Source organism: Bradyrhizobium sp. SZCCHNR1017, from assembly GCF_032381375.1.
In the GTDB taxonomy this organism is placed as follows: domain Bacteria; phylum Pseudomonadota; class Alphaproteobacteria; order Rhizobiales; family Xanthobacteraceae; genus Bradyrhizobium.
In genome coordinates this window covers 56,291-113,359 of the sequence record NZ_JAUHIR010000003.1, presented here as the reverse complement: position 1 = coordinate 113,359, position 57,069 = coordinate 56,291, and the positions used below count along the sequence as shown (strand labels likewise).

The following is a 57,069-nucleotide window of genomic DNA, read 5'->3' as shown; positions in this document are numbered from 1 at the left end:
GTCCGCGCGAACTGATCACGCTGCAACGACACACGCCCATCGCATCCCACTGCCAACGTCTCGTGACGGTCGCGACACGCCCCTCATGCGGCAGCAGGGACGCGCGGAAATGTGCAGGTGATCTGCCCGACGGCGCAAGGGAGAATGTTGCGACAGACTGGCACGACGGGTGATTTGCGCATGACAGGCATGCCATCTCCACCGTGATTGCGAACGAAGCAATCCAGAGCCACGGGTGTCGCCCGGGATCGCTTCGTCGCTTCGCTCCTCACAATGATGGTGGTGAGCACTACGCCCCGAGCTGGCTTAGGAGCAACCTCACCAATCAACTTGCATTGGCGCACAGGATTAGCACGTGAGTTCGGCGCAGAGCTTTCGCTTCACCGCCGGTGTCGTCCCCACGAACGCGGGGACCCATACCGCGCAGGCGGTACGTTCCGCGCGACTCGTCGCAGCCGGTGACCATGTGTCTCGGATCGGCGCCCGCCGACGCGTTGCGTCGGCGAGCTTATCGGCGACGACAGAGGATGCCGTTGTCAGCTGGCCGTCACAGGCGCAGTTCGCCCGTCCAGGGGAGGCCGACAAAGCCCGATGGGCGGGTCATGCCGTGCGTGATGCCGCGATCACGCGCGCCAGCACTGGCCAATACAGATCGCCATAGCCCGCCTCGATCGCCTCTCCGAGTCGCCTGTCGGCAAGCTCCGCGCCCGGCAGGTCGATCTGCACGGACCTGGCGAGATCGAGAGCATAGCCGATGTCCTTGCGCGCATATTCGGTCGAGAACGCGCGCTCCGGATATGTGTCGGGCAGCATCGCCTTCATGCCGTGGTTGCGCAGCGCGAAGCTGTCGGCCGAGCCTTTGGCCAGGGTCTCGAACAGCAGCGTGGCATCAAGGCCAGCGCGCTTGGCAGTCTCCAGCGCTTCGCCGAGCGCCACCACGGTCTGCATCAGCACCATGTTGTTGAGGATCTTCACGACCTGGCCGGCGCCCACGCCGCCGCAATGGGTGATGTCAGTCGCAAACATCGCAATCAGCGGCCGCAGCTTTTCGAACGTTGCCGCGTCGGCCCCCACCATCACGCTCAGCGTGCCGTCCTCGGCCGCCTGCCGGGTGCGGGCGATCGGCGCATCCGCGTAGGCGGCCCCCTCGGCCGCGAAACGCTCGGCGAGCTCCCGGCTGGCCTGCACCGGCGAGGTGCCGAGGTCCACGATGGTGTGACGCGCCTCGACGTGGCGGAGCAAGCCGTCGTCGCCGTCGCATACGGCTTGGACATGCTTGCCACTCGGCAACGCCATGAAGATCACGTCGGTCTGGCGCGCCAGCTCCGCGAGCGACACGGCACGCTTGACGCCGACGGCGGCGAGGCGCTGCAGCGGCGCGTCCGCACGATCGAAGCCGAGCACCATCGCGCCGGACTTGAGAGCCAGATTGCGGCACATCGGCTCGCCCATCACGCCCAATCCGATGAATCCGATTGCCGCCATTGCAAGTTCCTCTTGATTGGTCCCTGCCTGTCCAATCGATGATGATCGCCGCGCTGCAGGTTGGCCCAGGCACGCTCGGGATAGTCGTCCGAATATTCGCCGGTGTCGATCGAGCACACGACCTCGCCGCTCATGTCGGCGACGCAGACGTGGATTGAGAACAGGGCGCCGCGCGCCGGACCGTGACCCGGGCCGGCGCGAGTCGTGAACCCATGAATCCGCCGCTATGGCGCGACAGACTACTCGGTCTCCGTCTCGCCGCTGACACCCAGCCTGCGCAGCATCACCGTCAGCGCGATCGCGGGTAGCATGATCCACAGCGTGAAATCATCCGGCCGGCGCAATGCGCCCAACGTGGCGTGACGGACGAGGAAGCGTCCGAAAGCCGTGCGGCGCGAGGTCACGCTGCGCAGCACCAGCGGGACGCCAAAGGCGAGCGCCAGGACGACGAACGCCACGGCCAGGGGCCAGCCGCCGGGCAGCCGGTCGACGCCGCGTGTCGTGAATCCGACCAGTAGCAGCAGGCCGACCAGCGTCACGACGCCGCCGCACAGGCCGGAGGCGACGCGAATGAGCAGGTCGTCCTGCATCAGCTCGCGGTCGACCTGGCTGATCAGCTGCTTCATGGGCCGTTCCTCCGCTCGCGCGTCATCCGGGCAACGCACACGTGACGTCCCGCCGCGCGCAGGCGGACTGTACGATCCGGATCGCGTGACGGCCGCCGATCTTCATTCGTGTCGGTCGCTCCGAGCAGGTTCGATGCTGGCCGTTCGGTGCCGTCCTAACAAGGGCGGCGGCAAGACATGTCTGGATGTCGACGCGCAGATGTCATCGAGCCAGCCGGCGTGGACGTCTTCGTCGCTCAGACATGTTTGATCCCTGCAGCGGCGCCCTTGCGATCTGGAATTGTCGACGTTAGCATTTTCCCGCCCAGGTGCAGGCGCTCTCGTTTGCCGGCTGCGCGTCCGGGCCCGTCATCACGCGCTGCCAGTCCATGCGCCATCGCCCGATACTTCAATCATGACTCTGGCTCTGACAGCCGATCCCATTGCCTCGTTCCTCGTCACGGACCAACCCATGTTCATTTCGTTGATCGCCCCAGCGCGCGCGCAAGCTCCGGCCGGCGCGCCTCGCCCGTCTCTCCGGCTGCTGACTCTCGTCCTGATCGGCCTCGCCGCCGCGCAGTCCGCGGCCGCCGATGAGAGGTTCAGCTACGACGCATCGAAGCCGATGCAGTTCTTCCACGCCGGCGACGGCGGCAATTGCAACGGCTGCTCGTGGATTGCGGCCGAGGGCACCATCCAGCGCGACACGCCGGAGGTGTTCCGGCAATTTCTCGCCAAAGGCTGGAGCGGCTACGAGGTCGTGCTCAATTCGCCTGGCGGCGATCCTGCGGCGGCGATGCGCCTCGGCGAGATCATCCGCGAGCAGAACCTGCATACCTCCATCGGCAAGACCGCGGGCCGGTTTGATCCCGAGGGCAATCGCATCAACACCGTCGATGGTGGCCAGGACCCGGGCCATTGCGCGTCGGCTTGCGTCTGGGCGTTTCTCGGCGGCGTCCGCCGTGCCGCCGGCGACGGCGAACTCGGCGTACAGCAGTTGTATGATCCCGAGACGATCAAGGATCCGCAGGCCAAGACCGCCAGCGCCCTCGACCGCGCCGCCGACCAGGCGATGATGGGTAACTTGATCAGCTACGTCATCCGCATGGATGCCAGCCCGAAGCTACTGGCCCTGGCCGCAGCGCAGACGCCGTGGCGCGAGATCAGTTGGCTGAAGCGGCAGGAGATCGTCGAGCTCGGCATCGACACCAGCAAGGACTATTCCAGCCCGATGACGGTCGAGCCGTTCGGCGCCGGCGGTTCCTATATCGAGATCATCAGCCGCACGACCTTCGCGAGCTTCCGCCATCGTCTGTATTGCCGGGGCGACGCCTCCAACGTCTACCTGGCGATGATTCCAATCTCGAAATACGACAGCAGGACGTTTGAGGCGACGATGCGGGGCATCATGGCGGAGCGGTCAGTCGACCGGATCAGCGATTCCGGCAAGCGGAGCTTCCTGCTCAAGCTCGCTGCCATCGAGTCTGCGCCGCTCGGCTTCCAGACATCGGTTCAGATCGTCGGCGCGACCATGGCTGATTTGCAGGCGGCCAAGCGCATCGAAGTCTCCTACGACGGGCTCGGCAAAGTCGATTCCGAGATCGTCATGGGGCTGCAATTCGACCTCGCCGGTGACCGCCGCAAGATCGGGATCGTCGCGCGGTCTTGCGTGAAGTGAGCGTCGAGGCTCTCCCGCTTCGCCTGGCGCACAACTGCGCAAGCATCGCGAAGTACTGACGAACCGGTGGTTGGCGCCCGCCGTCCGGGCGCCCCGATTGGCGAAAACGGCCGTTGGCTCAGCGTCATTCGTCGCTCGTGCAATAGATCGAAACTTCGATGCCGATGCCGGCCTGGCCGGCAGCTGCTGCCAGCCCAGCCGGAATCTTCAAGGACGTCGCCGCCAGTGACGACGGAAAGGCCACCGCAATGTCCAGGACCGGCGATCCGATGCGGCCGCAGGCGTTCAGGTGTCGCAAGGTGTCCCTTACCGACTGCACGCAACCGATCGCCGCGGCCCATGCATCGGGTTCATCCGCGATGTCGATCTGGGCGTAGGCCGAGGTGCCATCCCCGGATGACTCGTAGCGGCTGAGCCGGCCTCTCAACGCCGCCTCCAACTCGTCGCGCGACAGCGTGGCGCTGGGGATGCGGATCACGATGCACAGAGGTCGCCGACCAGCCATGGTCACCCCTGTCTTCATCATCGTTCGGCGCCTTGCCAGCCGTCGATCGCGATCAGCTGCCTGACGAGCGCGCCGCCGCCGAAGCCGCGATAGACCTCCAGCCGGTCGTCATGAGAGAGGACGAGTAGCTGGCGTCCAGGCTTCGCAGTCAACACCGCATCCCAACCGAGATCGAGCGCGAAGCCGATCAGCTCGGACAGCAGCGCCGCTTCGCCTGCCTCGAGCCAGTGGCCCGGCGCGTCGTACAGCCGGCGGGTCTCGCCATGCGCGGTCCGCCAGCGCCGATAACCGTGCCATCGCTCGTCATGGGCGTCGTGCTCGCCGTAGCCGTCGCCGCTCAGACTGAACAGGAACAGCAGCGTCGCCTCGGACATGGCTCCGGCCGCTTGCGCGATCGCATTTGCAGCGGCGGAATAGTCGCGCCTGCCGCTCTTGTAATAGAGAATGGATTTGGGCCCGTCGTGGGAGGCGACCTCTCGCCCGAGCCTCTGCTCCAGCGCACGCGTCTCGGCGCGCGGCAAAAATCTCATGACGCTCGTCCCACCTAAACCTCTCGGTGACGCCGGACCAGGATCATGCCGGCCTCCGGCGCGTCATAATGGGTCAGGCCCTGCCGGTCCCAAACGATCATGACACTCCGTTGCAGATAGGCCCAAGCCTGTTCCGGATAGTCGTCGGAGTATTCGCGGGTGTCGATCGAGCAGACGACCCTGCCGCTCATGCCGGCGACGCTCACCTCGTCGCCGAGTCTCGCGATCCGACCGTCAGGGTAGTGCATATCGGGCGTCCTTCCGTTCGGGGTCATCTTCGCCGCAGGTCTGACAGGGATACACGGTGATGCCGACGTCCGCACCGAGCCCAGCGATCCGGAGCAGGAGATCGGCGGGGATCGTCACGTCGAGCGCGGGGAAATCACGACCGCCTTCGAAGCCATAGGAGAAAGTGCGCGACGTGCAGCCGTTCCACAGCTCTTGCGCCGTGCCAGGCAGCGATTCGATCAGGGTCAGGAATTGCAGCGTGCATGTGATCGGATGCGGCGATCCGGTGCCGTTGGTCTCCAGCACCAGCAGGAATTCCTGCTCATGCTCCTGATGATGCAGCACGTGGACGCGCTCGTCGAGATGCGCGATCAGCGACGTGAAGTCGGACTTCGATTTCAGGACGAGATCGAGATTGAGGAAGTGCGACAGTGCGGCCATGGGTTCACGCAGATGACTGCGCGCCAGGGGCGCAGAGTGTTTCGCTGTTGATCATCGTACTTGGCCCCAGACGACATCGAGTTCTTCGAATAGATGGCGCTCGACGGGATCGGCCGCCTTGTCCGGGAGCTCGCGAACCTGTTTCAGGTAGGAGCGGATCGCATTGCGCTGGGTGTCGGAGAAGCCTTCCCAGAATTGAAGCCAGACCGGCCGGTCCGTCCGGCGCCGACGGCCCGCCGGCAGCAAGGAGTCGAGTGCCCAATCCAGATAGCTGGTGTCATTGAGCACGCCGACCAGCAGCGACGGCAGATAGTAGCGGAACGTATCGGGATGCAGAAAGCACCTCACGGATGAAGGGTGACCGATCATCAGCCAGTCGTAGAGCGTGACGTCGGTCCGACGCCGTTGCGCCAGCCGCCCGACGAGTTCGTGGGGGATGTCGCCCCCTGCTTGCGCGCCGCCTTCGATCCAGAACGTATCGGGCAGCGGCTCTGTCGGAAAAGCTGTCCGCATCAAGGTGGATAAATCGATGATCATGGCTGGTCGGCTTGTGTGTCGTTCGGCGCGGCAGCGGGGCGGCTGTTGCCGACCGTCGCGTCGGCAACGTAACTCGCGCAGACGCACAACATCGTACCAAACGACCGACAATTTGAGCGATTTTCGCCTGGGCGGGCGACGCCGCCAACCTCTACATGGCGATGATTCCGAGCTCGAAATATGACAGCAGGACCTCTGAGCCGACGCGGCGCAAGATCGGCATCGTCGCGCGGTCCTGCGTGACGAGAGCGCCGGCGTCGAAGTCTGGGACGACGAGCAGCAGCAGTGTAGTCGCGGTTCGCCGGCCAAGACCGGCGAACGCTCGGACGACCTATCCCTTATACCCCATCAGCAGCCGCGGCAGCCACAGCGAGAACGCTGGGACGTAGGTCACGAACATCAGGGCGGCGATCAGGGCGGCGTAGAACGGCAGGATGGTGCGCATGACCGCGCCGACCGAGATGCCGCCGATGGCGCAGCCGACGAACTGCGTGGTGCCGACCGGCGGGGTGTTGAGGCCCAGCGCGCAGTTGATCAGCATCAGCATGCCGAACTGCACCGGATCCATGCCCGCCTTCATCGCGATCGGCAGGAAGATCGGGGTGCAGATCAGGATGGTCGCCGCCATGTCCATGAACGTGCCGAGCAGGAACAGGATGACGTTGATCAGCAGGAAGATCATCCAGGGCTGCGTCGACACCTTGCTCATCAGGTCGCCGGCGAAATCGGCGACTTCGTACAGTCCCATCAGGTACTGGAACATGGTGGAGACGCCGATCAAGAGCAGCACCACGCCGGTCGTCTTGACCGCCTTGGCGGCGGCCCGCAGGAAGTTCTGCAGGGTCATGGTGCGGTAGATGAAGAATGTCAGCAGGATCGTGTAGGTGACGGCGACGGCCGCGGACTCGGTGGCCGTGAAGACGCCGGACAGGATGCCCGCCAGGATGATGCCGACGATCAAGAGGCCGGGCAGCGCCGCGGCGAACGAGCGGAACACCTCCGCCCAGCCGGGAAACTTGCCCGCGGGATAGCCGCGCTTCACGGCGACCGCGTAGGCGGCGACCAGCATGCAGACCATCAGCACGAGCGCCGGAAGAAGACCCGCGGCGATCAGCGCGCCGATCGACACCTTGCCGCCGGCGGCGAGCGCATAGATGATCATGTTGTGGCTGGTCGGCATCAACGCGCCGACCAGCGAGGCGTGGGTGGTGACGTTGACGGCGTAGTCGGTGTCGAACCCTTCCTTCTTCATCATCGGGATCATCACCGCGCCCATCGCCGACACGTCGGCCACGGGAGAGCCGGAGACGCCGCCGAACAGCGTGCAGGCGACGACGTTCGACATGCCGAGCCCGCCGCGGATGTGACCGACGAGATTCTTGGCGAGCTGCACGATCTTGTCGGCGACGCCGCCATGCAGCATCAGCTCGCCGCTGAAGACGAAGAACGGGATGGCGAGGAACGAGAAGATGTTCATCCCCGACATCATCTGCTGGAAGATGACGGCAACCGGCAGGCCTTCATAGAGGATGGTGCAGATCGCCGAGAGGCCGATCGCAAACGCAACGGGAACGCCGAGGACCAGGAAGCCGAAGAAGGTGACGCCGAGAATAATCAGTTCCATGAGGGGACGACCTCTTCGCCGCGCAAGAGAGCAATGATGTGCTCGATGGAAAACATGACGATTAGGATTCCCGAAGCGATCAGCGGCACGTAGCGGACGACTTCGGGCAGGCCGAGATTGGCGATCTTCACGGTGCCCACGGAGGCGCCGAGGATCCAGCCGTTGTAGGCCATTGCGACGCCGAACATCGCGACCAGCACGTGGATGACGAGCTCGATCTTTTCCCGCATATGATCCGGCAGCATCACGAGGAGGCTGTCCATGCCGATATGGCCGGCGTCGCGAACGCCGACGGCGGCGCCGATCAGCGTGACATAGAGGATCAGGACCAGCGCCAGGTTCTCGGTCCAGGTCGGGCTGGAGTTGAGAACGTAGCGTCCGAACACCTGGTAGAAGACGATGGTGACGATGACGAGCAGGCCGGCGACGGACAGATACATGCCGACGCGCGCGATGACGGCGTTGATCCGCGAGAGCAGGCCGGTCGACGGACGTCCCTCCTGCTGCTCGTGGTCTCCGACATGTGGATCTGTCATTCCCGTCCCTCCCCTGGCTTTCCTGCGGCGCCGCCTGATGGCGACGCCGGACCGTATGATTGTTGTTCTTGGTAGATGTCTTTGAAGTCGCGATTTTTGCGTCGCTACTCTTATTTGGTGTCCTGGATGCGCTTGACGAGGCTCGAGAGCTTCTCGTCGCCAGCGAACTTCTGGTACACCGGCTTCATCGCGTCGACGAATTCCTGCTTGTTGGCGATCGTCACGACCTGGACGCCAGCGGCCTCGACGGTCTTGCGGGAGGTCTGCTCGCGCTCGTCCCAGAGCTTGCGCATGACCGGCACGGATTCCTTTGCCGCCTTGCGGATCATCGCCTGATCCTCCTTGCTCAGCGTGTCCCAGACCTTCTTGGACATCACGAGCACTTCGGGCGCCAGCGAGTGCTCGGTGACGTTGTAGAACTTGGCGGCCTCGAAGTGGCGCGAGGATTCGTAGGACGGCCAGTTGTTCTCGGCGGCGTCGACGAGGCCGGTCTTGAGCGCGGTGTAGACCTCGCCATAGGGCATCGGGGTCGGGTTGGCGCCGAGGCTCTGGATCATGCCGACCCAGAGGTCGGACTGCTGGACGCGGATCTTCAGGCCCTTGAGGTCGGCGAGCGACTTCACCGGCGCCTTGACCGTGTAGATCGAGCGCGCGCCGCTGTCATAATAAGCCAGGCCGACCAGGCCGGCGGGCTCCATGGCCGCCAGGATCTCGTCGCCGATCGGCCCGTCCAGGACGTTGCGCATGTGCTGCGTGTCGCGGAACACGAAGGGCAGGCACAGCGCGACGGTCTCCGGCACGAAATTGTTGAGCGGCGAGGAGTTGATCCGCATCATGTCGAGCGCGCCGATCTTGAGCTGCTCGATCGTGTCCTTCTCGGAGCCGAGGGCGCCGTTCGGAAACACCTTGACGCCGAGCTTGCCGCCGCTCGCGGCAGCGAGCTGCTTGCCCATGAACTTGACGGCTTCGACGGTCGGATAATCGGCGGGGTGCACGTCGGCGGAGCGGAAATCGCGCGCGGTCGCCAGCGGCGACGAGACCGCCAGCACAGCGGCCGCAATGATACCTGTAAGTGCCTTCATCTTGGCTTCCTCCTCAATTGATTATGTCGTTGTTGGGCAGATGCTGCAGACCGCCTTGGGTCGCTGCGCTCCAGATGCGAAGTCATGCGACAATATCACGCGTAGGGCCAGTGGCTATTTCTGTCCAAGCCAAAGGCGGCATCGATCAATGCAAGAGTTGCATCGATCCCTTGGGTGCGATCTGGCGCGATGCAACCAGCGGGTCGACCGCCCTCAATGAGGACGGCGCCGCCTCGGACGGCCGCGGAGACACTGCCGGCGCCACCTCAGATGCGATCACTTGAGATGCGATCACCTGGCCCTGTCTGGCCCTTGCGCCCGGGCGGCGGGGCTGGCATTCCCACGGCTGATCTCCGGACCGGCCCGGCGCGTTTGCCGGTTGGTTACCAGCGCCGGGCTACAGCCGGTTCCCGAGCGCTTCCCGCGGCGTTGCTCCGGCCCGTCGCGTCCGATTTCGATTCGACGAGGTTTTGAGAGCCATGACCGTACGCCTGCACCGCGGCGACCTGCCTGATCTTTCCCGCTATACCTCGTCGGTCGCGATCGACACCGAGACGATGGGGCTCAATCCGCACCGAGACCGGCTGTGCGTGGTGCAGCTGTCGCCCGGCGACGGCTCGGCCGACGTGGTGCAGATTCCCAAGGGGCACACCGACGCGCCGAACCTGAAGGCGCTGCTCGGCAACCCGGACATCACCAAAATCTTCCACTTCGCGCGCTTCGATGTCGCGGCGCTGTTTCACGCGTTCGGGGTGATGCCGCAGCCGGTCTATTGCACCAAGATCGCCTCGCGGCTGGCGCGCACCTATACCGACCGCCATGGCCTGAAGGATCTCGTGCGCGAGCTGCTCAACGTCGATCTCTCCAAGCAGCAGCAGTCGAGCGACTGGGGCGCCGAGCAGCTCAGCGAGCCGCAGCTCGCTTATGCCGCCTCCGACGTGCTGCATCTGCATGCGCTGCGCGAAAAGCTCGACGGGATGCTGGCGCGCGAAGGGCGGCTGGCGCTGGCGCAGGCCTGTTTCGCGTTCCTGCCCCACCGCGCGACGCTCGATCTGGGCGGATTCGAGGCCGAGGACATCTTCGCGCATTCCTGAAGCCGGCGAATCGCGGGCGCGTTCACGATCATTAATGTCTCGTAATGATCGCAAGCCGCCCCGCGTCGCGATTTCGCGCCAGTTCCAGGCTGCAATGGTGAAGGCGTCCATGGTAGGATGGGCGCTGTTTCGCGCGCCTCCCCGTGTCCGTCGGAGCCCTGGTGAACTCGGTCCACAACCCCGCCTATGACCCCACCCTGCAGGCGCGCTTCGCGGTCGCGGCGCGCCACAGCCGCTTCGTGCGCGTGCTGCGGGTCGCGGTGCCGGCGGCGGTCGGACTGGCGATGGCGGTCGTGATCGGCATCGCGCTGTTCAATCCGTTCCACATGGAGATCAACACCCCGAATCTCACCGGCAACCTCGTCATCTCCGGCCGCAAGATCACGATGGAGACGCCGCATCTGACCGGCTTCACGCCGGACCAGCGGCCGTATGATCTCGTCGCCCGCAGCGCGGTGCAGGACCTCACCGATCCCGATCACGTCGAGCTCAACATCCTCCGCGCCAAGGTGCTGATGGAGGATCAGTCGACGGTGACCTTGAAGGCGAATACCGGCGTGTTCGACACCAAGCAGCAGCAGCTCGAGCTGACGAAGGATATCCTGCTGACGACGTCGACGGGCTACGAGGCGCGGCTGAGCCGGGCCTCGGTCGACATGGCCAAGGGCACCGTGAGCTCGGACGAGCGCGTCGACGTCAAGCTCACCAACGGTACGCTCTCCGCCGACCGCCTGCGCATCACCGACAATGGCGAGGTCATCCGCTTCGAGGGCAATGTGATGATGAACCTCGACAACATGAATGCCGCTCCGGCCACGACGGCGAGCGCCGATCCCGGCCGTCCGGCCCGCAACGTGAAGTGACCTCATGACCACGTGCCGTTTCATTTCCGTAGCGATTCGCGGCGCCGGCTTCGCCGCGCTGGCGTTGCTCGCGCTTGCCGACTCATCGCAGGCGCAGAGCGCGACCACCGGCGTGCCCAACGCGCTGCAGGGGTTCTCGCAGAATCGCGACCAGCCGATCCAGATCGAGGCCGCCGCGCTCGAGATGCGCGACAAGAAGAAGGAGGCGACCTTCACCGGCAACGTCAAGGTCGTGCAGGGCGACACCACCATGACCTCGAAGTCGCTGGTGGTGTTCTACGACGGCGGCGCCCAGCCGGGCGGCGCCAAGGCGACCAAGGCCACGCCGGCGGCGACGCCTGGGCCGGACGGCAGCTCGGCGATCCGCCGTCTCGAGGCGCGCGGCGACGTCAAGGTGACCCAGAAGGATCAGGTCGTGACCGGCGAGACCGCGGTCTACGACACCAAGACCAACATGATCTCGATGCAGGGCGGCGTGGTGCTGACCCAGTGCAAGAACGTGATGCGCGGCGACCGGCTGACGGTGGACATGACCACCGGCGTGTCGCGCGTCGAATCCGACAGCGGGCGCGGCGTCCAGGTGCTGCTGCCGCAGGCGGGCGCGGGCACAGGCGCCGGCGGCGGCTGCGGTCCGTCGACGGCCTCGGCTCCGGGCAGCGCCGCGCCGCTGCAGCTCGGTCCAGGCAAATCGAAGTGACTTCAATTATTTAGCAAAACGCCGGCGGCCCAGTTGAACCGCGCCGCTGCTGCCTCTATCTAGCGAGCGGGCGGTTCTGTCGCAGGACCGATGCAACGGGAGGCCGTGGAGCCCGTTGCGTGGCTGCGAAAGAGTGATGCCGGACACGATTGCGATCTTGCGATCGGTCGCCTGCGTGGCGACCGCGACTTCGCCGTCAGACGACAAACTCCGAAGCGCGGCCTGCCGCGCTTTGGCCGGCCTCGCGCTCCCTGTGATCCGCGAGAGGTGAGATGCGTTCGCTCGCGGTGAGCGGGCGAGCCAGCGCTGCGGTCGATGACGGGCAGCCTCGAAGGGCGTAAGCGAAGCGGGGATGGTGGATCTACTCGGCATGTTTCGTGGGCGTCCCGCCAAGCGCGGCCAGCGAGGCTCCTCGCGCCGGCGCGACGACATCACGGCCATGGACGATCCGTTCGGCAATTCCTACAGCGATGATCCGCTCGCCGCGCTCGCCGACTCCGTGCGCGATGAAACGGTGCCGCGCATCAATCCGCGCTCGCCGCAGAACACCGAGCAGATCCAACGCAAGCGGCCGGCCTCGCAGCCGATGCCAGCCAGGCCGCGCAACAATGGCGCGGGGGGCGGTCCGCAACTGCTGCGCCGGCCGGGCTTCCTCGCCGTGCATTCGATCGAGAAGAGCTTTGGCAGCCGCCAGGTCGTGCGCGGCGTCTCGATCTATGTCCGCCGCGGCGAGGCCGTCGGCCTGCTCGGGCCGAACGGCGCCGGCAAGACCACCGTGTTCTACATGATCACCGGCCTGATCAAGGCCGATCGCGGCGCCATCGAGCTCGATGGTCATGACGTCACGCGGCTGCCGATGTATCAGCGCGCGCGGCTCGGCATCGGCTACCTGCCGCAGGAGGCCTCGATCTTCCGCGGCCTCACCGTCGAGCAGAACATCCGCGCCGTGCTCGAAGTGGTCGAGCCGTCGCGCAAGAAGCGCGAGCGCGAGCTCGACGCGCTGCTGGAAGAATTCACCATCACGCGGCTGCGCAAGTCGCCGTCGATCGCACTGTCCGGCGGCGAGCGTCGCCGCGTCGAGATCGCCCGCGCGCTGGCGACGCGCCCGAACTACATGCTGCTCGACGAGCCGTTCGCCGGCATCGATCCGATCGCGGTCGGCGACATCCAGCAATTGGTGCGCCATCTCACCAACCGCGGCATCGGCGTGCTCATCACCGACCATAACGTCCGCGAGACGCTCGGCCTCACCGACCGCGCCTACATTGTGTACGCGGGGCAGATTCTCACCGAAGGCAGCCCGGAGGAGATCGTCGCCGATCCCGACGTGCGCCGGCTGTATCTCGGTGAGGAATTCCGGCTGTAGGATTGCCGACGCGGTATTCGCAGGCTTTTGTCGCGACCGCGACAGGCGACGGAACCACTACGATCAACGCTGTTTCCAGCGAGTCCTCGCGGGCCGGTAACGGCGTCTTCCGCGCGCGCCATACTCCGTTTTTCTTATTCGTCAAGCCGTGTACATCGCGCGCGGATTAGGATAAGCAAGAATTGGACCAGTAAGGGAATGTTCTTGCTCCCATGGCGTTGACGCAGAGATTAGAATTCCGCCAGTCGCAGTCGCTGGTGATGACGCCGCAGCTGATGCAGGCGATCAAGCTGCTGCAACTGTCCAATCTCGACCTCTCCACGTTCGTCGAAGAGGAGCTGGAGCGCAATCCGCTGCTGGAGCGCGCGAGCGACGGTCCGGAAGCGCCGGTCGCCGGCGAGCAGCAGATGTCCGAGCGCCCCGAGTTCTCGGAAGGCAGCGAAGCCAACGGCGACGATTTCGGCGAGGGTGCGAGCGGCGGCGGCGAGAGCTTCGAGGGCGCCCAGGAAGACTGGATGAGCCGCGATCTCGGCACCCGTACGGAGATCGAACAGACGCTCGACACCGGGCTCGACAACGTGTTCTCCGAGGAGCCGGCTGAGGCCGCCGCGCGCACCGCGCAGGACGCAGCGCCGACCACTTACACCGAATGGGGCGGCGGCGCCTCCGGTGACGAGGACTACAATCTCGAAGCCTTTGTCGCGGCCGAGACCACGCTGTCGGATCATCTCGCCGAGCAGGCGGCGGTGGCGTTCACCGCGCCGGCGGACCGCATGATCGGCCAGTACCTGATCGATCTGGTCGACGAGGCCGGCTATCTGCCGGCCGATCTCGGCCAGGCCGCCGACCGGCTCGGCGCCGAGCAGGCCGACGTCGATGCCGTGCTCGGCGTGCTGCAGACCTTCGATCCGCCCGGCATCTGCGCGCGCAACTTGAGCGAATGTCTCGCGATCCAGCTGCGCGAGCTCGACCGCTACGACCCGGCGATGCAGGCGCTGGTCGAGCATCTCGATCTGCTGGCGAAGCGCGACTTCGTTGCCCTTCGCAAGCTGTGCGCCGTCGACGACGAGGACCTCGTCGACATGATCGGCGAGATCCGCAGGCTCGATCCGAAGCCGGGGCTGAAGTTCGGCACCACGCGCACGCAGACCATGGTGCCCGACGTCTACGTCCGTCCCGGTCCCGACGGCGGCTGGCTGGTCGAGCTCAACAGCGACACGCTGCCGCGCGTCCTCGTGAATCAGGTCTATTACTCCGAGCTGTCGAAGACGATCCGCAAGGACGGCGACAAGTCCTACTTCACCGACTGCCTGCAGAACGCGACGTGGCTGGTGCGCGCGCTCGATCAGCGCGCCCGCACGATCCTGAAAGTGGCGACCGAGATCGTGCGCCAGCAGGACGGCTTCTTCACCCATGGTGTCGCGCATCTGCGTCCGCTCAACTTGAAGGCCGTTGCGGATGCGATCCAGATGCACGAATCGACCGTGTCGCGCGTTACCGCCAACAAATACATGGCGACCAATCGCGGCACGTTCGAGCTGAAATATTTCTTCACCGCCTCGATCGCATCGGCCGATGGCGGCGAGGCGCATTCGGCAGAGGCCGTGCGTCACCACATCAAGCAACTGATCGATGCGGAAGATCCCTCCGCAATTCTCTCCGATGATACGATCGTCGAGAAGCTGCGCGCCGCGGGCATCGACATCGCCCGCCGCACGGTCGCGAAATACCGGGAGGCGATGCGGATCCCGTCCTCGGTGCAGCGCCGCCGCGATAAGCAGAGCATGCTGGCGCATGCCCTCTCGGCCCCCGCCAGCGCCGACCGCACCCGGGATACCGCGTCAGTTTGACCGCTGCGCAAGATTGCGCCTTCACCAAATAGGCTTAGTGTCATACTTGGTTCACATGAATCGAGGCGGCACATGACCCTGCGGATTTCCGGAAAGAGCATCAGCGTCAGCGAAGCGCTGCGTGGGCGCGTCAGCGAGCGCACCGACGAGGTCTTGCGAAAATACTTCGACGGCAACTATTCCGGCCATGTCACGCTCTCCAAGGACGGTTTCGGGTTCAAGACCGATTGCGCGCTGCACCTCGATTCGGGCATCACCCTGGAGGCCGAATCGAACGCGCCGGACGCCTATGCCAGCGCCGACCAGGCGCTCCTGATGATCGAGAAGCGCCTGCGCCGCTACAAGAGCCGGCTGAAGGACCGCTCGGGGCGCAAATCCCACGCCGCCAATGCGGCGCTCGCCCATCTCGACGGCGCGGTGCTGGATGCGCCGAGCTACGTGATCGAGGCGCCGGCCGAGGGCGACGAGGAGATCACCGGCTACAGCCCGGTGATCATTGCCGAGAACACCACCGCGTTGAAGCGCCTGTCGGTGTCCGAAGCCGTGATGGAGCTCGATCTTTCGGGCGCGCCCTGCATGGTGTTTCAGCACGGTTCCAGCGGCCGGGTGAACATCATCTACCGCCGCGCCGACGGCAATATCGGCTGGGTCGATCCGCCGGCGGTGAAACCGTAGCCGCGCGGACGCCTTCCAGGGATCTCCCGGCGGCGCGAAAACCGGTTCCCGATCAGGTGGTTGGCGGACCGGTTGCGACGTCACGCCACGGCAATGAAGGGATGCGATCAAGCGGTTGGGGCGCTGGCGCCTTCAGGCCGCCACGCTCCGGCGATCTTTAAGGATAGGCTGCGGGAACGCGCTTGCGGGTGTTGGCACGGCCGTTGCGTTGGGGTAGAAGCCCACCCATCGGACACGGGTTAAGCCCGCCTGCCGCCTCAGCTTCTTGACGCCGGTCTGTCCCGACCTATTTCGCACCCTGACGGTTCAATCACCTCGGAACGCCCTATGCCGATTACCGATCTGGTCGCACCCGAGGCGATCGTGCCGGCTTTGAAGGTCATCAGTAAGAAGCAGGCGCTGCAGGAGCTTGCCGCGCGCGCGGCCGCGCTGACCGGGCAGAACGAGCGCAACGTGTTCGAAGTGCTGCTGCAGCGGGAGAAGCTCGGAACCACGGCCGTCGGGTATGGCGTCGCGATTCCCCACGGCAAGCTGCCGAAGCTGGAGAAGCTGTTCGGCCTGTTCGCCCGGCTGGAGCGGCCGATCGATTTTGAGGCCATGGACGGCCAACCGGTCGATCTGGTGTTCCTGCTGCTGGCGCCGGAAGGCGCCGGCGCCGACCATCTGAAGGCCCTGGCGCGGATCGCCCGGCTGCTCCGCGACCAGGATGTCGCCAAGAAGCTCCGTGCCTCGCGCGACGCCCAGGCGATCTATTCGGTGTTGGCGCTGCCGCCCGCTTCCGCCGCCTGACGTCGTATCGCGCCGCCCCGCAAGGACCGACAAAGCCTGCTGGCGAGCCTCCGCGCGGCCCCGAGCCCGTTCGTCCGCTCGCACGTGTGCAACGGCGTCGGCTCGTAGCCGAACTCGACGACGAGCTCCTGGAATGCCTCGCTGCGGAGCAGGTCGAAATGATGCGGCATCATTCGCTCCTTGTAGATGCCGACCTTCCGGCCGCGTCCCGACGACGTCAGGCCGCGGCCGAGCACATCGAGCTCCGCGGCCGTCTTGCGCGGAAGTCCCAGGTAGTCGCAGATGCGGTTAAGGACAGGAAACGACGACCGCGCCACATCGTCGATCGCGAGCTCTGAATAGAGCTCTTCGAACTTCACGGTCAGGCAGGCTGGCGAGTCCAGCCAGCTCATGAACTTCTTGATGCCCGATCGGGGCAAAGAGAGGAGGGTCGATGTGATTCGGGAGGCGTCATCGGGGTGAGCGGCCGATCCGGCCGACCGCAGATAGGCGTTCCACTTCCGCATCTTCGGGTAGGCCGCCGAGTGGTAGACGAAGTCGACCCAGCTCACGACGATGTCGCGGGGGTCGCGGACGATGAACAGCATCTTGTGTTCTGGTCTGCCCAGGAGGTATTGCTCGAGATACGGACAATACTCGGTGTGCGAGGCGCAGGAATAGCCGGAGCGCAGGGCCGACGCCCAGAGCGGGGCCGGAAGCGCGCGTCCGTAGTCGAGCGAACCGTCGGGATTCAGCTTGCTGATCGATGACGTGTAGGTGTGATAGCCGACATCGACATGACCGCCCAGCGCTCTGACGAGTTCGACCAGCAGGTACGTCCCCGCTTTCGGCACGCTGTTGCAGATGACGTAGTAAGGGCTTGGCCCCGGCGGAGGACTGTCAAGAAAGACGTGCCGATTGGGTAGGGTCCCGAGCGCAAGCTCTCGAAAGACGCCTGCATCAAGCCGTGATCCATGCATCTGCCATCCCTACACATGCGCGTCACACATCGGACTAGCGCGTGCCGCAACAGGGACAACTTAAGGATTGGACACCTTCGCCTTAAACCGGGTCGGATTGTATCTGGTTGTCAAATCGACCGTTCCGGACATCGGCGGAAACAAATTTCTCAAAAGCACTTCGGCAGCCGCTTCGTCCTTGGCCGGCTATCGCAATGATCTCGCCATGTAGCGCACCGTCTTGGCGCCGCCATGGATGCCGGCCGTCGCCAGCGGCGCGAAGCCGAGCGCAGCATGAAACGCGTCCGACTGCGGATTGGGCGGATCCAGATTGACCTCGCAGACGATGCGGTCGTGGCCCGCCGCGGTCGCCTCCCGAATCAGCTCCTCATAGAGCTGCCGCGCCAGGCCCCGGCCGCGGGCGGCCGGCGCCACCACGATGCGGTCGACATAGACGAACCGATCGTAGCGCGCGCGAAACCAGCGGTGATTGGGATTATCGTAGACGGCGGCATGGTCGAGCGCGATCATCAGCGCATCGGCCCTGCCAATTCGCCAGGCCAGCCATGCCCGATCGAGCAGTTGCAGGAGCGTTTCGGGCGTGAGCCACGACAGCTCGGAGGCATGCGCATTGTTGAGCGCGAGCAGTGCGTCCGCAAGCGCAGGATCTGCACGCAGTCCGGCCGGGCTCATGGGTGTCGTCATCAAGGTCATGCGCGGCCATCGTTACGAGCAGAAAAAAGGGCCGTCCCCGTTTCCGGGGACCGCCCTCGTGTCAGTCCGTGAGCTGCATGCTCCTCATGAGCATCGCGTCCCAATGAGCGTTGAGTCCCACGAGAAGCGGCCGTTGTCAGCGCTGCGGCTCGGCCTTTGCGTCAGTGGACGCTCACGGCCTGGAGTTCGTGACTCCACGCATTCGCAATCGCCGCTTCGCGGCTGTCGGTGAGCATGATCGGCGTGCCGTCGGCGGCATGCAAGGCGAACAGCTTCAGTCCCGGTGCGATGTGCGGCGCCTGCGGAAACAGTCCCGGTACGTCCTCGGAGCGGATCTGCTTCACGTAAGCGATGTGGCCCTCGCCCAAGGTCGCCAGCGACTCCAGGGAGACGGGGGATTCCGACGCAACATTACCTTCAGTCATGGTCTCGACTCCTTCTGAGACTCAAGCGGTCGAGTCCGCTACTCGTTCCATCAACCATTATTCGTGTTCATTGATCGCTATTGTCTTAACGATCCGCTCAGGCTCTGGCCTGGCCAGATCGACCGACAACAGCCCGTTCTTCAGGTCCGCACCAAGCACATGCATTCCCTCCGCCAGCACGAAGGTGCGCTGGAAGTGGCGCGCGGCGATGCCGCGATGAATGTATTGCCTGGTCTTGTCGTCCTGCTGCCGGCCGCGGATGACGAGCTGGTTTTCCTCAATGGTGACATCGAGTTGGTCGCGGGTGAAACCCGCCACCGCCAGCGTGATCCGCAGACGCTCGGGCTGGCCATTGGTGCGTTCGAACCGCTCGATATTGTAGGGCGGATAGCCGTCGGCACCTTTGACGACGCGGTCGAGCACGCGCTCGATCTCGTCGAAGCCCAGCAGGAACGGACTGGAGAGCGAAGGAACACGAGACATGGTTTACAAAGTCCTCTCGAAGCGACTTTGATGTATCAGGGCCCTGACGGCACCCCTTGAGCAGCAATATGGGCACGATCCGGGGCGCGTTCAAGCACCCCGAATGCGCCGGAACAGCCTGTCTGTGGAAGGGTTTAAACGGACAGCCGCTGACGGCCGTCGGCCGAGAACAGATGCAGCTTGGCCCGCGGCGCCACGGCGCGAATCCGTGCGCCGATCTCCGGCGCGGCGGTACCCGGCAGCCGCACGATGATGTCGTTGGCGGTGGCGGAGAGCCGGTCATCGCTGCCCGCGTCCTGGCGTGCGCCGTAGACATAGGTCTCGGCGCCGACATGCTCGATCGCCTCGACGCGGAGGTCGAGCCCGATCCCGCCCGCCGGAACGGTGTCGCCAAGCTGGAAATCCTCAGGCCGGATGCCGAGCTGGCCCGCTTCTTGGGGAACCGCGTCGGCGCCGAGCAACTGGGCGCGCACGCCATCGGTCGGCATCAGGTTCATCGGCGGCGCGCCGATGAAAGATGCGACGAAGGTGGTGGCGGGACGCTGATAGATCTCGAGCGGATTGCCGATCTGCTCGACCTTCCCGCCGTTCATCACCACCAGGATGTCGGCGAGCGTCATCGCCTCGAGCTGGTCGTGGGTGACGTAGATCGCGGTGGTGTTGAGCCGGCGCTGCAGCTTGCGGATCTCGACCCGCATCGCGATGCGCAGCTTGGCGTCAAGGTTCGAGAGCGGCTCGTCGAACAGGAACACCTTGGGCTGGCGCACGATGGCGCGGCCCATCGCCACGCGCTGGCGCTGGCCGCCGGAGAGCTGGCGCGGCTTCCGCTCGAGCATGGTGCCGAGCTCGAGGATGCGTGCGGCGTCCTCGACCCGCGTCCTGATCTCCTTTTCCGCCATGCCACGATTGCGCAGGCCGTAGGCCATGTTGTTGTAGACAGTCATGTGCGGATAGAGCGCGTAGTTCTGGAACACCATCGCGATGTCGCGATCCGCCGGCTCGATCGCATTGACGATGCGGCCGCCGATGTCGATCTCGCCCGAGGTGATCGTCTCGAGCCCCGCGACCATCCGCAGCAGGGTGGATTTGCCGCAGCCCGACGGCCCGACTAGCACGCAGAACTGACCGTCGCCGACATCGACATCGACGCCTTTGATGGCTTCGAAGCCGCCCTGGTAGACCTTGCGGACGTTGCGGAGGGTGACGTTGGCCATGGCGGTTACCGATAAGGAGGAAGTGACGAGTGGCGAATGGCGAATAGGGAGTGGCGAATAGGGAAGGGCGAATGCATCCTCATGTTCGGATCTCCCTATTCGCCACTCGCCATTCGCTATTCGCCCCTCTCACTTTTCCGTCTCCACCAGCCCCTTGACGAACAGGCGCTGCATGACGACGACGACGAACACCGGCGGCAGCATCGCGAGCACGGCCGTCGCCATCACGATCGGCCACTCGGTCAGCGCGTCGGTCGTCGTGATCATCTTGCGGATGCCGATCTGGATGGTCTGCATGTCGTCGCGCGTCGTGATCAGCAGCGGCCAGAGATATTGATTCCAGCCGAGGATGAACAGGATCACGAACAGCGCCGCCATGTTGGTGCGCGACAGCGGCAGCAGGGTGTCCCAGAAGAAGCGGAACGGCCCGGCGCCGTCGATGCGGGACGCCTCCAGCAGCTCGTCCGGCACCGTCATGAAGAACTGGCGGAACAGCAGCGTGGCGGTGGCGGACGCGATCAGCGGCAGCGCGAGCCCGGCATAACTGTCGAGCATGTGGAGGTCGGCGACGATCTTGTAGGTCGGATAGATGCGCACCTCGACCGGCAGCATGAGGGTGATGAAGATGAGCCAGAAGATCGCCATGCGGAACGGGAAGCGGAAGTAGACGACCGCATAGGCCGAGATGATCGAGATCGCGATCTTGCCGACGGCGATCAGCAGCGCCATGACCAGCGAGTTCAAAAGCATGGTCGCAACCGGCTCGCGGGTCGAGCCGCTCGTGCCAACGAAGATCGTCTGATAGTAGGTCGACAGGAAGTGCCCGCCAGGCAGCAGCGACATCTGCCCGTTGGCGATCACCGCATTGTCCTGCGTCGAGGCGACGAATGCGAGATAGACCGGGAACGCGACGATCGCGATTCCGATCCACAGGATGGCGTGCGCGACGTAGCGTCGAATGCCTTCTTGCTCGACCATCAGTAGGTCACCTTGCGCTCGACGAAGCGGAACTGGATCGCCGTCAGCACGATGACGATGACCATCAGAACGACGGATTGTGCGGCCGACGAGCCGAGATTGCCGCCGAGCAGGCCATCGGTATAGACCTTGTAGACCAGCGTCTCGGTGGATTTGCCAGGACCACCGCGGGTCATCGTGTCGATGATGCCGAAGGTCTCGAAGAAGGCGTAGACGATGTTGATGACCAGCAGGAAGAAGATGGTCGGTGACAGCAGCGGGAAGGTCACGGTCCAGAACCGCCGCATCGGCCGCGCGCCGTCGATCGCGGCCGCCTCGAGCACGCTCCGGGGGATGCTCTGCAGCCCGGCGAGGAAGAACAGGAAGTTGTAGGAGATCTGCTTCCAGGCGGCCGCGAGGATGATCTGCAGCGCCGCCTGGTCGCCGTCGAGCAGCGGATTCCAGTCGATGCCAACAGCGCGCAGATAGCGCGAGATCACGCCGAGCGACGGGTGGAGCATGAAGATCCAGAGCACGCCCACCACCGGCGGCGCCACGGCATAGGGCCAGATCAGCAGCGTCCGGTACAGCGTGACGCCGCGCAACGGCTTATCCGCCATGACCGCGAGCAGCAGTGCGACCGACAGCGACGAGAGCGCGATCGCGAAGGAGAAGCCGAAGGTGCGGAGAATGGCCTGGAAATAGTCCGGCTGGCTGAGCAGGTCGGCGTAGTTCTCGAACCAGACGAAGCTCGTGGACAGGCCGAACGCGTCCTGCAGCAGGAACGACTGGATGACGGCCTGGATCGCGGGCCAATAGAAGAAGATCAGCACGATCGCGAGCTGGGGAGCGACCAGCACGAACGGCAGCAGTTTTGACTGAAAGATGGCGTTCTTCTGCATGGTCGGTCGGCGAACCGGCAGGCCGCGGGGCGGCCTGCCGGCTCATGGCCTCACTTCACGGCCGTCTTTTCGAACTGGCGCAGCATCTGGTTGCCGCGCTCGACGGCGGCGTCCAGCGCCTGCTTGGCGGTCTTCTTGCCGGCCAGGGCCTGCTCGATTTCCTCCGACCAGACGTCACGCAGCTGCACCATGTTGCCCAGACGCAGGCCGCGGGAATTCTCCGTCGGTTCCTTGTTGGTCAGTTCGAGCAGGGGCGTCTCCAGATAGGGCTGATCCTTGTAGAAGCCCTCGGCCTTGGCCTTGGCGTAGGCCGCCTTGGTGATCGGCAGATAGCCCGAGGCCTTGTGGATGTAGACCTGACGATCGGTGTCCGAGAGGAAGGTCAGGAACTTCGCCACGCCCTTGTATTCGTCCGCGCTCTTGCCGCCCATCACCCAGAGCGAGGCGCCGCCGATGATCGAGTTCTGCGGCGCGCCCTTGGCGTCCGGATAATACGGCATCGGCGCGGCGGTGAAGGCGAACTTGGCCTGGGCCTTGACGTTGCCGAAGAACGCCGACGAGGTCAGGTAGATCGGGCATTCGCCCGAGGTGAAGCGGCCCTCACCGGTGTTGGTGCGGCCGGCATAGTCGTAGGTCTTGTCCTTCTGCAGCTCGACCAGGTTTTCGAGATGCTTGACCTGCAGCGGACCGTTGAACTCCAGCACGGTGTCGAAGCCGTCGAGACCGTTCGCCTTGCTGGCCAGCGGCACGTTGTGCCAGGCGGAGAGCTGCTCGAGATTGACCCAGGTGACCCACGAGCCCGAGAAGCCGCAGGTCGCATGGCCGGCCGCCTTCAGCTTCTTGGCGGTCTCGAACAGTTCGGGCCAGGTCTTCGGGATCTCGGCGTTGACCTTCTTCAGCTCGTCGAGATTGACCCACATCACCGTGGAGGACGAGTTGAAGGGGAACGACAGCATCTCACCCTTGGAGGTCGAGTAGTAGCCCGTGATCGCAGGCAGATAGCTCTTCGGGTCGAACGTCTCGCCGGCGTCCTGCATCAGCTTGTAGACCGGCTTCACGGCGCCGGTGGCGGCCATCATGGTGGCGGTGCCGACCTCGAACACCTGCATGATGTGGGGCGCATTGCCGGCGCGGAAGGCGGCGATGCCGGCATTCATCGTGTCGGCGTAGTTGCCCTTGTAGGTCGGGACGACCTTGTAGTCGGATTGCGAGGCGTTGAAATCGTTGGCGAGCTTGACGATGACGTCGTTGTTGGCGCCGGTCATCGCATGCCACCACTGGATTTCGGTCACGGCATGCGCAGGGGCTGCGGCGCTCAGGACCAGCGTGACTGCCGCAGTCGCGGCCGTCCAGAATTGGCGAAGTGACATTAAAGAATACCTCCCGTGAAACGTCATCGGCGTCGCGGCCGTAGCAGCGCGAGATGACAGTTTCGTGAATGTATAACCGGTTGGATCGTCAGCGGAAAGCGCGTTCATCGCGGCGGAACGCAGCGACTTGCGGGAGACGGTGCCGCGGGGCGATGCCCCGGCCGGCGCTGGCGGTGAGAGACGACAGGCTGATGGCGCCTCAGCGCTTGCGCTCGGCGCACACCGTGCCCTGGGACAGCAGCGCCTCGATCTCGCTCGGCGTGTAACCGAACTCGGTCAGCACCTCCTGCGCGTGCTGACTGAACTTCGGCGGGGTGGAGCGCAGGCTCGGCTTGGTGCGTTCGAGCCGGATCGGCGACGCGACGCCCTTGTACCAGTCCTTCTCGATGACATCGCCGCGGTAGATCGTGTGCGGATTGGTCAGCGCCTGGTCGATCTTCTGCACGGGTCCTGCCGGCAGACCGGCCGCGAGCAGCCGGTCGCACAGCGGCTCCGCCTCGAACTGGCTGAACACGGCGGCAAGCTCGGCGCGCAGCGCCTCGCGATTGGCGACGCGATCCTTGTTGCGGGCGAAGCGCGGATCGGTGCCGAGTTCGGGGCGGCCGATCTCCTTGGCGAGCTTGCGGAAGGTGCCGTCATTGCCGACGCCGATGAAGATATCGTCGGTCTTGGTCGCGAAGATCGCATACGGAACGAGGTTCGGGTGCTCGTTGCCGGTCAGCGACGGCGGCTTGCCATGCATGAAGTAGTTTGCGGTATGCGGATGCATGATCGCGAGACCGGTCTCATACAGCGTGACCTCGAGGAACTGACCGATGCCCGAGCGCTGCCGCTCCGACAGCGCCATCAGGATGCCGATCGCGGCATAGAGTCCGGTGGTGATGTCGACCAGCGGCACGCCGATCCGCATCGGTCCGCTCTGCGGCGAGCCGGTCGCCGCGATCATGCCGGTCATCGCCTGGATGATCGCGTCGTAGCCGGGATTGCCACCGCGCGGGCCATCCGCGCCGAAGCCGCAGATGCGGCAGTGCACCAGCTTGGGGAATGTCTCGCGCAGCGTGTCGCTGCCGATGCCCCATTTCTCCAAGGTGCCAGGCTTGAAGTTCTCGATCAGCACGTCGGCCGTCTCGAGCATCCGCATCAGCACGACGCGGCCGCCCTCGGAGGCGAGATCGAGGCCGATCGAGCGCTTGTTGCGGTTGATCCCGACGAAATAGGCGGCGTCCTCATCGTGGAAGGGCGGACCCCAGTCACGCACCTCGTCGCCGGCCGGCGGCTCGACCTTGATCACGTCGGCGCCGTGATCGGCCAGGATCTGCGTGCAATAGGGGCCGCCGAGCACGCGCGTCAGATCGATCACGCGCAGGCCGGCCATGGCGCCGGGAGCAAATTGGGGTGTCATCGGATGTCGCGAGGTTGGTTTCAGCTCGCGATCATTAAGCATTGCTGCGGCGGCGGCGCAAACGGAGGGCTGCCATGCGGCAGGACAACGGAGGCCGTCCTGCCGCATGACGGAATTGAAGCTCAGACGACGCTCAGCTTGACGTCGACATTGCCGCGCGTGGCGTTGGAATAGGGGCACACCTCGTGCGCCTTGGCGACCAGCGCTTCGGCGTCGGCCTTGGCGAGTCCGGGCAGCGACACTGCGAGCTCGACGGTGATGCCGAAGCCGCCTTCGGAGCGCGGGCCGATGCCGACCGTCGAGGTCACCGACGTGTCGGCGGGAACCTTGGGGCCGCCCTGCGAGCCGACGAACTTCATCGCGCCGATGAAGCAGGCTGCGTAGCCGGCCGCAAACAACTGCTCCGGATTGTTGCCGGCACCGCCGCCGCCGCCGAGCTCCTTCGGGGTGGAAAGCTTGACCTTGAGCGAGCCGTCGAGGGTAGCGGCTTCGCCGTCGCGGCCGCCGGTGGCCTTGGCGCTGGTCTTGTAGAGCACGTTCACGGACATGGGTGTCTCCTGGTTGGATGGACGAATTCAGCGCGGCCATATTGCACACAATTAGATTGTGTACAATATAATTGTTCGGTAGAAAATTCGTGATCGGTGCGCCGGGCCCGTTGTCGATCCGAGGCGTGCGGGCTCAAGATGCCGATAGGATCGACCTGTGGTGACCTCGATGCGAAAGAAGTCCGCGGCAGACCTGCCGCTCCAGCTCGGCAACCAGCTCTGCTTCGCAGTCTATTCGACCGCGCACGCCTTCAACCGCGTCTACAAGCCCCTGCTCGACCGCCTTGGCCTGACCTATCCGCAATATCTGGTCATGCTGGTGCTGTGGGAGCAGGACGGCCTGACGGTGAAGGACATCGGCGCGCGGCTGTTCCTCGACTCTGGCACGCTGACGCCGCTGCTGAAGCGGATGGAGGCTACGCACCTGATCAAGCGGACCCGGTCGGCCGAGGACGAGCGTCAGGTGATCGTCACCCTCACCGCCCAGGGCGCGGGCCTGCGCGACAAGGCAAGGTCGATCGTGCCGCCCGCGATCCTGGATGCGACGGGCTGCTCGATCGCCGAGCTGGCCGACCTGCACGGCAAGCTGGTGCGCCTGCGGGAGCGGCTCGATGCGGCTGTGGAGGGGTGAGGGGGCTCTAAAGGCGCTTCTTCGCGAAAGCCCGGCCTGAACCCGACTTGAGAAATTTCTCGAAGGCAAATGCCTGCTTCACATCGCTGAAGGCAACGTAGGTCTTGAGCCGCCAAGGCCGAAACTTCGATGTGTGCGGGACTTCACCGGCATTGTGCTTCGTGACGCGGGCCGGAACGTCGTCGGTGATGCCTGCGTAGAAATGCTCGCCGTTGAGACTTTCCAGGATGTAAACGAACTTCATCGCAGGCCGCCCTCGACCCTTCACGGGCGCGAATGTGGCAGGTCGTGCTGCGTGGCGTCCAGAGCTTGGATGGGCTGAACTGCTCAGTCGACTGATGAAGGGGCATCATGGCCCGGAGCCTAGTCCGCCTTCGCCTTCCCGCCTCCGCCCAAGAGGGCTACGGCGTCCAGGCTACGGCGCGACAGCCTTCACTCGCTTCGCGCAACTGAGAGTTTGGGGTGGCTTGCCGAGCCGAAGCTCGCGAAGCGATGGGGAGAGAGCATTATCGCCCGGAGCCCAAGTCCGCCTTCGTCTTCCCGCCTCCGCCCAAGGGGGCTTCGGCGTCCAGACTACGGCGCGACAGCCTTCGCTCACTTCGCGCAACTGGCAGATTGGGGTGGCTTGCCGAGCCGAAGCTCGCGAAGCGAGCGAAGGCTGGTGGAGCCAGGCGGGATCGAACCGCCGACCTCTTGCATGCCATGCAAGCGCTCTCCCAGCTGAGCTATGGCCCCTGAACCGAGCCGGCGGTCTGGGTGACCGCCGGGGAGCACCGTGAACCACAGTTCGCGGCTGATCTCAAGTGTCTTCGACGATTATTCTTCGTCGCCGCCGACATCACCGATGATGTCGGTCACGTCCTCGTCGCCTTCTTCCTCGTCGGCGATGAAGGTCGAGTCATCATCCTCGTCATCGTCGAGCGTCTCGTCGATCTCGATGTCGTCCTCCGATTCGGGAACGACGGCCTTGACCTTGCCGGAGTTCTCCTCGGCGTCGGCCTCCTCGAGCGGCACCAGCTCCTCGGCCTCCGCGGGCTCGACCACGTCGGCCGCCGCAGCAGCGCGCGCAGCCTCGCCGCGCATGGCGCGGGTGGGCGCGATCGGCGCAATCGGCACGACCTCGCCGGTGTAGGGCGAAATCACCGGGTTCTTGTTGAGGTCGTAGAACTTTTTGCCCGTCGTCGGGCAAATGCGTTTGGTTCCGAGCTCGGATTTGGCCACGTGCAGGCGTCCTGGCAATGTCTGAAAAGCGGTGTCTCACTTGGCTAGTTGCCGCGCCGCTGTCAATAGCGCTGTCAACGGGAAAATCACCGCTCGTGACGGAGGGCGGGGGCTGTGATACCTGCCGCGTCCGAAACACGAGGATCCTGCCGTGAGCACGTCAATCGCCCCGACTCCCCTGGAATCACGCGCCTCAGGGCCCCTCTCGGGCACGATTCGCGTGCCTGGCGACAAGTCGATCTCGCACCGGGCGCTGATCCTGGGGGCACTGTCGGTCGGCGAGACCCGGATTTCCGGCCTGCTCGAGGGCGAGGACGTCCTCAACACCGCCAAATCGATGCGATCCCTGGGTGCCAAGGTCGAACGCACCGGCGATTTCGCGTGGACCGTCCGTGGCGTCGGGGTGGGCGGCTTCGCCCAGCCGAGCGCGCCGCTCGATTTCGGCAACTCCGGCACCGGCTGCAGGCTGGTGATGGGCGCCGTGGCCGGTTGCCCGATCACGGCCGTTTTCGACGGTGATGCCTCGCTGCGCAGCCGTCCGATGCGGCGCATCCTCGACCCGCTGGTGCTGATGGGCGCCAAGGTGACCGCGATCGCCGAGGGCGGCAAGCTTCCGTTAACCCTGCAGGGCGCCGGCAACCCGGTGCCGATCGAGTACCGCACGCCGGTGGCTTCGGCCCAGATCAAGTCGGCGGTGCTGCTCGCGGGCCTCGCCGCGCCCGGTGTGACCACCGTGATCGAGCAGGAGGCCAGCCGCGACCACACCGAGCTGATGCTGAAGCATTTCGGCGCGGAGATCGTGACCACGCCGGAAGGGTCTCATGGCCGCCGCATCGCACTGACCGGCCAGCCGGAGCTGCGTGGTGCGCCAGTGATCGTTCCCGCCGACCCGTCCTCGGCCGCGTTCCCGCTGGTCGCCGCGCTGATCGTCGACGGCTCGGACCTCGTGCTGTCGGACGTGATGACCAACCCGCTGCGCACCGGCCTGTTCACGACCTTGCGCGAGATGGGCGCCTCGATCGAGGAGGACGATGTCCGCGGCGATGCCGGCGAGCCGATGGCCCGCCTGCGCGTGCGCGCCTCGAAGCTGCGCGGCGTCGTGGTGCCGCCCGAGCGGGCGCCGTCGATGATCGACGAATATCTCGTCTTGGCCGTCGCCGCCGCCTATGCCGAGGGCACGACCATCATGCGCGGCCTGCATGAGCTGCGCGTCAAGGAATCCGACCGGCTGGAGGCCACCGCGGCGATGCTGCGTGTCAACGGCGTCAAGGTCGAGATCACCGGCGATGATCTGATCGTCGAGGGCCGCGGTCACGTGCCGGGCGGCGGCATCGTCGCGACCCACATGGACCACCGCATCGCGATGTCCGCCCTGGTGATGGGTCTCGCGTCCGACAAGCCGGTCAGGGTCGACGACACCGCCTTCATCGCCACCAGCTTCCCCGATTTCATCCCGCTGATGTGCAAGGCGGGCGCGGATTTCGCATGATCATCGCCATCGACGGCCCGGCGGCCTCGGGCAAGGGCACCCTGGCCAAGCGTCTCGCGGCGCATTACGGCCTCAGGCACCTGGATACGGGCGTGATCTACCGGGCGGTCGCGCATGCGCTACTGACCGCCGGCATCGACCTCAAGGACGAGGCGCGGGCGGCGGACGTCGCCATGAGCCTGGATCCCTCGAGCTTCGACAATCCGGCGCTGAGGTCGCACCAGGTCGGGTCTGCGGCCTCGGTGGTATCGGCGTTGCCGAAAGTGCGCGAAGCGCTGGTGGCTTTCCAGCGTCAGTTCGCAAGCCGGCCGCCGGGTGCCGTGCTCGACGGCCGCGACATCGGAACCGTGATCTGCCCGGACGCCGAGGTGAAGATCTACGTCGTCGCCGATCCCCGCATCCGGGCGCATCGTCGCACCCTCGAGGCGCTTTCACGTGGGGAACCGGCCGATGAGGCGGCCATTCTGGCCGACATCCTGGCGCGCGACGAGCGTGACCAGAACCGGGCCGTCGCGCCTTTAAAACAAGCCCCGGATGCTTACTTGCTTGACAACTCCCATTTGGATATAGAAGGCGGCGTCCGGGCCGCCATCGATATCGTCGAGGCCGTTCGAGCGGGCCGCCGGCGGGTTTGATTTCCGCCGGCGTCATTGGAGGAATGCCCGCTCCCGCCCTTGACCGTCGATAGCTCGATTGCGGTTCAATCGAGTCCGATCATCCGGACGCACTTCAATACGTATCGCATGTGCAGGCACTGCCGGCCCGCGTCGTTTGCGCTTATAGCGCGGCGCGCGGACGTCTGGGGATTTGTGGACCTCCAGGCACTGTCCATTCGATGCGCCGATCAACCCAAGCTGGCGAGAATGTCCGCATCTGGAGAACAAATGGCTTCGAGTACCTCTGCTTCTTCCTACAATCCCAGCCGCGATGATTTCGCCGCGATGCTGGACGAGTCCTTCACGAAGGGCAACCTGCAGGAAAGCTCTGTCGTCAAGGGCAAGGTTGTTGCGATCGAGAAGGACATGGCCGTCATCGACGTCGGCCTGAAGACCGAAGGCCGCGTGGCGCTGCGCGAATTCGCCGGGCCCGGCCGTGACAGTGAATTGAAAGTCGGCGACGAGGTCGAGGTGTTCCTCGATCGCATCGAGAACGCACTCGGCGAAGCGGTGCTGTCGCGCGACAAGGCGCGCCGCGAAGAGAGCTGGGGCAAGCTCGAGAAGGCGTTCCAGAACAACGAAAAGGTCAACGGCGTCATCTTCAACCAGGTCAAGGGCGGCTTCACCGTCGACCTCGACGGTGCCGTGGCCTTCCTGCCGCGCTCGCAGGTCGACATCCGTCCGATCCGCGACGTCGCGCCGCTGATGAACAACTCGCAGCCGTTCCAGATCCTCAAGATGGACCGTCGCCGCGGCAACATCGTGGTGTCGCGCCGCACTGTGCTGGAAGAGACCCGCGCCGAGCAGCGCCAGGAGCTGGTGCAGAACCTCGAAGAGGGTCAGGTCATCGACGGCGTCGTCAAGAACATCACCGATTACGGTGCGTTCGTCGACCTCGGCGGCATCGACGGCCTGCTGCACGTCACCGACATCGCGTGGCGCCGTGTCAACCATCCGACCGAGGTGCTCAGCATCGGTCAGACGGTCAAGGTCAAGATCATCAAGATCAACCACGAGACGCACCGCATCTCGCTGGGCATGAAGCAGCTCTTGGACGATCCGTGGCAGGGCATCGAGGCCAAGTACCCGCTGCAGGCCCGCTTCCACGGTCGCGTCACCAACATCACCGACTACGGCGCGTTCGTCGAGCTCGAGCCGGGCATCGAAGGCCTGATCCACGTCTCCGAGATGTCGTGGACCAAGAAGAACATGCACCCCGGCAAGATCGTGTCGACCTCGCAGGAGGTCGAAGTGCAGGTGCTCGAGGTCGACAGCGTCAAGCGCCGCATCTCGCTCGGCCTCAAGCAGACCATGCGCAATCCGTGGGAGGTCTTCGTCGAGAAGCATCCGACGGGTTCGGTGGTCGAGGGCGAGGTCAAGAACAAGACCGAGTTCGGCTTGTTCCTGGGTCTCGAAGGCGACGTCGACGGCATGGTCCATCTGTCGGATCTCGACTGGAAGCTGCCGGGCGAGCAGGTCATCGACAACTACAAGAAGGGCGACATGGTCAAGGCCGTGGTGCTCGACGTCGACGTGGAGAAGGAGCGCATCTCGCTCGGCATCAAGCAGCTCGAAGGCGATCCCTTCGCCGAGCCGGGCGATGTCAAGAAGGGCGCGGTCGTCACTTGCGAGGTGCTCGACGTCAAGGACGGCGGCATCGACGTCAAGATCACCGGCACCGACTTCACCACCTTCATCAAGCGCTCCGAGCTGGCGCGCGATCGCAACGACCAGCGCACCGAGCGGTTCGCCGTCGGTGAGAAGGTCGATGCCCGCGTGATCCAGTTCGACAAGAAGGCCCGCAAGGTGCAGGTGTCGATCAAGGCGCTGGAAGTCGCGGAAGAGAAGGAAGCCATCGCGCAGTACGGCTCGTCCGATTCGGGCGCCACGCTGGGCGACATCCTGGGCACCGCGCTCAAGAACCGCGACTCGAAGTAAGCCTTCGCGTCCTGCGATCAGATCAAAGCCCCGGCGCAAGCCGGGGCTTTTTTGTTCCGGCAAGGCAAGGATGCGCGTGCCGGCCGCGCGGATCCGGCCTCGCCGCGGGCCTTCCTTTCTTCAAATTGCGCCGCGATTGATGTAATCGGATAACGAGATATTCAGGCTGCGGATGCAAAACGCGCCGAGACTTCCAGGAGCTGTCCATGTCGCTTGATTCGGATGTGATCGTCGATCGCCGCAGGCTGCGCCGCAAGCTGACGTTCTGGCGCGTCGTCGCGGTGCTGATCGCGATTGCGGCTCTGTCCGCCATCGGTCTCGCCATGTCGCCGCGCGGCCGCACCGTGCTCTCGACCTCCGGCTCGATCGCCCGCGTCAATATCGAGGGCCTGATCCGCAGCGACCATGAGCGCGTCGAGGCGCTGGAGCGGCTCGAAAACTCCTCGGCCGAAGCCGTCATCGTTCACATCAATTCGCCGGGCGGCACCACCGCCGGCTCCGAGCAGCTCTACGATTCGCTGGTCCGGCTTAAGGCGAAGAAGCCGCTGGTCGTCGTCGTGGAAGGCCTCGCGGCGTCCGGCGGCTACATCGGCGCGATCGCTGCCGACCACATCGTTGCGCAGCAGAGCTCGCTGGTCGGCTCGATCGGCGTGCTGTTTCAATATCCCAATGTCGGCGAGCTGTTGAAGACGGTCGGCGTGAAGATCGAGGAGGTCAAATCCTCGCCGCTGAAGGCCGCCCCCAACGGCTACGAGCCGACCAGCCCGGAAGCGCGTGCGGCGCTCGACGCCCTGGTCAAGGATTCCTATGCCTGGTTCCGCGGACTGGTGAAGGACCGCCGCGCCATGAACGATGAGCAGTTGGAGAAGGTGGCCGATGGCCGCGTCTTCACCGGCAGGCAGGCGATCGACCTGAAGCTGATCGACGAGCTCGGTGACGAGAAGACCGCGGTCGCTTGGCTCGTCGCCAACAAGAACGTCAAGAAGGACCTTCCGGTGCGCGACTACAAGCTCACGCCGCGGTTCGGCGATCTCACCTTCCTGCGAACGGCCACCTCGATCGCGCTCGACGCCGTCGGCCTCTCCGGAATCGCCCGCCAGATCGAACGCACCGGCGTGGTCCAGGCGGTGGACCGGATCGGTCTCGACGGCATGCTCGCGCTCTGGACGCCCGCGCCGGGCAATTGAACCCGCAAAGACCATTCTCAGGGCAATCTTCCCGCTTCGCGTGTGCCATGGCGAGACCCCGTACCGGGCCTCGCCCCCCGATCCACGGCCGCGATGAATGATTTAGCGTCTTGACAGTCCAGCATATTTTCACGGAAATGGGACTTGTCTCCCCGGGTACATTTTCTCGATGATCAAATCCGAGCTTGTTCAGCGTATCGCCGAGCACAACCCGCATCTCTACCAGCGGGATGTCGAGAACATCGTCAATGCGATCCTCGATGAGATCGTCGCGGCGCTCGCCCGCGGTGACCGCGTCGAGTTGCGCGGCTTCGGCGCCTTCTCGGTCAAGCATCGGCCGGCCCGCGCCGGGCGCAACCCACGGACCGGAGCTCATGTCCCGGTGGACCAGAAAAGCGTCCCGTTCTTCAAAACGGGCAAGGAAATGCGCGAGCGGCTGAACCGGGACAATCCCGCCGGCGCCGCGGCTGACGACGCCGACGATTGAAGCATCTCGCGCCGGCCGTGCTAATCGTCTGCGGCTGATTTCGAGGCGAATCCGGCCTGACTGACACGAGCGAGCGCATGCGAAAATTCTTCACTGTCGTGGTCGTCCTTCCGCTGCTGGTGCTGTTCGTCATCTTCGCGGTCGCCAATCGGCATTTCGTTACCGTGTCGTTTGATCCCTTCAACGCGACTGATCCGGCGCTCTCGGCGTCGGTCCCGCTGTTCGCCTTGATCATCGCCGTCGCGATCCTGGGCGTGATCGCGGGTGGCTGTGCCACCTGGATCGGCCAGCGCCGCTGGCGGCGGGCCGCGCGCCGCCATCAGGCCGATGCCGAAGCGGCCCGCGCGCAGGTGGCGCAGTTGAGCGCCGCGGCGCGTGCAAAACAGGGCTCTGCGCAATCTCTGGTTCCGGCTGCGCCGGCGCGGCTTTTCGCCCCTTATGGGCGAGACAAGCAGGGCGCCGCGTTGTAGAAGGCGCGAAAGCTCGGCGGCCCTGGAAGCCGCCGGCTTCTGGTGATCCTTTCCGCCCGGACGTGCGTTGTTCATTGATGTCCCTGCTCGTCAAAATCTGCGGCCTGACCACGCCCGACACCCTCGCTGCGGCGCTCGACGCGGGCGCCGACATGGTGGGCTTCGTGTTCTTTCCGCCGTCCCCACGCCATGTCGGCCTGACGGCCGCGCGTGAGCTGGGTCGTGACGTCAGGGGGCGCGCGCTCAAGGTGGCGCTGACCGTCGATGCCGACGACGCGATGATCGAAAACATCGTCGAGACGCTGCGGCCTGATCTCCTGCAGCTGCATGGCCGCGAAAGCATCGCGCGCGTCCGCGACCTCAAGCAGCGCTTCGGCCTACCCATCATGAAGGCCATTCCGGTCGCGACCGACGCCGATCTCGCGCCGTTGGCGAGCTATGCCGACGTGTGCGACCGCATCCTGTTCGATGCGCGGGCGCCCAAGGAGGCGACCCGCCCCGGCGGCCTCGGTGCCACCTTCGATTGGCGTCTGCTACAGGGCGTGAAGCTCGATTGCCCGTTCATGGTCTCCGGCGGTCTGAGCGCCGACAACGTCGCGGAGGCCGTGCGGATCACCCGCGCGGGCGGCGTCGACGTGTCATCTGGCGTCGAACGGGCGCCGGGTGTGAAGGATTGCGACATGATCCGGGATTTCATTCGCGCGGCGCGGGCCGCTGAAGAGTTGAGCGTTCAATGACGACAGCCATTCCCAATTCCTACCGCAGCGGTCCGGACGACCGCGGTCACTTCGGCATCTTCGGCGGCCGCTTCGTCGCCGAAACCCTGATGCCGCTGATCCTCGATCTGGAAAAGGCCTATGCGGAGGCCAAGGCCGATCCCGCGTTTCATGCCGAGATGAACGGCTATCTGAAGAACTACGTGGGCCGGCCCTCGCCGCTGTACTACGCAGAGCGCCTGACCGAGCATCTCGGCGGCGCCAAGATCTACTTCAAGCGCGAGGAGCTCAACCACACCGGCTCGCACAAGGTCAACAACGTGCTTGGCCAGATCATGGTCGCGCGCCGCATGGGCAAGAAGCGCATCATCGCCGAGACCGGTGCCGGCCAGCACGGCGTTGCGACCGCCACGCTGTGCGCGCGTTTCGGGCTCGATTGCGTCGTCTACATGGGCGCGGTCGACGTCGAGCGGCAGCAGCCGAACGTGATCCGCATGGAGATGCTCGGCGCCAAGGTGGTGCCCGTGCAGTCCGGCGCCAAGACCCTGAAGGATGCGATGAACGAGGCGTTGCGTGACTGGGTCACCAACGTCCACAACACGTTCTACTGCATCGGCACGGTCGCCGGTCCGCACCCCTATCCGATGATGGTGCGCGACTTCCAGTCGGTGATCGGCAACGAGACCCGCACGCAGATGCAAGAGGCTGAGGGCCGGCTCCCGGACTCGCTGATCGCGTGCATCGGCGGCGGCTCCAATGCGATGGGCCTGTTCCATCCGTTCCTCGATGATCCCTCGGTCGAGATCTATGGCGTGGAAGCGGCGGGCCATGGCCTGACGCATCTGCACGCCGCCTCGATCGCCGGCGGCCGCCCCGGCGTGCTGCACGGCAACCGCACCTATCTGCTCATGGACGAGGACGGGCAGATCGAGGAGGCGCATTCGATCTCGGCCGGTCTCGATTATCCCGGCATCGGGCCGGAGCATTCCTGGCTGCACGAGGTCGGTCGCGTGAACTATTTGTCGGCGACCGATGAGGAAGCGCTGGCGGCGTTCCAGCTGCTGTCGCGGCTCGAGGGCATCATTCCGGCGCTGGAGCCCGCGCACGCGATCGCCAAGGTGATGGAGCTCGCGCCGAAGAAGTCGAAGGACCATCTGATGGTGGTCAACATGTCCGGCCGCGGCGACAAGGACGTGCCGCAGGTGGGCGACATCTTGCGAGGAAGGGCGAAGGCATCGTGACCAGCCGGATGGATGCGCGCTTCGCGCAATTGAAGCAAGAAGGCCGCTCGGCGTTCGTCACCTTCGTGATGTCAGGCGACCCTGATCCTGAAACCTCGCTCGCGATCGTCAAGTCGCTGCCGCAGGCTGGCGCTGACATCATCGAGATCGGCATGCCGTTCACCGATCCGATGGCCGATGGCCCGTCGATCCAGGCGGCGGGTCTGCGCGCGCTCAAGGCCGGCATGACCTTGAGGAAGACGCTGCAGCTCGTGCGCAGCTTCCGCGAGGGCGACGCGGCGACGCCGATCGTGCTGATGGGCTACTACAACCCGATCTACATCTACGGCGTCGACAAGTTCCTCGATGATGCGAAGAGCGCCGGCGTTGACGGTCTGATCATCGTCGACCTGCCACCGGAGGAAGACAGCGAGCTGTGCATTCCCGCGCTGAAGGCGGGGCTGAATTTCATCCGGCTGGCGACGCCGACGACCGATGACAAGCGGCTGCCGGCGGTGCTCGCGAACACCTCGGGCTTCGTCTACTACGTCTCGATCACCGGCATCACCGGCGCGGCGGCGGCGGATTCGTCCGCCGTCGGTGCCGCCGTGGCCCGGATCAAGCGGCATACGGCGCTGCCTGTCTGCGTCGGCTTCGGCATCCGGACACCGGAGACCGCCCGCGCCATCGCCGCCAATGCCGACGGTGCCGTGGTCGGCACCGCCCTGGTCGACGCGCTCCGCGCCAGCCTCGATGCCGAGGGACGCGCGACGGCCAAGACCGTGAGCGCCGTTGCCGACCTGGCCGCTGCGCTGGCAAGGGGCGTGCACGGGGCGCAACAGGCCGCGGAATAGGCCGTCAACCACTATTCGACCAGACGTCGCGGCCGTCTTGCCGTGACCCCGCCGTCCCGCCATATATCCGGGCGACCGCAACACGGAGCGACACATGAACTGGCTTACCAATGTGGTCCGGCCGAAGATCCGCAACATCCTGCGCCGTGAGACGCCGGAGAACCTCTGGATCAAGTGTCCGGATTCCGGACAGCTCGTGTTCTACAAGGACGTCGAGGCCAACCAGTTCGTCATTCCCGGCTCCAACTACCACATGCGCATGGGCGCCGTGGCGCGGCTGAAGTCGATGTTCGACAACGAGACCTGGTTCGACGTCGCGCTGCCCGAGGTCACGCCCGACCCGCTGAAATTCCGTGACGAGCGCCGCTATGCCGACCGCATCAAGGATGCGCGGGCGCGCACCGGCATGAACGATGCGGTGAAGGTCGGCTTCGGCAAGCTGGAAGGCATGGGCGTCGTCATCGCCGTGCAGGATTTCGATTTCATGGGCGGTTCGCTCGGCATGGCCGCGGGTGAAGCCATCGTGCGCGGGCTCGAACTCGCTGTCGAGAAGAAGTCGCCGTTCATCGTATTCGCGGCCTCCGGTGGCGCGCGCATGCAGGAAGGCATCCTGTCCCTGATGCAGATGCCGCGCACGACCGTGGCCGTGCAGATGCTGCGCGAGGCCAAGCTGCCCTACATCGTCGTGCAGACCAATCCGACCACCGGCGGCGTCACCGCGTCCTACGCGATGCTCGGCGACGTCCACATTGCCGAGCCCGGCGCGCTGATCGGGTTCGCCGGCGCCCGGGTGATCGAGCAGACCATTCGCGAGAAGCTGCCCGAAGGTTTCCAGCGCGCTGAATACCTGCTCGACCACGGCATGGTCGACATGGTCGTGCACCGTCATGACCTGCGCCCGACGCTGGCGCGGCTGTGCCGATTGCTGACCAAGGCGCCGGCCGTTGAACACGCCAAGCCCGCGCCGCAGCTGCCGCCGCCGGCCAAGCCCGCCGAAACCGCGGAAGCGCCGGCGGTCGCAACGAGCGCGTGAACGATTCTGCCGCCCAGCCAAGACCGTCGCTCGACGAGCTGATCACGCGGCTTTCTGTGTTGCATTCGAGCCGGATCTCGCTCGGGCTGGAGCGCATGCACCGGCTGCTGGCGCAGCTCGGTCATCCCGAGCGCAAGCTGCCGCCGGTCATCCATGTCGCGGGCACCAACGGCAAGGGCTCCACGGTCGCATATTTGCGCGCGATGCTCGAGGCGGCGGGGCTGCGCGTCCACGTCTTCACCTCGCCCTGGCTGGTGCGCATCAACGAGAGCTATCGGCTCGGCCAGGTCGGCGGTGGTGTCCTGGTCGAGGACGATGAGCTGATCTCCGCGCTCTTGGAGTGCGAGCGGGTCAACGCCGGCGCGCCGATCACCTTCTTCGAGGTCAAGACCGTCGCGGCCTTCGTGCTGTTCGCAAGGCATCCAGCCGATGTGGTGCTGCTCGAAGTCGGTCTCGGTGGCCGGCTCGATTCCACCAATGTTGTCGAGCAGGTCGCGGCCTCCGTGCTGACGCCGATCAGCATGGACCACATGGAGTTCCTCGGCGACACCCGCGCGCTGATCGCGGCCGAGAAGGCCGCCATCATCAAGCGCGGCTGCCCGGTGATCTCGGCGGCGCAGGAGCCCGATGCCATGGCCGTGATCGAGCGCGAGGCCAGGCGCCAACGTGCGCCGCTGTTTGCGGCCGGTGAGAGCTGGCACGTCAATGTCGAGCGCAACCGGCTGGTCTATCAGGACGATCGCGGTCTCCTCGATCTTCCGGCACCCAAACTGTTCGGCCGGCATCAGTTCGACAATGCGGGCCTGGCGATCGCGACCTTGCGGGCGGTCGATCATTTCAAGCTCACCACCAAGGCGTTCGAGGACGGCATCGTCGGCGCCGAATGGCCGGCGCGCATGCAGCGGCTGTCGAACGGCGCGCTCACCGCGATCGCGCCGCAAGGCGCGGAGATCTGGCTCGACGGCGGCCACAATGCCGAAGGCGGCCGTGTCGTCGCCGCGGCGATCGGGGATCTCGAGGAGCGCGTGTCACGGCAGCTCGTCGTCATCGTCGGCATGATGGGCAACAAGGATGCCGCGGGCTTCCTGGCCAACTTCGCCGGCCTGACGCGCCACATCATCGTCGTGCCGATTCCGAACGAGAGCAAGGCGATGGCACCGGCTGATCTGGCCGCCGCCGCGCGCACGCTCGGCATGCGCGTCGAGATCGCCGATGGCGTCGCGTCGGCGCTCGCCGGCATCGCGCGGCTTGCCTATGAGGTCCCGCCGCGTATCCTGATCACGGGATCGCTCTATCTCGCGGGCCACGTGCTCGACCTCAACGGCACGCCGCCGACCTGAGGGGAATAGCGGATGCGCTTTGCCGCGATCGCAGACGTCCACGGCAACCACCTCGCGCTCGAAGCCGTGCTGGCCGACATCCGCGCGCAAGGCGTCGATGACATCGTCAATCTCGGCGATATGGCGAGCGGCCCGCTCGATGCGCGCAAGACGATGGACTTGCTGATGCCGCTCGATGCCGTCCATGTGCGCGGCAATCACGACCGCTGGCTGATCGATCGGCCGCCGGAGAGGATGGGCGCCTGGGAGCGGCCGGCCTACGCGCAGCTCGTAGCCAAGCATCTCGACTGGCTCGGCACGATCCCGCCGACGTCCATCTATCGCGACGAGGTCTTCCTTTGTCACGCCACGCCTGAGGACGATAACGTCTACTGGCTCGAGAGCGTCGCGCCGGATGGCGCGGTCACATGCGCGCCGCTCGATGCAATCGAGACAACGGCCGAGGGCATCCCGCAGTCACTGATCCTCTGTGGCCATACCCACACCGCGCGCGCCGTGCGGCTTCGCGACGGGCGGCTGATCGTCAATCCCGGTAGCGTGGGCAGCCCCGGCTATTCCTACAACGTACCGCATCCGCATGTGATGGAAGCCGGCACGCCCGACGCCCGCTATGCGATCCTTGAACTTAAGCCCGCAGGCTGGAGCGTGACGTTCCGCCACGTGCCCTATGATCATCAGGCGATGGCCGCGCTGGCCCGCGCCAATGGTGATGTCGAATTCGCCTCGGTTCTCGCGACCGGCTGGATCCGCTGACCTCACGCGAGCAGCTTCAAGGGATCAGCGACCTTCTGCTTGAGCTGCTCGAAGGTGCACTGCTTCGGCGATTTGTCGGGGCGCCAGCGCAGGATCGAGGTGCCGTGGCGAAAGCGCTCGCCGGAGAAATGGTCGTAGCAGACCTCGATCACCAGCTTCGGCTTCAGCGGACACCATTCCGCCGAGCGCTCGGTCGACCAGCGGCTCGGCCCGCCCGGCGCATTGCCGGTGAAGCCGGGTGGCGAGATGAGCGGCTCGAGCTTGTCGGTCAGTGAGGGCTTCTCGTCCTTCTTGAGCGCGGAGGTGAAGCCGACGTGATGCAGCAGACCGTCATCGTCGTAGAGCCCGAGCAGCAGCGAGCCGACCAGCCTGCGTCCATTCGCGCCGCTGTTGGTGGCGTAGCGGAAGCCGCCGATGACGCAATCGGCTGAGCGATAGCGCTTGATCTTCTGCATGCCGTCGCGGTTGCCGGCCTGGTAGGGCAGGTCGGTCCGCTTGGCGATCACCCCGTCCGAGCCGCCGCCGGAATGCGCCAGCCAGTCTTGCGCGGTCGCGAAGCGCGTCGTCGCCGGCGACAGCCGGAACGTCGGATGATCCGCGAAGTTCGCTTTCGCGAACGCTTCCAGCGCCGGCCGCCGCTCGTGCAGCGTGTGCGTCACTAGCTCCTTCTTGCCACTCGCCAGCAGATCGAAGGCCAGGAACAGCGCCGGCGTCTCCACCGATAGCCTCTTCACCCGGCTGGCGGCGGGATGAATCCGCTGCAGCAATGCATCGAACGAGAACGACTTCGCCTGCGGCACCACCAGCTCGCCGTCGAGGATGAAGCTCGTCGCCTCGAGCTCGCGCGCCGCGGCGACGACCTCGGGGAAGTAGCGCGCGAGGTCCTCGCCGGCCTTCGACTGCATCGTCACCGTTGCGCCGTCGCGCGTCAGCAGGCAACGGAAGCCGTCCCATTTCGGCTCGTATTGCCAGTCCTCGCCGCGCGGGATTGCATCCACCGAGCGCGCCTCCATGGCCAGCAGGCCGGATTTGCGGGAGGGCGAGCGATGGGCGCGGGCGGGCATGGCAACATCCGAAAACGCTGGATCACACCCCTCAACGCAAACGGCCGGCGATTCCGCCGGCCGTTCGACAAAAATCATTGTTCCGCAAGCGTCACACCGCCGACGAGATCCACTGCTGCAGCTTCGCCTTCGGCGCGGCGCCGACCTGGCGCGAGGCCATCTCGCCGCCCTTGAACACCATCAGGGTGGGGATCGACATCACGCCGTATTTCGAGGCCGTCTTCGGGCTCTCGTCGACGTTCAGCTTGACGATCTTGACCTTGTCGCCCATCGCGCTCGAGATCTCGTCGAGGGCAGGGGCGATCATGCGGCACGGGCCGCACCACTCGGCCCAGAAGTCGACCACGACCGGGCCGTCGGCCTTGAGCACTTCGCTTTCGAAATCGGCGTCGGAAACCTTGCCAACGGCCATGGAATTACCTCGTTCGGTTGGAGGGAGCGGCGCGGACGCGCCGCTTCTGCGTGGGCGTCAAAGTAGGAATGGCGTGATGCCGGGTCAAGCGGGCTCGCTCAGACGTGCTGGGATGGCAGCATGGCGTCCAGCGCGGAGGCCGGAAGCTCCATGAATTCAGCGGCTTCGGTCCAGAGCAGCGCGGCGCGGACGTTTCGTCCGGGGTACAATTGGCCAAGCACGGCGCGGTACAGCGCGAGCTGCCGGACATAGGCCGGGGGCACGTCGGCGAGTCCCGAGGGCGGCTGCTGGTTGGTCTTGAAGTCGACGATCAGCACCTCGGTCCCGGTGACCACCAGGCGGTCGATCTGGCCGGAGACCAGTGCCGGAGGCTGGCCGGCCAGTGCGAGGCGGCCCACGATCGAGACTTCCGCCCGGCTCCCGGCCGCGAACACCGCGGCAAAGCGCGGGTCTTCGACCACGGCGAGCACCCGTTCCGCAAGCCCCACGCGCTCGTCCTCCGGCCAGTCGGCGGCGTTGCGAATCAAATATCGCAGCGCGGCATCACGCCGCCGCTCCGGCGCCACGTCGGGCAGCGACTGCAGCAGGCGATGCACCAGCGTGCCGCGCTGCATCGCGAGGCTGCGCGCCGCCAGCGATTCGCCCGTGCGCACCGGCCGCTCGTCGGCGGATGGATCGGACGGCCGGAGCACAGCGACCTCGCCGGGCGCCTCCACCGCCGCCGTGCGCAGCCACGCCGGCAGTTCGACGGCCGTCTCGACCATGGGCCGCGTTTTGTCAGCAGCGGTTTCCGCGATGTCCTCGGCCCGCGCATAGCGCTTGACCGGCCCGTCCTCGGTTTCGATCACCTCGACCTGCAGGCCGGCGGCGTCCAATCCGCGCGCCATCAGATCGTACCAGCTGCCGCCGCGGACGTTGTTCATGTTGCCCGGCATGCAGCCGCCGATGATCAGCCGATCCGCGGCGCGGGTCATCGCGACATAGAGCAGCCGGCGATACTCGTCCTCGGTCTCCTTGAGCATCGCCACGCGTGCCGCCGCGACGGGCTGCGGATCGTCGGCCTTGCGCCCGGCCCAGACCACGATCTCTTGCTCGCCATGCGGCACGTGGATCAGCCGCAGCCGCTGCGAATCCGCCGGCGACGAGGTGGTGTCGACCAGGAAGACGACGGACGCCTCGAGGCCCTTGGCGCCATGCACGGTCATCACCCTGATCTCGTCGCGCGAGATCTCCATGTCGCGCTTCACCTCGGTGTCAGCGGCGCGCAGCCAGGCGACGAAGCCCTGCAGCGAGGCCGGCGCCTTGCGCTCGTAGGACAGCGCGAGCTCGAGGAACTCGTCGAGCGCATCATTGGCCTCGTGGCCGAGCCGCGCCAGGATGCGGCGCCGGCCGCCATCGCCGCCGAGCAGCCAGGCATAGAAGGCGAATGGCGTGTCCTCCGCGGCGCGGCGCTCGCATTGTTGCAAGCGCCGTACGACCGCCTGCAGCCGCGCGTCGTCAGCGGCGTGCGCCGTCAGTGCGTCGCGTAGCGAGCCGCGACGCTGCCACGCCAGCTTGAACAGATCGTCGTCGTCGAGCCCGAACAGCGGGCTCTTCAGCGCGGTCGCCAGCGCCAGATCGTCCTGCGGCAGCAGCAGCGCGTCGGCGAGGTTCATCAGGTCGATGATCGCGATGTGCTCGGTCAGCTTCAGCCGGTCGGCGCCGGCGACGGGGATGCCGGCGTGCTTCAGCGCCTGGATCACGGCATCGAAGGCGTTGCCGCGCCGGCGCACGAGGATCAGCATGTCGCCATAGCTCAGCCGCCGCCGCGCGCCGTCATGGCCGGTGATCGTGCCCGTCTGGATCAGCCGCTTGATCTCTGCCTGGATGCGCCTGGAAAGCTTCACCTCGGGGCTGGTGACGGAGACGCCGTCGAACGGCGCGCGCCAGCCCTCGATCTCCTTGCGGTCGTCGCGTTCGCACAGGCTCCAGAGCTCGACCATGCTCGGTCCGGCATCGGTCAGCGCGTTGTGGATGGGATGGCCGATGTCAGGCGAGTGGATGCTGCTGTAGACGTCGCGCTCGCGGAACACGTGGTCGACCGCGTGCAGCACCGTCGGCCCGGAGCGGAACGAATAGGTGAACGACACCGGATCGAACAGCAGCCCGGCGTCGGTGAAGCGCTTCTGCAACTGGCGCCTGCGCGCATCGAACTCGTGCGGGTCGGCGCCCTGGAACGAGAAGATCGACTGCTTCTCGTCGCCGACCGCGAAGATCGTGCGCGTGAGTCCGTCGCGCGCCCCGGCGCCGGCGGTGAACTCCTCGATGATGTGGGCGACGATGTCCCATTGCCGTGGGCTCGTGTCCTGCGCCTCGTCGATCAGCACGTGATCGACGCCGCGGTCGAGCTTGTAGTGCACCCAGCCGGCGGAGACGCGGTTCAGCATCGCCAGCGTCTTGTCGATCAGGTCGTCGTAGTCGAGCAGGCCGCGCTCTTCTTTTTCGCGGCGATAGTTCGCGGCGGCGGCGGTCGCGATCTGCAACAGCGCCTCGGTGCGGTCGCGCACGACCGCCGCGCGGCGCTTTTCGATCAGGCGATCGAGCCGGCGCGCCTCCGATTCAAATAGACCGGCGATGCCGGGATTGGCGTCGGCGAACTTCTTGGTCAGCAGGGACTTCCGCGGCTCCTTGTCCTCGGTCAGGAATACGCGGAGATATTCATCGACCTGATCGGCGCCCGAGAACGCCAGCGCCGCGCGCAACTGCTCGGCCTGCTTCTGGTCGGTCTTGGCGCCGCCGTCGAGCCGCGCGGCGATATCGGCCCAATCCCTCAGTGGCAGATTGGGGCCGTCGACGATGTCGCGCTCGATGGCTTCCAGCGTCTCGCCGGCGCTGATGCCGAGCACCTCGCCGAGATGTTGCGCGGCAACCTCGACGCGGCCGGCGCCATCGGTCCAGGCCATGAAGTGATCGCGGCTCAGACAGGCCTCGCGGACGACGTCCTTGAAGGTCGAATCCGCCGCATTGGCCATCGCCACCTGCAGCGCGCGGCCGACCGCGCTGTCGGGCGCGCGGGCGGCGTCGAGCAGCACCTTGAGATTGGCGCGCTCCATCATCTCGGTCTGGTCGCGCTCGTCGAGCACCGAGAACCGCGCCGGCACGTTGGCCTCGAACGGGAACTGTTGCAGCAGCCGTGTGCACAGCGCGTGAATGGTCTGCACCTTCAGTCCGCCCGGCGTCTCCAGCGCGCTGGCGAACAGTTTTCGCGCCGAGGCCCGCAGCTTCTTGTCGGGATTGGGAATGCCGGTGGACTGGATCGCGCTGTCGAGCGCGTCGTCGTCGAGCGTCACCCAATGGCCGAGCGTCGAGAACACGCGCTCGGCCATATTGGCGGCCGCGGCCTTGGTGAAGGTGATGCAGAGGATCTTCTCCGGCGGCACGCCGTCGAGCAGCAGCCGGATTACGCGCTGGACCAGCACATGCGTCTTGCCCGAGCCGGCATTGGCCGACACGAAGGCCGAGGCAGCCGGGTTCGATGCGCGCGTCTGCGCCTCGCGCACGGCCTGCGGAATGGGGCGGGGCGCCTTCACCATTCCTCCACCCCCAGGCCGCCGGCCGCCGACCATTCCTTGATACGGGCGAGATCGTCATAGCTACCGTAGCGGTTCGCCCACATCGACAGGTTCAGCGAGGTGTAGCCTTGATTGACGTCCTCGAAGCTGCGGATCAATGCCTCGAGCTTTTCGCGCGCCTCCTGCGCGGCCTGGTCCGGATGTTGCGGCGGGTCGCTCTTGTTGATCTTCAGCTCGAGAATGCGCTCTTCGCCCGGCGGGTTGTTGCCGGACAAGCGGACATAGACGAGCTGGCTGATCAGGCTGCCGGCGGGAATGCCGTCGAAGCCGCCTTCGCGCAGGATCGCGGCTTCGAGTGTGAGCTGCGGCGACAGCCCCATGCGCACCTGCTTGGCCGTCGGCGGCTGGCCAGTCTTGTAGTCGAGAATGGCGTAGGTGCCCTCGGCACGCTGTTCGATGCGGTCGGCGCGCGCCGACAGGATGAAGGTGCGGCCCTGATCCAAGGGAATGCCGATCTCGCCGCGGATCTCCGCGGTGATCGCGCCGATCTGCGCGCGCCGCGCGGTCTCCCACGCCGCGAACCAGCCGGCGATGCGCTGGAAACGCGGCCACCACAGTGCCCGCGCCTCGGGCCGCTCCATCAGCGGCGCAAAGTGCTTCTCGCCGATCACGCGCAGCGCATGCGCCGGATGCAGCGGCAGGGCATCAGCATAGGTCTGCGTGAATTCGCCGATCGCTTCGTGAATCGCCGAGCCGCGATCGGCGGCCGACAGCGGCATGTCGACGGGATCGAGCGGATCGAGCCGCAGGATGTAGCGCGCGAAGATGGTGTAGGGATCGCGCAGCCAGTCCTCGATGGCGGTCACCGACATGCGCAGCGGCCGCGCTGCCAGCGGCGGCTTCGGCGCCGGCTGTTCGACCGGCTTCACCGCGGCGGGCTGGTCGAGCACCTCGGCATAGCGGACGTAAGTCTCGCCGCGCGCGGTCGCCGCCTTCCAGCGCTCGGCGCCGGCGACGGCTTCGAGACGGTGCAGGAAGCGCGAGGCCACGGCCGGCGCGCCACCCGATTTTGCGGCGTGCGTCAGGATCACCTCGGGCGCGCCGAGCAGTTGTGCGAAATCGTGTGCCGATAGTCCGATGCGGCGCTCGGGCAAGTCGAGGCCGAGTTGATGCCGCATCGGGCGGCTGAGCCAGGGATCGATGCGCGGCGCCGGCGGCCATATGCCCTCGATCAGGCCGCCGACGATCATGCGGTCGGCCTGCATCAGTCGCGCTTCGAGCGGACCGTAGATCTGCAGCTGCGCACCGTGGCGCTCGGGCCGGCGCACCGCGCGATCGGAGAAGGCGGTATGGAACAGATCCGGATAGTCCGACAGCGGCGCCATCAGGCCGCAACGCTCGCCGGACGCGAGCAGGTCGTCGAAGCAGCGCGCCAGCGCCGCGCCGTCGCGATCGGTGAACGCGGTGCTGAGACCGACATCGTCTGTCGAGAGTGCGATCAACACCTCACGATGCCGCGCGGCGAGCTCGGCGAAATCCTGCGGGCGCGGCGAGGCAAGGTTTTCCAGCGGCGCCAGGGCCGTCTGCAATTGCGCGATCAGCGCGCCGGCGCGGTCGAGCTGCTCGGGACTGAGACGCGCGCGCGGCTCGGCCTTGTGCAGCGATGATGCTTCGCCCTGGTGCAGCTTGGTGTGCTCGTCGCGGAAGCGCGCGAAGTCGCGCGCGAGCCCGCTGCTTCCGGCTTGTGGCCGCGTGCCGCGCAGCACCGCGAGCTCCAGCGTCTCGATGGCACTCTTCCAGCCATTCGCGGCGCGGCCGAGCCGGCACAGCGGATGCTTGAGCAGCGCCAGCAAAGTCGGCGGCTCCAGTCCGCGCGCGGCGGCTTCGGCGGCGAGGCGCGCGAAGATGCCGGCCGGCGTCTCCAACAGCGCGTCACCGCCGGAATCGTCAAACGTCAGGTGCCAGCGCGTCAGCGCCGCCATCACGCGGCGCGCCAGCGCGCGGTCCGGCGTCACCAGCGCAGCGGACTTGCCGAGATGGCGCGCCTCGCGCATCGCGATGGCGATCGCCAGCGCCTCCATTTCGGGGTTGGGCGCGGCGACGACGGCGAGATTGTCCATCGCTTCGGCAATGTTGGCGGCGATGTCGAACTGACGCAGGCGCTCGTGCCAGACGGCGGTGGCTTCCGACGGCCGCATCGCTTCTGAGATCAGCACCTCGCGGCCGCCACGGCCGGGTGGTGCGAGGCGGATCACGTCGCGCCGCTCCAGGCCGAAGCGCTTGAGCAGCAGGTGCATGGCATATTGCGGATGATTGACCGCGGGCGGCGTCAACACGCGGCCGGCGCGGTCCTTGGCACCGCCGATCGAATTCCACGCGGCTTCGTCGAGATCGGTGTCGAGCCCAGGCAGCACCACCGCGCCATGCGGCAGCTTGGCGACGGCGAGCAGGAATTTTGCCGTCGCCGGCATCGAGCCGGTGGAGCCTGCGGCAATGACGGGACCATCGGGATGCGCCGACAGCCGCGCCGCTTCGGCCGCGATCAGCAGATCGCGCCGCGCCGCCGGCTCGATGCGTTCGATCTCCTGCAGATAGGCCGGCCACGCCGTCCGCGCGATGCGCAGGAACTCGAGCGAATACTGCCAGTATTTGTCGAGCTGATCCGGCACCAGCGCATCGAGCGCATCCCACGACACGCCGCGCGTCACCATGTCGTCGATCAGCCGCGCGAGGTCGCCGGCCAGCGCAAGCGTCGAGGCGGGCCCGCCGATCACGAGCGGCGCCGACACCGGCGTCTTGGCCCAGGCCGCGACCAGCCGCGCCAGCGTGAGCCGGCGCTGCAGGTCGTCGAGTCGTTCCGGAATCTCCAGCGGCGCCGGCCCGAGGAACGCGTCGCGGTCCTCCGCGAAGGCGAGCTCGTCCTCGTCGATATCGCCGAGCGCGACCAGGCGCGGCAGCACCGCGGCATCGGTCTTCAGCTCGTCGAGGAACATCTCGCGCGCCACCCGCAGGGAGCGCCGCGTCGGTAGATACAGCGTCGCGGTCGCGAGCCGGGCGGGATCGCTGCGTGCCTCGAAGCCGTCGACCAGCCGGCCGTCGACCAGCGCGGCGATCACGCTGCGCAGGAACGGCGCCGAGATGGGAACGGTGAAGACGCGCATGGCCTGCGATTCGGGTTGCTGTGCCGTCTATATAGGGAGCGATCGGGCGGAGGTCATATCCGGGGTGTGGACGGGTGTTGATAGGTGCGTGACCTTTGTCCCTGTGCTGGAGGACGCCGTGCGCCTGAGCCCCAGCTGCAGCCACGCTCTCCGCCATCGCCCGGCTCAACCGGGCGATCCGGTCCTCCGAGGCGGTTCAGCTTGATTCGAGAGGCCGCGGCGTCCTGGATCGCCCGCTTTCGCGGGCGATGGCAGCTGACTACGGAGCGCGAGCTGCCCACCCCCATCGTCATTGCGAGCGCAGCGAAGCAATCCAGGCCGCCTCTGCAGTGGGACTTCGCTGCTCGCAATGACGGAGACAAACATCCTCATTCCCGCAACGCTTCTCGCGCCCGAGTGATGCAAATCGTTCGCCCTCATCCGAAGCAAGGGCGCAGGGAAGGCCGGGCCTCGGCTGAGGCCCGTGGCCCCCGTGCGTGAAAGAGTGCACGGGGCAGGAACCACAGGTTCAGCCGGAACGACCCGGCCTTCCCTGCGCGACGGTGTTACGGCTTATACGTCCTCTCCTCGGTGTGCCGGCTTGTAGCCACCGTCGCCCGCGCGCAGCGTCAGCAGCGGCGCGAGCTTGGCATCAGCGTCGGGATGCCGGGACCTTACGATTTCGCCGTCCTGCCCGAACCGTTCGTCCGCGCACCCGAAAGCACGCTGCAATCCTGACAGGCCATCGCATCCCGCGCTCAACGTCCGTGACGACCGCGATGCGCCCCTCGCAACGAGGCGGGATGCGCATGAGAGAACATGAATTCTGTAAAAGCGAAAGAAGAATTTTGTGCGCGTCGGACGCGACGAGCGGGATCGGGTTGAATGTGCGGACGAAAATCGTTTCTCGACGCAGATGATTTGAGTGATCCCAGCGCAGGGTCGGCGCCGACGAGGTGGAGCAAATCGCGCAACGCGCCGACCTGATTCGCCCGTCGGGCAGTCCGCTACGCCGCACTCTCCATCAGAGCCTCTTCCGCTTCCGCCACCGCGGCCGGCGTGCCGACATGCATCCAGACGCCTTCGAGGCGGAGGCCGAACAGGCGGTCCTGCTCGTTCGCCTTGTCGAACATCTTCGTCAGCGAGAACTCGCCGTTCGGCGCGCCGTCGAAGATCGATGGCGAGATGATCGCGGCGCCCGCGTAGACGAACGGCACCACCTGATGCTCCCGCCGCTTGCGCAAGGTACCGTCGGCGAGCATCGCGTAGTCGCCTTGACCCGCGTAGCCGATCGAGGTCGCGGTCGGCGCCATCAGCAGCATGATGTCCATGCGTTCGGGATCGAACGCGTCGGCGAGCCGGGACAGGTTCTGGCGCACGCCCTCGATCCACATCGTGTCGGAGTTGACGTGGAAGAACGGCTCGTGGCCGAGCAGCGGCAGCGCCTTGACGACGCCGCCGCCGGTGCCGAGCACCTGGTCGCGCTCGTCGGAGATGATCACGCGGGGCGTGCTGCGCGCGGCCGTGTGCGCGATGATCTGGTCGGCGAGATAGTGGACATTGACGACGGCTTCGGTGACGCCGGCTTCGGCGAGGCGGTCGAGCACATGGTCGAGCAGCGGGCGACCGGCGACGCGCACCAGCGGTTTGGGCATCGTCTCCGTCAGTGGGCGCATGCGCAATCCGAGACCGGCGGCGAGGACCATGGCTTTGTGCGGCTTGACGGGCATCTTCAGGGCATCTCGATCAACGGTGGCATGTGCGAATCATACCACGCAAAAACATCTATCGTCTCGGCCGGTTGCGATAGCCCGTGCCGATGACGAATATGCGACGGCTGCCCGGCCATCGTGATGCAAGATGCCGCAGTCGTGGCTCGGTCAGGCTTCGGCCGCGGCGCGCTTGTTGGTCTTCTTCTTGCCTTGCTTCAGGAAGGTGACGCCGATCTGGTCGCCATTGACCCAGGCCAGCTCGCAGCGCCGGTAGGCCAAGCCGGTCGACGACAACAGCAGGAAGAACTCCTTCAGGTGCAGGCCTTCGACCGAGCCCTCGACCGTCAGCTTCGCCCCGGTCTCCGAGACGTCCTCGATGGTGCAGTTGCGCCGCCAGGTGCCGTCGATGCCCATCATGAAAGCCGGGATGCCGCGCTCGAAGACGACGCGTTCGCCCTTCATCCGCTCTGCCATCGCAACCTCCATTCACGCGCGGCGCGCAACCGGCGCCACGGGCGCAAGGTAAAGGGGGATGGCTAAGAACCGGTAAAGCCACGGAGGTGCGCGGTTTTGGCGCGTTCTCTCTCCACGGCGGCGATCGGCTCCCCTCCCCGCAAGGGGGAGGGGGAGCGCACCGGTGGTGCTGCGAGACGCTGCCTTAAGCCACCCCTGCCGGTGGCGGCACGTTGGCCGCGTACCAGTCGCGGACTGGGTCGAGCGCCGCGTGCGCCAGCGACCGGTGGAGATAGTCCCAGATGCGAGGCTGGTGCTTGAGGTACTGCGGCTTGCCGTCGCGGCGGTTGAGGCGGGCGAAGGTACCCAGCAGGCGGGTGTTGCGCTGGACGGACATGATCGCGTAGTGCGCGCCGAATTCGTCGGCGTCGAAGTCCGTCGACGCCGCTTGGCGCGCGGCGATGTAGCGCTCTCGGAGCGCCCGCTCGAGCTCTGCCGACACGTCGATCCGGGCGTCCTGCGCCAGGGAGACCACGTCGTAGGCCGGCGGTCCCATCACCGCGTCCTGGAAGTCGATCACGCCCACGCGGGCGATGCCTTCGCGCGCGGGCAGCCAGAGCAGGTTGGGCGAGTGGTAGTCGCGGATCACCCAGGTCGGCTTAGATGTCGGCTTGGCCGCGAGCGGCGCCTCCAGCAACTCGCGCCATATTTCCAGGAATTCGGCGCGCCGCACCTGCGACAGCTCCACGCCACGGTCGGGCAGGTACCATTCGAGCATCAGGCCGATCTCGATCAGCATGGCTTCGACGTCGAAGGTCGGGACCTCGTAGGTCACCTGCGGCGCCAGCGGCAGCACCGAGGGGACGTCCTGCGCGTGCAGCGCGGCCAACAGATCGGTCGCGGCCTCGTAGCGCTCCACGACCGGTCGTGGCGGGTCGCCCTCGATCACGCCCTCGCGTCCGAGATCCTCGGTGATGAGAAAGCCGTGGCCGAGATCGGCGTCGTTGATCTTCGGCGCCGAGATGCCGAGCCCGCGCAAGGCGGCGGCGATCGCGACGAATGGGCGGACGTCCTCGGCGAGATGCACGGCGCCGCTATAGGGCTTGCCGTTGTAGATCGCCGGGCCGTCGGGCCGCTTCGGCGAGTTCATCAGGATGAAGACGCGCTCGCCCTTGTGGAGCCGCGCATAGGAGCGGGTCGAGGCGTCGCCGGCCATGCGCTCGCGGCGCGATCTGGCGTGCCCGGCCTCGGCGAGGAATTCGCGCAAGGCTTTCAGCCGTGCAACCACCGCGGCCGCCTTGCCGCTGCCGGTGATCTCGGCGCTGCGGGCGGTGTCGCCCTGCGATGGATCGTGGCGCAGCGCGATGTCGACGCGATCCAGCGGGAGAGTGCCGCCGGCGCGCTCCGGCCACTCGATCAGCACGACGGTCGCCTCCGGCAGCGGCGACAGGCCGATCTCCTCGAGCTCCGATGCGTCGCTGATGCGATAGAGATCGGCATGCACCAGCGGGAAGCTCGGCAGGTCGTAGCTCTGCGCCAGAGTGAAGGTCGGACTCGGCACCTCCAGCTCGTCGTCGCCGGCGAGATAGCGGATCATCGCCCGCGCCGCCGCCGTCTTGCCGGCGCCGAGATCGCCCGTGAGCGTGATCAGTGCACCCGGGCCGATCAGCAGCGCGAGATCGGCCATCAGGGCGGCCGTGGCGGTCTCGTCCGCCAGCGTGGTGGTGAATGTCAGCTGGTCCGTCATTCCGCGGCGTTGCGTTGCGCGACGTGGTCGGTCGGGAAGTCACAGGTGACCGTGGTGCCCTTGCCGACCACCGAATCCATCCGCACCCTGCCGCCATGCAGCTCGACGAAGGAGCGCACCAGCGACAGTCCGAGGCCGGCGCCGCGATGGCGCGAGCCCTGCGAATGGCTCTCGAACCATTCGAACACCTTGTCCTTCACCTCGGGCGGAATGCCGGGGCCGGAATCGGTGACCGCGAAGATGACGCTGTGGTCGGTGCGGCGGGCGCTGACGACGACGCTCGAATCCGGCGGCGAGAAGCCGACGGCATTGGCGAGCAGATTGTAGAGCACCTGCACGACGCGGCGCTCGTCGCCGACGAAGGAGCCGACGTCGGGGTCCACCGCGATCGTCAATCGGATGCGATCCGTGGCAAGCCGGTCCTGCACGCCCTCGGCGGCGGCCTCGATCGCCTTGGCGGCGTCGACCGGCCCGAGCTCGAGCTTCATGGCGCCGGCATCGATGGTGGCGAGGTCGAGAATGTTGTTGGTCAGCGCCAGCAGCGCGTTGGTGGATTTGGTGACGTAGTCGAGATACTCGGCCTGCTTCGGCGTCAGCGGCCCGGTCGACGGATCGGACAGGAAATGCGCGAAGCCGATGATCGTCGTCAGCGGCGCGCGCAGCTCGTAGGACACGTGGTGGACGAAGTCGATCTTCATCTGGCCGGCGGCTTCGAGCGCCTCGTTGCTCTCGCGCAGGGCTCGCTCGACATTCTCGGTGTCGGTGATGTCCTGGAAGGTCAGCATGGTCGCGCCGTCGGGCAGCGGGCGGCTCATGCAGTCGAGCACGCTGCCGTCCTTGCGCTCGAGCTTCAGCGCAACGTCGAGCCGGTTCTCGATCGACGTGATCGCCTCGCGGATGGTGCGCCAGGCGACCGCGTCGTCGTAGAGCTGATGGCACCAGGATTCCACGGTGTCGATATGCGGATGCTCGCGCAACTGATCCGGCGACAGCCGCCACATCTTGGCGAAGGCCGGATTGAACAGCTCGACCCGGCCGTTCGAGCCGAACACCGCGACGCCCTCGGCAAGGCTGTCGAGGGTCTCGCGCTGGACCCGGATCAAGCCGTCGAAGCGGCGGGCAAGCGCGAAGCTCTCGGTGACGTCGTCGAACAGATAGGTGACGCCGCCTTCCGGGTTCGGCGTGGTGACGACCGACAGCGCGCGGCCGTCGGGCAGGAACCAGGTGTCCTTGGCGGCCTCGACGGCGCGATAGGCCTCGTGAAGCTTGGCCTTCCAGGCCCGGAAGTCGGCCTGCTCGGGCAACTTGCGCGCGGCGCGAAGACGGTCGAGCACCGACGAGTCATCCGGCTGGCTGTCCAGGAAGGCGGGATCGAGACGCCACAGCCGGCGATAGGAGTCGTTGTAGAAGGCGAGCCGGCGCTGGCCGTCGAACACGGCTACGCCCGAGGACAACTGATCGAGCGTGCGCCGGTGTGCTTCCCGCATCCGCACCACGGCCGCATCCAGGGCCGCCGCCTCGCTGGCGTCGATGGCGACGCCGGCGCTGCCGTTTCCCAGCATGAAGGCGCGCACGTCGTACATGCGGCGCTCGCCGCCGGTCACGATCGGCAGCCGGCCCTCGAAACGGCCGTTGGTGGCGAGCGCGCGCTGCAGATCGATACGGTCGGCCGAGTCGAGCAGCTCGATGTTGCGGCCGATCGCGTCCGGCACGTCGCGGGCATCGGCGGCACGGGCATAGGCGGCGTTGACGTAAGCGAGAGCGCCATTGGCCTGCCGTGCCCAGATCGGCCACGGCAGCGCCGCTGCCAGCGCGCGCAGCGACTCCGTTTCCTCGCCGAGCGCCTTGAAGCGGAGCTGCGTCTCGGCGAGCTCGCGGCGCAGGCCGGACAATTCGCGAATGCGCACGATGGCCTGGCCGCCGATGGCGCGGCCCATCGCCTCGATCGCATGGCCGTGCGAGGTGGTGAGATTGAGCATGAAGCCTTCGCCCGCCTCGCGCAGCGCGTCGACGGCGCGGTCGAGCTGCAGCGCGGGCTCCGGCGGCAGCCAGGTTCCAAAGGCGAGAATGCGCTGCGGCTGATCCTGCGGCACCAGCATCGAGGTGTCGCCGGAGATCTGCGGACGGTGGCCGCCGGCCGGCCAGGCGATCAGGATCTGCGGCTCGGCGAACAGCAGCGCACGGTAGCGATCGGCCTGCAATTGCAGCCCGGCGACGTCGGCGCGCAGCCGCGCTTCCTTCCGGCCGGCCGCCAGACGCGTGCGCACCAGCGCGACCGCGGCGACGACGGAGAAGCCGAGCAGCGCCAGCATCGCCGTGACCTCGGCGATATCAGGACGGCTCAGCTCGAACAGCGTCGTGATCGCATCCGGCGCCACGCCATCGCCTGCGAAGCCCGGTGTCGCCGGCGCAAGCGCAGTCGCAGCGAGACCCATGAGGCCCTTGCGCGCAAGTGACGTGCACGACAGCAGCGTCTGACGCATCACCACGATCACGCCCGACATATTTGCCCCAAACCGCACGAAGTTCCGCGCGGCGCCGATCGCGTCGACCGCGCCGTCTCACGAATCAATCAACCATAACCGCTTCGGGACTCCAGCGGTAAGAGTCCAGACCGTGAACGATGGTTGCGCCTGAGGAAAATGCGTCCACCGATCGACTCTTTCGAGTCGGAACAGTGGCAAGCCCGTAGTTCAACGGCCCGTCGAGCCGAAGCCGCCGCTGCCGCGCGCGGTCGTCGTCAAGGTTGTCGCGAGGCTGAGCTCGGCGCGCGCTACGGCGGCGATCACCATCTGCGCGATGCGCTCGCCGCGGCGGATCGTAAACGGTTCCTTGCCGTGGTTGATCAGCAGCACGCAGATCTCGCCGCGGTAGTCCGCGTCCACCGTGCCCGGTGAGTTCAGCACCGTGACGCCGTGCCGCGCAGCGAGCCCCGAACGCGGCCGCACCTGGGCCTCGTAGCCGTCGGGCAGCGCGATCGACAGTCCCGTCGGCACCATCGCATGGCCGCCCGACGCAAGGACGAGCGGTGCATCGGGCGGAACCGCGGCGAGCAGATCGAGCCCCGCGGCATGTGCGGTCTGATAGGCCGGCAGCGGCAGGCCCTCGCCATGCGGCAGGATCTGCACGTCGATCGCGATCGTCTGTGTCACGCAACGGGTCCCATGGTTCTGGCGATCTCGGCGACGAGCGCAGTCGCGACCTCGTCCTTGGTCATGATCGGCCAGGACGCGACATGGACGCCATCGGCGTCCTTCGTCAAGAGATGTACGGTGTTGCGGTCGCCGCCCATCACACCGGTCGCGGGCGAGACGTCGTTGGCGACGATCCAGTCGCAGCCCTTGCGGGCGAACTTTGCCTTCGCGTTGTCGATCAGGTGCTCGGTCTCGGCGGCGAAGCCGATGACGAGACCAGGCCGCTTCTCCTGCAGCTTCGAGATCGTGGCGAGGATGTCGGGGTTCTCGACCAGCGTCAGCGGCGGGATCGCCTTGTCCGTCTTCTTCAGCTTCTGGCCGCCCTCATTGGCGACGCGCCAGTCGGCCACCGCCGCGGCGAAGATCGCGACGTCGGCGGGCAGCTCGGCCTCGACTGCCTCCAGCATCTGCCGCGCCGATTCGACGTGGGTGACGCTGACGCCCTTGGGGTCGGCAAGCTCCACCGGTCCTGCGATCAGCCTCACGTCGGCGCCGGCGGCCTGCGCGGCGGCGGCGATCGCAAAGCCCTGCTTGCCGGAGGAGCGGTTGGCGATGTAGCGCACCGGGTCGATCGGCTCGTGGGTCGGGCCCGCGGTGATCAGCACGCGGCGGCCGGCGAGGGGGCGCGGCACAGGCGGCTTGAGCATGGCGACGACGGCGTCTGCAATCTCGGTCGGCTCGGCCATGCGGCCGACACCGGCCTCGCCCTTCTCCGCCATCTCGCCGGCGTTCGGCCCGATCATCTGGACGCCGTCGCGCTGCAGGGTCGCGGCGTTGCGGCGCGTCGCCGGATTGCTCCACATCATCGGGTTCATCGCCGGCGCCAGCAGGATCGGCCGGCTCGCCGCGAGCAGGATGGCGCTGGCGAGGTCGTCGGCGGCGCCGTGCGCCATCTTCGACATCAGGTCGGCGGTCGCCGGTGCCACCACGATGAGATCGCAGTCGCGCGCGAGCCGGATGTGGCCGACGTCGAACTCGCTGCGCGGGTCGAACAGATCGGTGAAGACACGATCTCCCGACAGCGCCGACGCGGCGAGCTCGGTCACGAATTGCGTCGCCGCCTTGGTCAGCACGCAGCGGACGTGGATGTGGCGCTCCTTCAGCCGCCGGATCAGGTCGAGCGATTTGTAGGCGGCGATGCCGCCGCCGATGATCAGGGTGACGCGAGCCTCGCGCGCCTGGCCGGGCTGGGGGACGAGCGGGGCGGAGAGGTTGGCTGGAGCAGGCGGCGCCATCGGCGGCTCGGATGGATCGGCAGGCTCGATCAGCGCGCGCAGGATGACCCGGACTTCCTCTTCGACGGAGCGCCCGTTCTGCGCCGAGCGCAGTCGCAGATAAGTCTTGAGAGAGTCGTCCAGCTTGCGGATGGTCAGGCTCGCCATGACCGCCTCCCCAGCATTGCCCTTGTGAAGGCAATGCTAGCAGAAAATGATAGCAGTGCAATCAGTAGACATAATGCCGATTGGTGAGCCTAGCTATTTGCCGCCGTCATTCCGGGCTCGCGCTTCGCGCGCCCCGGAATGACGAGTGGAGAGAGCGGGGCTCTCAGGTCACAGCCTGAGCACCGCGAACAGAATGCCGATGAAAGTCAGCGCGATGACCCACAGCGCGATGGCGCGCCAGCGGCTCTTCTTGCCTTCGGTGCGGCCCATGGCGGCGATGGTTTCCGGCGACAGGCGCAAGCCGTCGCGGGTCATGGTCTCCATGTGCTCCAGCACGGCGGCGGCGCGGGCGGCGAGCACGGGCAGGGTCGCGCTGAGCCGGACCAGGTCGCCGACGCCGGACACGGCGCCTTCGATGCGGCCGAGCGGGCCGAGATTGCGCTCGATCCATTCGCGCACCACGGGATCGGCGACCTTCCAGATGTCGAGCTTGGGATCGAAGCCGCGCGCGACGCCCTCGACCACCACCATGGTCTTCTGCAGCAGGATCAGCTCCGGCCGGGTGCGCATGTCGAACAGGCCGGTGACCTCGAGCAGCAGGGTCAGCAGCTTGGCCATCGAGATTTCTTCGGCCGTGCGGTTGTGGATCGGCTCGCCAATGGCGCGGATGGCCTGTGCGAAATTCTCCACCGAATGATGCGGCGGCACGTAGCCGGCCTCGAAATGCACTTCGGCGACGCGGCGATAGTCGCGGGTGATGAAGCCGAGCAGGATCTCGGCGAGGAAGCGCCGCTCCTTCATGCCGAGCCGGCCCATGATGCCGAAATCCACCGCGACCAGCCGTCCCTGCTGGTCCAGGAACAGGTTGCCCGGGTGCATGT

54 protein-coding genes and 1 tRNA gene (1 of these 55 running past the window's edge) are annotated in these 57,069 nt (G+C 66.3%); 21 read left to right on the top strand and 34 right to left on the bottom strand.

The window, feature by feature from the left end:
- Window positions 1–600: 600 nt before the first annotated feature.
- Window positions 601–1,521 carry an NAD(P)-dependent oxidoreductase gene (locus QW863_RS09425; RefSeq protein ID WP_315716962.1) on the bottom strand — a complete coding sequence of 307 codons (921 nt, stop codon included), beginning with the start codon at window positions 1,519–1,521 and terminating at the stop codon, window positions 601–603.
- 203 nt (window positions 1,522–1,724) lie between these two features.
- Window positions 1,725–2,111, bottom strand: a complete 387-nt coding sequence (locus QW863_RS09420) for a hypothetical protein (protein WP_315716857.1) — start codon at window positions 2,109–2,111, stop codon at window positions 1,725–1,727.
- Window positions 2,112–2,562: 451 nt separating this feature from the next.
- Between QW863_RS09420 and QW863_RS09415 the strand changes: the two genes are divergently transcribed.
- Complete coding sequence (locus tag QW863_RS09415) at window positions 2,563–3,768, top strand: hypothetical protein (protein ID WP_315716858.1); 1,206 nt, start codon at window positions 2,563–2,565, stop codon at window positions 3,766–3,768.
- A 124-nt stretch (window positions 3,769–3,892) separates the two neighbouring features.
- Here QW863_RS09415 and QW863_RS09410 read toward each other — a convergent pair whose 3' ends face one another.
- The 8 genes from QW863_RS09410 to QW863_RS09375 all read right to left on the bottom strand — a co-directional run bounded on the left by QW863_RS09410 (window position 3,893) and on the right by QW863_RS09375 (window position 9,251).
- Window positions 3,893–4,294 carry a hypothetical protein gene (locus tag QW863_RS09410; protein ID WP_315716859.1) on the bottom strand — a complete coding sequence of 134 codons (402 nt, stop codon included), beginning with the start codon at window positions 4,292–4,294 and terminating at the stop codon, window positions 3,893–3,895.
- The gene (locus QW863_RS09405) at window positions 4,291–4,803 is read right to left on the bottom strand and encodes a hypothetical protein (RefSeq protein ID WP_315716860.1); all 513 of its coding nucleotides are present in this window, start codon (window positions 4,801–4,803) and stop codon (window positions 4,291–4,293) included. The genes QW863_RS09410 and QW863_RS09405 overlap by 4 nt, the downstream gene beginning before the upstream one ends.
- Before the next feature lie 14 nt (window positions 4,804–4,817).
- A complete protein-coding gene (locus tag QW863_RS09400; protein ID WP_315716861.1) occupies window positions 4,818–5,051 on the bottom strand; it encodes a hypothetical protein in 234 nt (77 codons plus the stop codon).
- Complete coding sequence (locus tag QW863_RS09395) at window positions 5,038–5,472, bottom strand: hypothetical protein (RefSeq protein WP_315716862.1); 435 nt, start codon at window positions 5,470–5,472, stop codon at window positions 5,038–5,040. The genes QW863_RS09400 and QW863_RS09395 overlap by 14 nt, the downstream gene beginning before the upstream one ends.
- Before the next feature lie 51 nt (window positions 5,473–5,523).
- Window positions 5,524–6,009: a DUF6714 family protein gene (locus QW863_RS09390; RefSeq protein WP_315716863.1), complete on the bottom strand. Its 486-nt coding sequence runs from the start codon at window positions 6,007–6,009 to the stop codon at window positions 5,524–5,526.
- 331 nt (window positions 6,010–6,340) lie between these two features.
- Window positions 6,341–7,633, bottom strand: a complete 1,293-nt coding sequence (locus QW863_RS09385) for a TRAP transporter large permease (RefSeq protein WP_315716864.1) — start codon at window positions 7,631–7,633, stop codon at window positions 6,341–6,343.
- Window positions 7,624–8,169, bottom strand: coding sequence for a TRAP transporter small permease (locus tag QW863_RS09380; protein WP_315716865.1), 546 nt, complete (start codon window positions 8,167–8,169; stop codon window positions 7,624–7,626). Before QW863_RS09380 ends, QW863_RS09385 begins: the two co-directional genes overlap by 10 nt.
- A gap of 110 nt (window positions 8,170–8,279) precedes the next feature.
- A complete protein-coding gene (locus tag QW863_RS09375; RefSeq protein ID WP_315716866.1) occupies window positions 8,280–9,251 on the bottom strand; it encodes a TRAP transporter substrate-binding protein in 972 nt (323 codons plus the stop codon).
- 479 nt (window positions 9,252–9,730) lie between these two features.
- Between QW863_RS09375 and QW863_RS09370 the strand changes: the two genes are divergently transcribed.
- The 7 genes from QW863_RS09370 to ptsN all read left to right on the top strand — a co-directional run bounded on the left by QW863_RS09370 (window position 9,731) and on the right by ptsN (window position 16,585).
- Window positions 9,731–10,345, top strand: coding sequence for a ribonuclease D (locus tag QW863_RS09370; RefSeq protein ID WP_315716867.1), 615 nt, complete (start codon window positions 9,731–9,733; stop codon window positions 10,343–10,345).
- A 161-nt stretch (window positions 10,346–10,506) separates the two neighbouring features.
- A complete protein-coding gene (lptC, locus tag QW863_RS09365; protein ID WP_315716868.1) occupies window positions 10,507–11,208 on the top strand; it encodes an LPS export ABC transporter periplasmic protein LptC in 702 nt (233 codons plus the stop codon).
- A 4-nt stretch (window positions 11,209–11,212) separates the two neighbouring features.
- A complete protein-coding gene (locus QW863_RS09360; protein ID WP_315716869.1) occupies window positions 11,213–11,905 on the top strand; it encodes an LptA/OstA family protein in 693 nt (230 codons plus the stop codon).
- Window positions 11,906–12,257: 352 nt separating this feature from the next.
- Window positions 12,258–13,271: an LPS export ABC transporter ATP-binding protein gene (gene lptB / locus QW863_RS09355; protein WP_315716871.1), complete on the top strand. Its 1,014-nt coding sequence runs from the start codon at window positions 12,258–12,260 to the stop codon at window positions 13,269–13,271.
- A 212-nt stretch (window positions 13,272–13,483) separates the two neighbouring features.
- Window positions 13,484–15,121, top strand: coding sequence for an RNA polymerase factor sigma-54 (gene rpoN, locus QW863_RS09350; protein ID WP_315716872.1), 1,638 nt, complete (start codon window positions 13,484–13,486; stop codon window positions 15,119–15,121).
- A 72-nt stretch (window positions 15,122–15,193) separates the two neighbouring features.
- A complete protein-coding gene (gene hpf, locus QW863_RS09345; RefSeq protein WP_315716873.1) occupies window positions 15,194–15,796 on the top strand; it encodes a ribosome hibernation-promoting factor, HPF/YfiA family in 603 nt (200 codons plus the stop codon).
- 327 nt (window positions 15,797–16,123) lie between these two features.
- Window positions 16,124–16,585 (top strand): PTS IIA-like nitrogen regulatory protein PtsN, encoded by a 462-nt coding sequence (ptsN, locus tag QW863_RS09340; RefSeq protein ID WP_315716874.1) that lies wholly within the window; start codon window positions 16,124–16,126, stop codon window positions 16,583–16,585.
- Here the strand turns inward: ptsN and QW863_RS09335 are convergent.
- The 10 genes from QW863_RS09335 to QW863_RS09290 form a co-directional block, all read right to left on the bottom strand.
- Entirely contained in the window at window positions 16,546–17,418 is an 873-nt protein-coding gene (locus QW863_RS09335) for a hypothetical protein (RefSeq protein ID WP_315729361.1), read from the bottom strand. The genes ptsN and QW863_RS09335 overlap by 40 nt on opposite strands.
- 312 nt (window positions 17,419–17,730) lie before the next feature.
- Window positions 17,731–18,237, bottom strand: coding sequence for a GNAT family N-acetyltransferase (locus tag QW863_RS09330; RefSeq protein WP_315716876.1), 507 nt, complete (start codon window positions 18,235–18,237; stop codon window positions 17,731–17,733).
- A 161-nt stretch (window positions 18,238–18,398) separates the two neighbouring features.
- Complete coding sequence (locus tag QW863_RS09325; RefSeq protein WP_009026315.1) at window positions 18,399–18,662, bottom strand: DUF1150 family protein; 264 nt, start codon at window positions 18,660–18,662, stop codon at window positions 18,399–18,401.
- Between the two features lie 57 nt (window positions 18,663–18,719).
- Window positions 18,720–19,145 (bottom strand): Hsp20 family protein, encoded by a 426-nt coding sequence (locus tag QW863_RS09320; protein WP_006613108.1) that lies wholly within the window; start codon window positions 19,143–19,145, stop codon window positions 18,720–18,722.
- Between the two features lie 134 nt (window positions 19,146–19,279).
- The gene (locus tag QW863_RS09315) at window positions 19,280–20,359 is read right to left on the bottom strand and encodes a sn-glycerol-3-phosphate import ATP-binding protein UgpC (protein WP_315716877.1); all 1,080 of its coding nucleotides are present in this window, start codon (window positions 20,357–20,359) and stop codon (window positions 19,280–19,282) included.
- Window positions 20,360–20,488: 129 nt separating this feature from the next.
- Window positions 20,489–21,337, bottom strand: coding sequence for a sn-glycerol-3-phosphate ABC transporter permease UgpE (gene ugpE / locus QW863_RS09310; RefSeq protein ID WP_315716878.1), 849 nt, complete (start codon window positions 21,335–21,337; stop codon window positions 20,489–20,491).
- The gene (ugpA, locus tag QW863_RS09305) at window positions 21,337–22,218 is read right to left on the bottom strand and encodes a sn-glycerol-3-phosphate ABC transporter permease UgpA (RefSeq protein ID WP_315716879.1); all 882 of its coding nucleotides are present in this window, start codon (window positions 22,216–22,218) and stop codon (window positions 21,337–21,339) included. The genes ugpE and ugpA overlap by 1 nt, the downstream gene beginning before the upstream one ends.
- Before the next feature lie 50 nt (window positions 22,219–22,268).
- A complete protein-coding gene (gene ugpB / locus QW863_RS09300; RefSeq protein WP_315716880.1) occupies window positions 22,269–23,588 on the bottom strand; it encodes a sn-glycerol-3-phosphate ABC transporter substrate-binding protein UgpB in 1,320 nt (439 codons plus the stop codon).
- Between the two features lie 199 nt (window positions 23,589–23,787).
- Window positions 23,788–24,990, bottom strand: a complete 1,203-nt coding sequence (locus tag QW863_RS09295) for a CaiB/BaiF CoA-transferase family protein (RefSeq protein ID WP_315716881.1) — start codon at window positions 24,988–24,990, stop codon at window positions 23,788–23,790.
- A gap of 122 nt (window positions 24,991–25,112) precedes the next feature.
- Window positions 25,113–25,538: an organic hydroperoxide resistance protein gene (locus QW863_RS09290; protein ID WP_009026309.1), complete on the bottom strand. Its 426-nt coding sequence runs from the start codon at window positions 25,536–25,538 to the stop codon at window positions 25,113–25,115.
- 169 nt (window positions 25,539–25,707) lie between these two features.
- Here QW863_RS09290 and QW863_RS09285 point away from each other — a divergent pair, with 169 nt between their 5' ends.
- Window positions 25,708–26,169: a MarR family transcriptional regulator gene (locus tag QW863_RS09285; protein ID WP_315716963.1), complete on the top strand. Its 462-nt coding sequence runs from the start codon at window positions 25,708–25,710 to the stop codon at window positions 26,167–26,169.
- Between the two features lie 7 nt (window positions 26,170–26,176).
- Here QW863_RS09285 and QW863_RS09280 read toward each other — a convergent pair whose 3' ends face one another.
- From QW863_RS09280 to QW863_RS09270, 3 genes are all read right to left on the bottom strand, one after another.
- Entirely contained in the window at window positions 26,177–26,413 is a 237-nt protein-coding gene (locus QW863_RS09280; RefSeq protein ID WP_315716882.1) for a GIY-YIG nuclease family protein, read from the bottom strand.
- Between the two features lie 415 nt (window positions 26,414–26,828).
- Window positions 26,829–26,904, bottom strand: a tRNA-Ala gene (locus QW863_RS09275).
- Between the two features lie 81 nt (window positions 26,905–26,985).
- On the bottom strand, window positions 26,986–27,390 hold the full coding sequence (locus QW863_RS09270; protein WP_315716883.1) for a TIGR02300 family protein: 405 nt from the start codon (window positions 27,388–27,390) through the stop codon (window positions 26,986–26,988).
- Window positions 27,391–27,541: 151 nt separating this feature from the next.
- On the opposite strand from QW863_RS09270, the gene aroA reads away from it, so the two are divergent.
- The 12 genes from aroA to QW863_RS09210 all read left to right on the top strand — a co-directional run bounded on the left by aroA (window position 27,542) and on the right by QW863_RS09210 (window position 39,533).
- Window positions 27,542–28,879, top strand: coding sequence for a 3-phosphoshikimate 1-carboxyvinyltransferase (aroA, locus tag QW863_RS09265; protein ID WP_315716884.1), 1,338 nt, complete (start codon window positions 27,542–27,544; stop codon window positions 28,877–28,879).
- Entirely contained in the window at window positions 28,876–29,514 is a 639-nt protein-coding gene (gene cmk, locus QW863_RS09260) for a (d)CMP kinase (RefSeq protein WP_315716885.1), read from the top strand. Before aroA ends, cmk begins: the two co-directional genes overlap by 4 nt.
- A gap of 249 nt (window positions 29,515–29,763) precedes the next feature.
- A complete protein-coding gene (gene rpsA, locus QW863_RS09255) occupies window positions 29,764–31,473 on the top strand; it encodes a 30S ribosomal protein S1 (protein ID WP_315716886.1) in 1,710 nt (569 codons plus the stop codon).
- Window positions 31,474–31,679: 206 nt separating this feature from the next.
- Window positions 31,680–32,660: a signal peptide peptidase SppA gene (gene sppA / locus QW863_RS09250; protein WP_315750463.1), complete on the top strand. Its 981-nt coding sequence runs from the start codon at window positions 31,680–31,682 to the stop codon at window positions 32,658–32,660.
- Window positions 32,661–32,829: 169 nt separating this feature from the next.
- A complete protein-coding gene (locus tag QW863_RS09245; RefSeq protein ID WP_315716888.1) occupies window positions 32,830–33,147 on the top strand; it encodes an integration host factor subunit beta in 318 nt (105 codons plus the stop codon).
- Between the two features lie 77 nt (window positions 33,148–33,224).
- Window positions 33,225–33,617, top strand: coding sequence for a lipopolysaccharide assembly protein LapA domain-containing protein (locus QW863_RS09240; protein ID WP_315750462.1), 393 nt, complete (start codon window positions 33,225–33,227; stop codon window positions 33,615–33,617).
- Window positions 33,618–33,694: 77 nt separating this feature from the next.
- On the top strand, window positions 33,695–34,354 hold the full coding sequence (locus QW863_RS09235) for a phosphoribosylanthranilate isomerase (protein ID WP_315767631.1): 660 nt from the start codon (window positions 33,695–33,697) through the stop codon (window positions 34,352–34,354).
- Window positions 34,351–35,574, top strand: a complete 1,224-nt coding sequence (gene trpB / locus QW863_RS09230) for a tryptophan synthase subunit beta (protein WP_315716891.1) — start codon at window positions 34,351–34,353, stop codon at window positions 35,572–35,574. The genes QW863_RS09235 and trpB overlap by 4 nt, the downstream gene beginning before the upstream one ends.
- Complete coding sequence (trpA, locus tag QW863_RS09225; RefSeq protein ID WP_315716892.1) at window positions 35,571–36,407, top strand: tryptophan synthase subunit alpha; 837 nt, start codon at window positions 35,571–35,573, stop codon at window positions 36,405–36,407. Before trpB ends, trpA begins: the two co-directional genes overlap by 4 nt.
- 94 nt (window positions 36,408–36,501) lie before the next feature.
- A complete protein-coding gene (accD, locus tag QW863_RS09220; protein ID WP_315716893.1) occupies window positions 36,502–37,440 on the top strand; it encodes an acetyl-CoA carboxylase, carboxyltransferase subunit beta in 939 nt (312 codons plus the stop codon).
- The gene (locus QW863_RS09215) at window positions 37,437–38,780 is read left to right on the top strand and encodes a folylpolyglutamate synthase/dihydrofolate synthase family protein (RefSeq protein WP_315767629.1); all 1,344 of its coding nucleotides are present in this window, start codon (window positions 37,437–37,439) and stop codon (window positions 38,778–38,780) included. Before accD ends, QW863_RS09215 begins: the two co-directional genes overlap by 4 nt.
- A 12-nt stretch (window positions 38,781–38,792) precedes the next feature.
- A complete protein-coding gene (locus QW863_RS09210; protein WP_315716895.1) occupies window positions 38,793–39,533 on the top strand; it encodes a metallophosphoesterase family protein in 741 nt (246 codons plus the stop codon).
- Window positions 39,534–39,535: 2 nt separating this feature from the next.
- On the opposite strand, the gene QW863_RS09205 is transcribed toward QW863_RS09210, so the two are convergent.
- The 11 genes from QW863_RS09205 to ubiB form a co-directional block, all read right to left on the bottom strand.
- Window positions 39,536–40,546: an ATP-dependent DNA ligase gene (locus QW863_RS09205; protein ID WP_315767762.1), complete on the bottom strand. Its 1,011-nt coding sequence runs from the start codon at window positions 40,544–40,546 to the stop codon at window positions 39,536–39,538.
- 142 nt (window positions 40,547–40,688) lie between these two features.
- Window positions 40,689–41,009, bottom strand: a complete 321-nt coding sequence (trxA, locus tag QW863_RS09200) for a thioredoxin (RefSeq protein ID WP_015663255.1) — start codon at window positions 41,007–41,009, stop codon at window positions 40,689–40,691.
- A 98-nt stretch (window positions 41,010–41,107) separates the two neighbouring features.
- A complete protein-coding gene (gene addA, locus QW863_RS09195; protein ID WP_315767627.1) occupies window positions 41,108–44,581 on the bottom strand; it encodes a double-strand break repair helicase AddA in 3,474 nt (1,157 codons plus the stop codon).
- Window positions 44,575–47,721 (bottom strand): double-strand break repair protein AddB, encoded by a 3,147-nt coding sequence (gene addB, locus QW863_RS09190; RefSeq protein ID WP_315716897.1) that lies wholly within the window; start codon window positions 47,719–47,721, stop codon window positions 44,575–44,577. Before addB ends, addA begins: the two co-directional genes overlap by 7 nt.
- Before the next feature lie 986 nt (window positions 47,722–48,707).
- On the bottom strand, window positions 48,708–49,430 hold the full coding sequence (locus tag QW863_RS09185; RefSeq protein WP_315716898.1) for a nucleotidyltransferase family protein: 723 nt from the start codon (window positions 49,428–49,430) through the stop codon (window positions 48,708–48,710).
- Window positions 49,431–49,580: 150 nt separating this feature from the next.
- Window positions 49,581–49,886: a PilZ domain-containing protein gene (locus tag QW863_RS09180; protein WP_315716899.1), complete on the bottom strand. Its 306-nt coding sequence runs from the start codon at window positions 49,884–49,886 to the stop codon at window positions 49,581–49,583.
- Window positions 49,887–50,070: 184 nt separating this feature from the next.
- On the bottom strand, window positions 50,071–51,612 hold the full coding sequence (gene tsaE, locus QW863_RS09175) for a tRNA (adenosine(37)-N6)-threonylcarbamoyltransferase complex ATPase subunit type 1 TsaE (protein WP_315716900.1): 1,542 nt from the start codon (window positions 51,610–51,612) through the stop codon (window positions 50,071–50,073).
- The gene (locus QW863_RS09170; protein WP_315716901.1) at window positions 51,609–54,116 is read right to left on the bottom strand and encodes a sensor histidine kinase; all 2,508 of its coding nucleotides are present in this window, start codon (window positions 54,114–54,116) and stop codon (window positions 51,609–51,611) included. Before QW863_RS09170 ends, tsaE begins: the two co-directional genes overlap by 4 nt.
- A 189-nt stretch (window positions 54,117–54,305) precedes the next feature.
- Window positions 54,306–54,764, bottom strand: coding sequence for a dUTP diphosphatase (gene dut, locus QW863_RS09165; protein ID WP_315716902.1), 459 nt, complete (start codon window positions 54,762–54,764; stop codon window positions 54,306–54,308).
- Entirely contained in the window at window positions 54,761–56,188 is a 1,428-nt protein-coding gene (gene coaBC, locus QW863_RS09160; RefSeq protein ID WP_315716903.1) for a bifunctional phosphopantothenoylcysteine decarboxylase/phosphopantothenate--cysteine ligase CoaBC, read from the bottom strand. Before coaBC ends, dut begins: the two co-directional genes overlap by 4 nt.
- A 168-nt stretch (window positions 56,189–56,356) precedes the next feature.
- Window positions 56,357–57,069, bottom strand: the end of a protein-coding gene (gene ubiB / locus QW863_RS09155) for a 2-polyprenylphenol 6-hydroxylase (RefSeq protein WP_315716904.1). 862 nt of this gene lie beyond the right edge of the window; only the last 713 of its 1,575 coding nucleotides appear in the window; the start codon falls outside the window, past its right edge — the gene reads right to left on this strand; the stop codon is at window positions 56,357–56,359.

Coding starts and splice junctions, on each gene's coding strand:
- QW863_RS09170 (WP_315716901.1), bottom strand. CDS start 54,116: ATGTCGGGCGTGATCGTGGTGATGCGTCAGACGCTGCTGTCGTGCACG.
- QW863_RS09290 (WP_009026309.1), bottom strand. CDS start 25,538: ATGTCCGTGAACGTGCTCTACAAGACCAGCGCCAAGGCCACCGGCGGC.
- QW863_RS09180 (WP_315716899.1), bottom strand. CDS start 49,886: ATGGCAGAGCGGATGAAGGGCGAACGCGTCGTCTTCGAGCGCGGCATC.
- QW863_RS09360 (WP_315716869.1), top strand. CDS start 11,213: ATGACCACGTGCCGTTTCATTTCCGTAGCGATTCGCGGCGCCGGCTTC.
- QW863_RS09380 (WP_315716865.1), bottom strand. CDS start 8,169: ATGACAGATCCACATGTCGGAGACCACGAGCAGCAGGAGGGACGTCCG.
- rpoN (WP_315716872.1), top strand. CDS start 13,484: ATGGCGTTGACGCAGAGATTAGAATTCCGCCAGTCGCAGTCGCTGGTG.
- QW863_RS09240 (WP_315750462.1), top strand. CDS start 33,225: ATGCGAAAATTCTTCACTGTCGTGGTCGTCCTTCCGCTGCTGGTGCTG.
- QW863_RS09375 (WP_315716866.1), bottom strand. CDS start 9,251: ATGAAGGCACTTACAGGTATCATTGCGGCCGCTGTGCTGGCGGTCTCG.
- trpB (WP_315716891.1), top strand. CDS start 34,351: ATGACGACAGCCATTCCCAATTCCTACCGCAGCGGTCCGGACGACCGC.
- cmk (WP_315716885.1), top strand. CDS start 28,876: ATGATCATCGCCATCGACGGCCCGGCGGCCTCGGGCAAGGGCACCCTG.
- QW863_RS09210 (WP_315716895.1), top strand. CDS start 38,793: ATGCGCTTTGCCGCGATCGCAGACGTCCACGGCAACCACCTCGCGCTC.
- accD (WP_315716893.1), top strand. CDS start 36,502: ATGAACTGGCTTACCAATGTGGTCCGGCCGAAGATCCGCAACATCCTG.
- sppA (WP_315750463.1), top strand. CDS start 31,680: ATGTCGCTTGATTCGGATGTGATCGTCGATCGCCGCAGGCTGCGCCGC.
- QW863_RS09395 (WP_315716862.1), bottom strand. CDS start 5,472: ATGGCCGCACTGTCGCACTTCCTCAATCTCGATCTCGTCCTGAAATCG.
- QW863_RS09185 (WP_315716898.1), bottom strand. CDS start 49,430: ATGCCCGTCAAGCCGCACAAAGCCATGGTCCTCGCCGCCGGTCTCGGA.
- QW863_RS09205 (WP_315767762.1), bottom strand. CDS start 40,546: ATGGAGGCGCGCTCGGTGGATGCAATCCCGCGCGGCGAGGACTGGCAA.
- QW863_RS09420 (WP_315716857.1), bottom strand. CDS start 2,111: ATGAAGCAGCTGATCAGCCAGGTCGACCGCGAGCTGATGCAGGACGAC.
- ugpB (WP_315716880.1), bottom strand. CDS start 23,588: ATGTCACTTCGCCAATTCTGGACGGCCGCGACTGCGGCAGTCACGCTG.
- hpf (WP_315716873.1), top strand. CDS start 15,194: ATGACCCTGCGGATTTCCGGAAAGAGCATCAGCGTCAGCGAAGCGCTG.
- trxA (WP_015663255.1), bottom strand. CDS start 41,009: ATGGCCGTTGGCAAGGTTTCCGACGCCGATTTCGAAAGCGAAGTGCTC.
- QW863_RS09295 (WP_315716881.1), bottom strand. CDS start 24,990: ATGACACCCCAATTTGCTCCCGGCGCCATGGCCGGCCTGCGCGTGATC.
- QW863_RS09415 (WP_315716858.1), top strand. CDS start 2,563: ATGTTCATTTCGTTGATCGCCCCAGCGCGCGCGCAAGCTCCGGCCGGC.
- lptB (WP_315716871.1), top strand. CDS start 12,258: ATGGTGGATCTACTCGGCATGTTTCGTGGGCGTCCCGCCAAGCGCGGC.
- QW863_RS09385 (WP_315716864.1), bottom strand. CDS start 7,633: ATGGAACTGATTATTCTCGGCGTCACCTTCTTCGGCTTCCTGGTCCTC.
- QW863_RS09390 (WP_315716863.1), bottom strand. CDS start 6,009: ATGATCATCGATTTATCCACCTTGATGCGGACAGCTTTTCCGACAGAG.
- QW863_RS09285 (WP_315716963.1), top strand. CDS start 25,708: ATGCGAAAGAAGTCCGCGGCAGACCTGCCGCTCCAGCTCGGCAACCAG.
- ugpE (WP_315716878.1), bottom strand. CDS start 21,337: ATGGTCGAGCAAGAAGGCATTCGACGCTACGTCGCGCACGCCATCCTG.
- QW863_RS09280 (WP_315716882.1), bottom strand. CDS start 26,413: ATGAAGTTCGTTTACATCCTGGAAAGTCTCAACGGCGAGCATTTCTAC.
- tsaE (WP_315716900.1), bottom strand. CDS start 51,612: ATGACGGACCAGCTGACATTCACCACCACGCTGGCGGACGAGACCGCC.
- coaBC (WP_315716903.1), bottom strand. CDS start 56,188: ATGGCGAGCCTGACCATCCGCAAGCTGGACGACTCTCTCAAGACTTAT.
- QW863_RS09330 (WP_315716876.1), bottom strand. CDS start 18,237: ATGACCTTGATGACGACACCCATGAGCCCGGCCGGACTGCGTGCAGAT.
- QW863_RS09320 (WP_006613108.1), bottom strand. CDS start 19,145: ATGTCTCGTGTTCCTTCGCTCTCCAGTCCGTTCCTGCTGGGCTTCGAC.
- QW863_RS09405 (WP_315716860.1), bottom strand. CDS start 4,803: ATGAGATTTTTGCCGCGCGCCGAGACGCGTGCGCTGGAGCAGAGGCTC.
- QW863_RS09400 (WP_315716861.1), bottom strand. CDS start 5,051: ATGCACTACCCTGACGGTCGGATCGCGAGACTCGGCGACGAGGTGAGC.
- addA (WP_315767627.1), bottom strand. CDS start 44,581: ATGGTGAAGGCGCCCCGCCCCATTCCGCAGGCCGTGCGCGAGGCGCAG.
- QW863_RS09315 (WP_315716877.1), bottom strand. CDS start 20,359: ATGGCCAACGTCACCCTCCGCAACGTCCGCAAGGTCTACCAGGGCGGC.
- QW863_RS09410 (WP_315716859.1), bottom strand. CDS start 4,294: ATGATGAAGACAGGGGTGACCATGGCTGGTCGGCGACCTCTGTGCATC.
- rpsA (WP_315716886.1), top strand. CDS start 29,764: ATGGCTTCGAGTACCTCTGCTTCTTCCTACAATCCCAGCCGCGATGAT.
- ptsN (WP_315716874.1), top strand. CDS start 16,124: ATGCCGATTACCGATCTGGTCGCACCCGAGGCGATCGTGCCGGCTTTG.
- QW863_RS09325 (WP_009026315.1), bottom strand. CDS start 18,662: ATGACTGAAGGTAATGTTGCGTCGGAATCCCCCGTCTCCCTGGAGTCG.
- addB (WP_315716897.1), bottom strand. CDS start 47,721: ATGCGCGTCTTCACCGTTCCCATCTCGGCGCCGTTCCTGCGCAGCGTG.
- ugpA (WP_315716879.1), bottom strand. CDS start 22,218: ATGCAGAAGAACGCCATCTTTCAGTCAAAACTGCTGCCGTTCGTGCTG.
- QW863_RS09235 (WP_315767631.1), top strand. CDS start 33,695: ATGTCCCTGCTCGTCAAAATCTGCGGCCTGACCACGCCCGACACCCTC.
- QW863_RS09370 (WP_315716867.1), top strand. CDS start 9,731: ATGACCGTACGCCTGCACCGCGGCGACCTGCCTGATCTTTCCCGCTAT.
- QW863_RS09245 (WP_315716888.1), top strand. CDS start 32,830: ATGATCAAATCCGAGCTTGTTCAGCGTATCGCCGAGCACAACCCGCAT.